At 57.0% G+C, this 56,567-nt stretch carries 54 protein-coding genes, 1 tRNA gene and 1 pseudogene (2 of these 56 only partly in view); 29 read left to right on the top strand and 27 right to left on the bottom strand.

What is annotated here, in order from left to right; all coding sequences use genetic code 11:
* Positions 1–1,123, top strand: partial view of an SLC13 family permease gene (locus AMUC_RS07980; protein WP_012420527.1) — the 3' portion only. Its footprint begins 752 nt before the window's first position; only the last 1,123 of its 1,875 coding nucleotides appear in the window; the start codon falls outside the window, past its left edge; it ends in the stop codon at positions 1,121–1,123.
* Positions 1,124–1,634: 511 nt separating this feature from the next.
* On the opposite strand, the gene gmk is transcribed toward AMUC_RS07980, so the two are convergent.
* From gmk to AMUC_RS07965, 3 genes are read right to left on the bottom strand one after another with little or no spacing between them, the layout of a single operon-like run.
* Positions 1,635–2,228 carry a guanylate kinase gene (gene gmk, locus AMUC_RS07975; protein ID WP_035196567.1) on the bottom strand — a complete coding sequence of 198 codons (594 nt, stop codon included), beginning with the start codon at positions 2,226–2,228 and terminating at the stop codon, positions 1,635–1,637.
* A 5-nt stretch (positions 2,229–2,233) separates the two neighbouring features.
* The gene (locus AMUC_RS07970) at positions 2,234–3,109 is read right to left on the bottom strand and encodes a YicC/YloC family endoribonuclease (protein WP_012420525.1); all 876 of its coding nucleotides are present in this window, start codon (positions 3,107–3,109) and stop codon (positions 2,234–2,236) included.
* 20 nt (positions 3,110–3,129) lie between these two features.
* Positions 3,130–4,404, bottom strand: a complete 1,275-nt coding sequence (locus AMUC_RS07965) for a valine--pyruvate transaminase (protein WP_012420524.1) — start codon at positions 4,402–4,404, stop codon at positions 3,130–3,132.
* Positions 4,405–4,512: 108 nt separating this feature from the next.
* Between AMUC_RS07965 and AMUC_RS07960 the strand changes: the two genes are divergently transcribed.
* The 5 genes from AMUC_RS07960 to AMUC_RS12075 all read left to right on the top strand — a co-directional run bounded on the left by AMUC_RS07960 (position 4,513) and on the right by AMUC_RS12075 (position 9,106).
* Positions 4,513–4,974: a hypothetical protein gene (locus tag AMUC_RS07960; protein WP_012420523.1), complete on the top strand. Its 462-nt coding sequence runs from the start codon at positions 4,513–4,515 to the stop codon at positions 4,972–4,974.
* Positions 4,975–4,994: 20 nt separating this feature from the next.
* Complete coding sequence (locus AMUC_RS12665) at positions 4,995–5,999, top strand: hypothetical protein (RefSeq protein WP_012420522.1); 1,005 nt, start codon at positions 4,995–4,997, stop codon at positions 5,997–5,999.
* 13 nt (positions 6,000–6,012) lie between these two features.
* Positions 6,013–7,032 (top strand): thioredoxin family protein, encoded by a 1,020-nt coding sequence (locus AMUC_RS07950; RefSeq protein WP_012420521.1) that lies wholly within the window; start codon positions 6,013–6,015, stop codon positions 7,030–7,032.
* 50 nt (positions 7,033–7,082) lie between these two features.
* Entirely contained in the window at positions 7,083–7,895 is an 813-nt protein-coding gene (gene zupT / locus AMUC_RS07945; protein WP_012420520.1) for a zinc transporter ZupT, read from the top strand.
* Between the two features lie 95 nt (positions 7,896–7,990).
* A complete protein-coding gene (locus AMUC_RS12075) occupies positions 7,991–9,106 on the top strand; it encodes a DUF805 domain-containing protein (RefSeq protein WP_012420519.1) in 1,116 nt (371 codons plus the stop codon).
* A 74-nt stretch (positions 9,107–9,180) separates the two neighbouring features.
* Here AMUC_RS12075 and AMUC_RS07935 read toward each other — a convergent pair whose 3' ends face one another.
* Both AMUC_RS07935 and AMUC_RS07930 read right to left on the bottom strand, forming a co-directional pair.
* Positions 9,181–10,260, bottom strand: a complete 1,080-nt coding sequence (locus AMUC_RS07935; RefSeq protein WP_012420518.1) for a 6-phosphofructokinase — start codon at positions 10,258–10,260, stop codon at positions 9,181–9,183.
* A gap of 44 nt (positions 10,261–10,304) precedes the next feature.
* Entirely contained in the window at positions 10,305–11,276 is a 972-nt protein-coding gene (locus tag AMUC_RS07930; RefSeq protein ID WP_012420517.1) for a D-alanyl-D-alanine carboxypeptidase family protein, read from the bottom strand.
* 173 nt (positions 11,277–11,449) lie between these two features.
* On the opposite strand from AMUC_RS07930, the gene AMUC_RS07925 reads away from it, so the two are divergent.
* The 4 genes from AMUC_RS07925 to rpsF all read left to right on the top strand — a co-directional run bounded on the left by AMUC_RS07925 (position 11,450) and on the right by rpsF (position 13,943).
* Entirely contained in the window at positions 11,450–11,860 is a 411-nt protein-coding gene (locus AMUC_RS07925; RefSeq protein WP_012420516.1) for a thioredoxin domain-containing protein, read from the top strand.
* Between the two features lie 160 nt (positions 11,861–12,020).
* Positions 12,021–12,281, top strand: a complete 261-nt coding sequence (locus AMUC_RS07920) for a hypothetical protein (RefSeq protein ID WP_012420515.1) — start codon at positions 12,021–12,023, stop codon at positions 12,279–12,281.
* A gap of 19 nt (positions 12,282–12,300) precedes the next feature.
* Positions 12,301–13,170 carry a 4-hydroxythreonine-4-phosphate dehydrogenase PdxA gene (gene pdxA / locus AMUC_RS07915; RefSeq protein ID WP_012420514.1) on the top strand — a complete coding sequence of 290 codons (870 nt, stop codon included), beginning with the start codon at positions 12,301–12,303 and terminating at the stop codon, positions 13,168–13,170.
* Between the two features lie 488 nt (positions 13,171–13,658).
* On the top strand, positions 13,659–13,943 hold the full coding sequence (gene rpsF / locus AMUC_RS07910; RefSeq protein WP_012420513.1) for a 30S ribosomal protein S6: 285 nt from the start codon (positions 13,659–13,661) through the stop codon (positions 13,941–13,943).
* A 398-nt stretch (positions 13,944–14,341) separates the two neighbouring features.
* Here the strand turns inward: rpsF and hisH are convergent, their stop codons facing one another.
* The 5 genes from hisH to AMUC_RS07880 form a co-directional block, all read right to left on the bottom strand.
* Positions 14,342–14,950 carry an imidazole glycerol phosphate synthase subunit HisH gene (hisH, locus tag AMUC_RS07905; protein ID WP_012420512.1) on the bottom strand — a complete coding sequence of 203 codons (609 nt, stop codon included), beginning with the start codon at positions 14,948–14,950 and terminating at the stop codon, positions 14,342–14,344.
* A 5-nt stretch (positions 14,951–14,955) separates the two neighbouring features.
* Positions 14,956–15,546 (bottom strand): imidazoleglycerol-phosphate dehydratase HisB, encoded by a 591-nt coding sequence (gene hisB, locus AMUC_RS07900; protein ID WP_012420511.1) that lies wholly within the window; start codon positions 15,544–15,546, stop codon positions 14,956–14,958.
* Between the two features lie 284 nt (positions 15,547–15,830).
* Positions 15,831–17,057 carry a hypothetical protein gene (locus AMUC_RS07890; RefSeq protein WP_012420510.1) on the bottom strand — a complete coding sequence of 409 codons (1,227 nt, stop codon included), beginning with the start codon at positions 17,055–17,057 and terminating at the stop codon, positions 15,831–15,833.
* 141 nt (positions 17,058–17,198) lie between these two features.
* A complete protein-coding gene (locus AMUC_RS07885) occupies positions 17,199–17,804 on the bottom strand; it encodes a 50S ribosomal protein L25 (protein WP_012420509.1) in 606 nt (201 codons plus the stop codon).
* A gap of 133 nt (positions 17,805–17,937) precedes the next feature.
* Positions 17,938–18,867, bottom strand: a complete 930-nt coding sequence (locus AMUC_RS07880; RefSeq protein ID WP_012420508.1) for a ribose-phosphate diphosphokinase — start codon at positions 18,865–18,867, stop codon at positions 17,938–17,940.
* Positions 18,868–18,949: 82 nt separating this feature from the next.
* Between AMUC_RS07880 and AMUC_RS07875 the strand changes: the two genes are divergently transcribed.
* Together AMUC_RS07875 and AMUC_RS07870 are read left to right on the top strand one after the other, a co-directional pair.
* Positions 18,950–19,900, top strand: a complete 951-nt coding sequence (locus AMUC_RS07875; RefSeq protein ID WP_042448118.1) for an exosortase/archaeosortase family protein — start codon at positions 18,950–18,952, stop codon at positions 19,898–19,900.
* Positions 19,901–19,914: 14 nt separating this feature from the next.
* Positions 19,915–20,637 (top strand): EpsI family protein, encoded by a 723-nt coding sequence (locus tag AMUC_RS07870; RefSeq protein WP_012420506.1) that lies wholly within the window; start codon positions 19,915–19,917, stop codon positions 20,635–20,637.
* A gap of 15 nt (positions 20,638–20,652) precedes the next feature.
* Here the strand turns inward: AMUC_RS07870 and AMUC_RS07865 are convergent, their stop codons facing one another.
* Positions 20,653–21,306 (bottom strand): alpha/beta fold hydrolase, encoded by a 654-nt coding sequence (locus AMUC_RS07865; protein WP_128252583.1) that lies wholly within the window; start codon positions 21,304–21,306, stop codon positions 20,653–20,655.
* Between the two features lie 92 nt (positions 21,307–21,398).
* Between AMUC_RS07865 and AMUC_RS07860 the strand changes: the two genes are divergently transcribed.
* From AMUC_RS07860 to AMUC_RS07840, 5 genes are all read left to right on the top strand, one after another.
* Positions 21,399–21,983 (top strand): DOMON-like domain-containing protein, encoded by a 585-nt coding sequence (locus tag AMUC_RS07860; protein WP_012420504.1) that lies wholly within the window; start codon positions 21,399–21,401, stop codon positions 21,981–21,983.
* Between the two features lie 3 nt (positions 21,984–21,986).
* Positions 21,987–23,363, top strand: a complete 1,377-nt coding sequence (locus AMUC_RS07855; protein ID WP_012420503.1) for an FAD-binding oxidoreductase — start codon at positions 21,987–21,989, stop codon at positions 23,361–23,363.
* A 55-nt stretch (positions 23,364–23,418) separates the two neighbouring features.
* Positions 23,419–24,702 carry a signal peptidase I gene (gene lepB / locus AMUC_RS12840; RefSeq protein WP_042448113.1) on the top strand — a complete coding sequence of 428 codons (1,284 nt, stop codon included), beginning with the start codon at positions 23,419–23,421 and terminating at the stop codon, positions 24,700–24,702.
* Positions 24,703–24,741: 39 nt separating this feature from the next.
* Positions 24,742–25,677: a phytoene/squalene synthase family protein gene (locus AMUC_RS07845; protein ID WP_012420501.1), complete on the top strand. Its 936-nt coding sequence runs from the start codon at positions 24,742–24,744 to the stop codon at positions 25,675–25,677.
* Between the two features lie 84 nt (positions 25,678–25,761).
* Positions 25,762–27,552, top strand: coding sequence for a right-handed parallel beta-helix repeat-containing protein (locus tag AMUC_RS07840; protein WP_012420500.1), 1,791 nt, complete (start codon positions 25,762–25,764; stop codon positions 27,550–27,552).
* A 12-nt stretch (positions 27,553–27,564) separates the two neighbouring features.
* On the opposite strand, the gene AMUC_RS12070 is transcribed toward AMUC_RS07840, so the two are convergent.
* The 6 genes from AMUC_RS12070 to hisA all read right to left on the bottom strand — a co-directional run bounded on the left by AMUC_RS12070 (position 27,565) and on the right by hisA (position 32,282).
* Positions 27,565–28,557, bottom strand: a complete 993-nt coding sequence (locus AMUC_RS12070; protein ID WP_012420499.1) for an HAD hydrolase-like protein — start codon at positions 28,555–28,557, stop codon at positions 27,565–27,567.
* A 21-nt stretch (positions 28,558–28,578) separates the two neighbouring features.
* Entirely contained in the window at positions 28,579–29,316 is a 738-nt protein-coding gene (locus AMUC_RS07830) for a 16S rRNA (uracil(1498)-N(3))-methyltransferase (protein WP_012420498.1), read from the bottom strand.
* 22 nt (positions 29,317–29,338) lie between these two features.
* Positions 29,339–30,496 (bottom strand): molecular chaperone DnaJ, encoded by a 1,158-nt coding sequence (gene dnaJ, locus AMUC_RS07825; RefSeq protein WP_012420497.1) that lies wholly within the window; start codon positions 30,494–30,496, stop codon positions 29,339–29,341.
* Between the two features lie 24 nt (positions 30,497–30,520).
* Entirely contained in the window at positions 30,521–31,075 is a 555-nt protein-coding gene (locus tag AMUC_RS07820; RefSeq protein WP_012420496.1) for a nucleotide exchange factor GrpE, read from the bottom strand.
* Between the two features lie 134 nt (positions 31,076–31,209).
* Positions 31,210–31,500 (bottom strand): DUF167 domain-containing protein, encoded by a 291-nt coding sequence (locus AMUC_RS07815; protein WP_012420495.1) that lies wholly within the window; start codon positions 31,498–31,500, stop codon positions 31,210–31,212.
* Positions 31,497–32,282: a phosphoribosylformimino-5-aminoimidazole carboxamide ribotide isomerase gene (gene hisA / locus AMUC_RS07810; RefSeq protein WP_012420494.1), complete on the bottom strand. Its 786-nt coding sequence runs from the start codon at positions 32,280–32,282 to the stop codon at positions 31,497–31,499. The genes AMUC_RS07815 and hisA overlap by 4 nt, the downstream gene beginning before the upstream one ends.
* 147 nt (positions 32,283–32,429) lie before the next feature.
* Between hisA and AMUC_RS07805 the strand changes: the two genes are divergently transcribed.
* On the top strand, positions 32,430–32,864 hold the full coding sequence (locus AMUC_RS07805; RefSeq protein ID WP_042448103.1) for a hypothetical protein: 435 nt from the start codon (positions 32,430–32,432) through the stop codon (positions 32,862–32,864).
* A gap of 50 nt (positions 32,865–32,914) precedes the next feature.
* Here AMUC_RS07805 and AMUC_RS07800 read toward each other — a convergent pair whose 3' ends face one another.
* On the bottom strand, positions 32,915–33,928 hold the full coding sequence (locus AMUC_RS07800; RefSeq protein WP_012420492.1) for a hypothetical protein: 1,014 nt from the start codon (positions 33,926–33,928) through the stop codon (positions 32,915–32,917).
* Positions 33,929–34,136: 208 nt separating this feature from the next.
* On the opposite strand from AMUC_RS07800, the gene AMUC_RS12415 reads away from it, so the two are divergent.
* The 5 genes from AMUC_RS12415 to AMUC_RS07775 all read left to right on the top strand — a co-directional run bounded on the left by AMUC_RS12415 (position 34,137) and on the right by AMUC_RS07775 (position 40,412).
* A complete protein-coding gene (locus AMUC_RS12415) occupies positions 34,137–34,724 on the top strand; it encodes a bactofilin family protein (protein WP_012420491.1) in 588 nt (195 codons plus the stop codon).
* Positions 34,725–34,794: 70 nt separating this feature from the next.
* Positions 34,795–35,433 carry a polymer-forming cytoskeletal protein gene (locus AMUC_RS07790; RefSeq protein WP_012420490.1) on the top strand — a complete coding sequence of 213 codons (639 nt, stop codon included), beginning with the start codon at positions 34,795–34,797 and terminating at the stop codon, positions 35,431–35,433.
* Position 35,434: 1 nt separating this feature from the next.
* Positions 35,435–37,936, top strand: a complete 2,502-nt coding sequence (locus AMUC_RS07785) for an excinuclease ABC subunit UvrA (protein ID WP_012420489.1) — start codon at positions 35,435–35,437, stop codon at positions 37,934–37,936.
* Between the two features lie 177 nt (positions 37,937–38,113).
* Positions 38,114–39,139 carry an IdeS/Mac family cysteine endopeptidase gene (locus AMUC_RS07780; RefSeq protein ID WP_012420488.1) on the top strand — a complete coding sequence of 342 codons (1,026 nt, stop codon included), beginning with the start codon at positions 38,114–38,116 and terminating at the stop codon, positions 39,137–39,139.
* A 130-nt stretch (positions 39,140–39,269) separates the two neighbouring features.
* Entirely contained in the window at positions 39,270–40,412 is a 1,143-nt protein-coding gene (locus tag AMUC_RS07775; protein WP_012420487.1) for an SEL1-like repeat protein, read from the top strand.
* 137 nt (positions 40,413–40,549) lie between these two features.
* Here the strand turns inward: AMUC_RS07775 and AMUC_RS07770 are convergent, their stop codons facing one another.
* The 3 genes from AMUC_RS07770 to argC are packed head-to-tail and all read right to left on the bottom strand — an operon-like array spanning position 40,550 to position 43,392.
* Entirely contained in the window at positions 40,550–41,050 is a 501-nt protein-coding gene (locus AMUC_RS07770) for a YkgJ family cysteine cluster protein (RefSeq protein WP_099421489.1), read from the bottom strand.
* Between the two features lie 11 nt (positions 41,051–41,061).
* Positions 41,062–42,315: a bifunctional glutamate N-acetyltransferase/amino-acid acetyltransferase ArgJ gene (argJ, locus tag AMUC_RS07765; protein WP_012420485.1), complete on the bottom strand. Its 1,254-nt coding sequence runs from the start codon at positions 42,313–42,315 to the stop codon at positions 41,062–41,064.
* 33 nt (positions 42,316–42,348) lie between these two features.
* On the bottom strand, positions 42,349–43,392 hold the full coding sequence (gene argC, locus AMUC_RS07760; protein ID WP_012420484.1) for an N-acetyl-gamma-glutamyl-phosphate reductase: 1,044 nt from the start codon (positions 43,390–43,392) through the stop codon (positions 42,349–42,351).
* A 102-nt stretch (positions 43,393–43,494) separates the two neighbouring features.
* Here argC and AMUC_RS07755 point away from each other — a divergent pair.
* The 4 genes and pseudogenes from AMUC_RS07755 (at position 43,495) to AMUC_RS07745 (ending at position 46,245) form a co-directional block, all read left to right on the top strand.
* Positions 43,495–43,571 (top strand) — tRNA-Pro (locus tag AMUC_RS07755).
* Between the two features lie 447 nt (positions 43,572–44,018).
* Positions 44,019–44,732, top strand: a pseudogene (locus AMUC_RS13140) (transporter substrate-binding domain-containing protein); the annotation flags it as partial.
* Between the two features lie 81 nt (positions 44,733–44,813).
* Entirely contained in the window at positions 44,814–45,503 is a 690-nt protein-coding gene (locus tag AMUC_RS13135; protein ID WP_031931007.1) for an amino acid ABC transporter permease, read from the top strand.
* Entirely contained in the window at positions 45,496–46,245 is a 750-nt protein-coding gene (locus AMUC_RS07745; RefSeq protein WP_012420482.1) for an amino acid ABC transporter ATP-binding protein, read from the top strand. Before AMUC_RS13135 ends, AMUC_RS07745 begins: the two co-directional genes overlap by 8 nt.
* Before the next feature lie 129 nt (positions 46,246–46,374).
* Here the strand turns inward: AMUC_RS07745 and AMUC_RS07740 are convergent, their stop codons facing one another.
* Positions 46,375–46,890 (bottom strand): zeta toxin family protein, encoded by a 516-nt coding sequence (locus AMUC_RS07740; protein ID WP_012420481.1) that lies wholly within the window; start codon positions 46,888–46,890, stop codon positions 46,375–46,377.
* Between the two features lie 410 nt (positions 46,891–47,300).
* Positions 47,301–48,683, bottom strand: coding sequence for a tetratricopeptide repeat protein (locus tag AMUC_RS07730; protein ID WP_012420480.1), 1,383 nt, complete (start codon positions 48,681–48,683; stop codon positions 47,301–47,303).
* Positions 48,684–48,819: 136 nt separating this feature from the next.
* Between AMUC_RS07730 and AMUC_RS07725 the strand changes: the two genes are divergently transcribed.
* Both AMUC_RS07725 and AMUC_RS07720 read left to right on the top strand, forming a co-directional pair.
* On the top strand, positions 48,820–49,512 hold the full coding sequence (locus tag AMUC_RS07725) for a pseudouridine synthase (RefSeq protein WP_012420479.1): 693 nt from the start codon (positions 48,820–48,822) through the stop codon (positions 49,510–49,512).
* A 14-nt stretch (positions 49,513–49,526) separates the two neighbouring features.
* The gene (locus AMUC_RS07720) at positions 49,527–50,303 is read left to right on the top strand and encodes an RluA family pseudouridine synthase (RefSeq protein WP_012420478.1); all 777 of its coding nucleotides are present in this window, start codon (positions 49,527–49,529) and stop codon (positions 50,301–50,303) included.
* Positions 50,304–50,315: 12 nt separating this feature from the next.
* Here AMUC_RS07720 and AMUC_RS07715 read toward each other — a convergent pair whose 3' ends face one another.
* From AMUC_RS07715 to AMUC_RS07695, 4 genes are all read right to left on the bottom strand, one after another.
* Entirely contained in the window at positions 50,316–50,963 is a 648-nt protein-coding gene (locus AMUC_RS07715) for an NAD(P)H-dependent oxidoreductase (RefSeq protein ID WP_012420477.1), read from the bottom strand.
* A gap of 336 nt (positions 50,964–51,299) precedes the next feature.
* Positions 51,300–53,687, bottom strand: a complete 2,388-nt coding sequence (locus AMUC_RS07705) for an LPS-assembly protein LptD (protein WP_012420476.1) — start codon at positions 53,685–53,687, stop codon at positions 51,300–51,302.
* Positions 53,688–53,766: 79 nt separating this feature from the next.
* On the bottom strand, positions 53,767–55,677 hold the full coding sequence (locus AMUC_RS07700) for an NPCBM/NEW2 domain-containing protein (RefSeq protein ID WP_042448087.1): 1,911 nt from the start codon (positions 55,675–55,677) through the stop codon (positions 53,767–53,769).
* An 18-nt stretch (positions 55,678–55,695) separates the two neighbouring features.
* On the bottom strand, positions 55,696–56,567 hold the end of the coding sequence (locus AMUC_RS07695) for a hypothetical protein (protein WP_012420474.1). Its footprint extends 1,279 nt past the window's final position; 872 of the gene's 2,151 nt are visible here — the last part of the coding sequence; its start codon lies off the right edge, out of view; its stop codon occupies positions 55,696–55,698.

Raw genomic sequence — 56,567 nt, 5'->3', positions numbered from 1 at the left:
CACCACTCCCATCAACCTGATGCAAACCGAGTTGCTGGGCACCAAAATCGTGGAAGTTCGCCGCAGGGGATTCTCCATGCAGGAAGAGCTGCAGCACATCAACCTGGAAGAAGGAGACCGCATTCTTTTCCTGTGCAACGCCAGAAAAGTCAACCAGGTGAGGGAAGCCAAAGGCGTGGACCTGGGCTGGGATGACAGCCGCGGGCTGGAAACGCTGGAGCAGCGCGATGTGCAAATCGTGGAAGGCATGATCGCCAACAATTCCGAATTCGCCGGGCTGTCCCTGTCCGAACTCAAGCTGCGCCAGAGATTCAACATCTTCGTGCTCGCCATCCACAGGCAGGGCAAAAACATCACGGACATGGGGCCGAACACCAAGCTGGCGGCAGGGGACACGCTTCTTCTGGAAGGACCGCAGGAAGGAATGAACCGCATCCTGACCAAGCAGCGCATCATCCCCCTGAGCCAGCGTCCTGCGGAAGCGCACAACCGCAGCAAACAGGGCTGGGCCATCCTGGCCATGGGGCTGTTCATTTTTATCGGCCTGCTGGGCTCCTTTGAGCAATACGGGGAATTCTTCAAATTCTTCGCGCGCTTCAATCCCTTCTATCTCGCCTACATCGGAGCTCTCATCGTCATCATCTCCGGCTGCATCAAGCCGAAGGAAGCCTACCAGGCGGTGGACTGGGGCATTATTTTTCTGATTCTGGGAATGCTGTGCGTGGGAGAAGCCATGAGCAAAACCGGGCTTGCCAAAGCCATTGCTTTCGGCGTAGTGGATAATATAGGCCCGTTGGGGTGCCTGGTCGCCATCTCCGGCCTGTACCTGATCTGCTCTATCCTGACGGAGATGATCTCCAACAATGCCGTAGCGGCCGTCATGGGGCCTCTGGCTTATGAAATGGCCCTGCAATTCGACGCCAACCCCATTCCCTTCATTCTGGCTGTCATGTTCGGCGCCAGCGCCAGCTTCTCCACCCCCATCGGCTACCAGACCAACACTTACGTGTACAATGCGGGCGGTTACAAATTTAAGGACTTCGTCAAAGTGGGACTCCCCCTCAACCTGCTCCTCTGGGTCATTTTTACCTGCGCCATCGGCTGGTTGTATCCGCTCAAGTAGAGCGATAATAGCTTTGGAAGGCCCGGTCAACGGAAAGGAAACCAAGCACCCGGTCAAAGGCGCCATCATTCCCACGGGAACAAAAAACAATATCCCTGTTTCGTCTAAAAGCAGGGCTCCTATTTTACATTATCCTTCTCCTTAAGAAGAGAACAACGGGAAACAGTAGTTTCATCCATCCACGTTCAACTGACAGTCAAACATTTTAGTCAAAAAGGCAATTAACGGATACAAGGAAACGGGGCAGTATCTGACCTACCGGGACACCTTTGCCTGGAGGATAATTTCAACATTGAATTATTCAAAGAGCCTATGAGTATCCTGCCCGTCAAGAATTTCAACCCGCGTTTTTTCACGCAGGCCGGATCAGAGGAAAGGGAATCACATACCATATAGGCACGGGAAGAAAACCAATTCCAAATGTCTCGGAACCGGAGCCGCCATCCCGGATGCCATGTGACGGGGGACGAAACGAGAGAACGCAGTCTCTCGATAAACAGGCAAGACCTTATCACCGCATCAGTCCCACCCGCATGGACTGGCATTTGAGCAGGGCGCAAAAGGAAGCATAATCCGTCTCGCGGTCGGAGGAAACCAGGCAGTACTGGTACTGCGGCAGGCAGGCGTCTTCCTGTTCCGCATTGCGAAGACGCAGGGCAATGGTTTCAGCGCCATCCGTCTGCCGTCCGCAAAGGCGGTTTTTAAGCTCCGCCTGCGGCACATAAATGTAAACGTCCACATAGCAGAGGGGTAGAATGCCCTCCCGGCAGGAACGGACTTGCCCAGCCCCCTGCACGTCAATATCCATCACCACGTTTTTCCCCTGTTCCAGAAGAGTCAAAATATCCGCTTTCAGCGTACCGTAGCGGTTGCCGTGCACCTCCGCATATTCCAGAAAGTCTCCCCGCTCCACCCTGGCGTCAAATTCGGCGGGAGTCAGGAAATGGTAATCCACTCCATTGACTTCCCCGGGTCTGGGCTGGCGCGTCGTGCAGGAAATGCTGTACACACACAGACCGTTTTCCGTCGCGCGGCGGCACAACGTCGTCTTCCCGGAACCGGAAGGCCCGGATACCACCAGCAATGTTCCCAATGGCTGTTTCATGGCTGTCATTCGATGTTCTGAACCTGTTCCCTGATTTTCTCCAGCTCCGTCTTGGCAGCCACAACCAGATGGGCCAGCGTGGAATCGTTCGCCTTGGAGCCGATGGTGTTGAATTCCCGGAAGATTTCCTGGCAAAGGAAATCCAGAGGCCTGCCCGCAGGAGCGGAGGAACCGCACAAGGTGCGGAACTGGTCAAAATGGGAGGAGAGACGGGTAATTTCCTCGGAAATGTCGCACTTGTCCGCAAACAGGGCCACTTCCCGGATGATGCGTTCATCGTCCGCGGAAACGGACAGGTCGGCATCAGCCAAGCGCTTGAGCATGGCCTCCCGAAGCCTGACAGGCACGAAAGGGGCATGTTCCGCGATACGGAGGCGGAATTGCTCTAAGACATCCAGCTTGCCAAGAACGTCCGCTTTCAGGTTGGCGCCTTCCGCCGCACGCATGGAAATAAAATCCTTCAAGGCGGCTTTGAGCGCCTTTTCCACCATCGGCCACGCTTCTTCCGGAGAAAAGGATGCTTCCGCTGCGGAAGTAACGATATCCAGCCTCAGCAGGTCGGACGCCTGGAGGGGCAACGGTTGACCTGTCAGGTCAGACGCACGGTTCAGCAGCTCCGCCAGGGAGGCCAGTTTCTGCTCATCAAGCTGGAGGAAGCCATCCGCTTCCTCCAGACGCTCCACAGAAATGGAGACGCCTACACGGCCGCGGGAAACAGCCCCCTGCACGATGGAACGCACGGAGGCGTCCCATTCCGCATAGCCGCGCGGCACATTGACGGCAATTTCCGTTTGTTTGCGGTTTACGCCTGATATTTCAACAAGGATATTATAACGGTCTGTCTGGGCGGCGGCTCTGCCGAAACCGGTCATGCTGTTCATGGATACGGGTCAGGTTTGGATTAAGAACGGGAGTAGGCCTTGCGCACTTCATCCGCCACGATGGAAAGCCCCTTGCGCAGGAGTTCCTCCGTCTGGGTGAAGCTGATGCGGATGCATTCATGACGGTGCGGCCAGGGTTCCCCCTCCTCCGGAAGGGCGAAGAAAAAGTGATGGCCGGGATTTACAAAACAGCCCCGTGACTTGCACCGTTCGTAAAGCTCCTGGCACGTGATGGGCAATCCCTCAAACCACAGCCACAGGAACATGGCGCCCTCACTCTTATGAACGCGCCAGGGGATGGATTCTCCGAAAAGTTTCGGCAGCAGGGACAGGGCGAATTCCGCCCGGCCGCGGTAAAACGGCGTGAGGGTTTCACGGCAGACTCTCTCCAGAGTGCCGTCTTCCAGATAAGGCGTCACCAGAGCCTGGCCCAGATTGTTCGGGCACAGGGATGACGTAGTCACCATGCTCACGACGGCACGAATGATCTCCGGGCGCGCAATGACAATGCCGGTGCGCGTTCCGGGCAACCCGATCTTGGACAGGCTCATGGTCAGGATCATGTTCTCATCCCAGGCCGGGGTTACGGGCACAAAACAAATATTGGGCAACGGAGGCCCGTAAGCATTGTCAATCATCAGGGGAACCCCGGCGCGGGAAGTCATTTCCCGCAGAAGCCCCAATTCCTCATCCGTCACCACGTTCCCGGTGGGATTCGTAGGCCGGGACATGCAGACGGCGGCCGTTTCCGGACGTATGTCCAGACGGTCAAAATCAATCACGTACTTGAACGTGTGCCCGTCCAGCATGCGGATGCCGGGCCGGATGCCCCGGAACATGACGCCGCCGCACAGGGATTGGGACTGGTATCCCACATAATCCGGGCACAGGGGAAAAAGGATTTCACGCACAGCACCGTCCGGGCACGGGCCCGCCAGCATGTTGAACAGTGTAAAGCAGGCCATCTGGCCACCCTGGGTAATCGCCACATTTTCCGGCGTCAGGTTCCATCCGCAACGTTCATTGAGAAAACACACCAGGGCACGGATAAAGGCAGGATCCCCGCCCGGATGGGCATAATGGCCCACCAGCACGTCAAATTTGCCATTTCGCACCAGTTCCCCCATGCTGCGCCGCCAAAGTTCCGTCACCTCAGGAATAACGGCGGGGCTCCCGCCGTTCAACTGGCACAGGCCGGCGTCTCCCGAATGGAGGGCCTTGAACAAATCCTCCATCAAATCATCAATACCCGTTCTGGCCGTCAGATGGCCTCCGATCTCCGATAATTGCATCATGCCGCGGGCATTGTAGCCGCATACGCGTTTTATGCGAGAAAAATCATTGTTCCGGAGGGCGCATGAACAGTTTGACTTTCCCCTCCGTTAAGGTTCATAATCCCCGGCATGTTCAACATCGTGAGATTCACCAGGCGTACCTGTCCGGCATTGGCCCTCACGCTGGCCCTTACTTCGTGCGACAGCAGTACGAATGAAGCCCTGACCTCCTTCCTGACGGGGAATTCATCCCAGGAACACCAGCAGCTCCAGGCCCAGCTCCAGCAAATGAAAAACGCACTGGCCCAGACGGAACAGGAAATAAGCCAGGCGGAATCCCACGATGCCCGCGTTAATTACAATCTTCAGAAAAGGCTTTCCAACCCGGGAAGAATCACGACGCCCTTCACGGTGAAGGATATAGATGTCCTGCCTTCCAAACGCCGCGACTTCGAGCACCTGTGCTTTGACATTGAAGACATGCGCAAAACGCTGGCGCAGCGCAAGCAGGAATTCCATGCCCTGCAATATCAATATAACGCGTATGCGGCCAAACTGGCTGAATTCAAACAAACCCACCCGGTAGACTAACCTCCATTCCCGCGCATCCCATGACCGACGCCCCCGCTCCCAGACAGCCGTCCGGCGAAACTCTCCCCCCTGCGGAAGACGAAACCCGCTTTGCTCCGAAGGAGAACGGAGGAGAACATAAGGATGAAAACTCCGCCCCCGCAGCCAAAAAACGTCTGAAAACCTCCCTGGACGTCGTCTCGGAACACGCTGCGGAAGAAGAATCCGCCCGGCAGGAGGATTCCGAACGGAAAGCCAGGGGAGACTCTCTTTTCTGGAACCTCTGCCTGGGGCTGTTCGCCCTTATCGTCATCAGTGCCGGCTATATTGTTTATGAAAAATTTTCCCAGCTTCCAGACCCTGTCAAAGATGCTCGGGAAGCTTTGGAGGACAATCATGCCCAGCTGCTGAAGAAGCAGGAACAGCTCAGGGAAATACGGAACAGGACCGCTCCCAAGGAACAGCTGCTCAGCCTTTTGGATATCTTTGAACATACGGCCTCCGACCTGGAAGAGACGCAAAAATCCATTGAGAAAGAGAAAATGCGCGTAGCCGGCATCCGGGGAGAAATCCGCTCCTACTTCGAACGCTACCGCCAACACGCCAGAGCCAAGGCACGCGGCCGCAAGTTCGACATTCTGAAGACATCCCATTCAGGCAAAACTTATTTGAATGTGGAAATCACCCGCGTGGAAAATGAATTCGTGCGTATCATGCACGAACAGGGAAGCACCTCCATTCCTGCCGGAGATCTTCCTGACGACATCCGGGAAATGCTGGCCTACGGCGACCCGCTGAATATTACGGCCATGAACCAGACGGATGCTTCCCTCAAATCCCCCGTTATCCGCAGGGCGCCCTCGCCGGCCCCGGCTGCCGCCCCCGTGCCCCAGCCCGCCAAAAAGAAAGTGGTGGTGGAAGATCTGGACCCGCCCGCCGGAAAACCGAAAATTGAAACACCTACCCATACCGGAGATTCCGGCAGCTCCTCTTCCGGAAACATGTGGGTTCCCCCCGCCCATTCTCCGCTTCCCCCCATGCAATAATGACATTCCTGCCATGAAAACAATCATACATCCCCTCGCAGCCATACTCCTCGCCTGGAGTGCCGGCGCCTCCGAAACATGGAGTACCAGCCCTGCGGAAGCCATGCAGCAAGCCGCCGCACAGAATAAGGGAGTAATGCTGGAATTCACCGGTTCCGACTGGTGCGGAGCCTGCATCATGCAGAAAAAGCAGGCTCTTTCCCTTCCTGAAATCCAGACAGCCATTTCCCGTTCCTTTATTCCCGTGGAACTGGACTACCCACGTAAAAAGCAGCAGGACGCGCAGACAAAAACTTCTCTGGAAACCTATAAAAAATCCTACGGCATCACCGGATTCCCCACGCTGGTGTTTGCGGATGCCCAGGGGCGGCCCGTCCACACCGTCGTAGGTTACGCCAATCCTGCCCAGGTCATGCAGGATACAAAAAAAGCGGCGGAAGCACTCAACACGCAGCAGTCCCTGACAAACAAGCTGGCGGAAAAGCTCACTGACCAGCAGCGGCGGGACACGCTGGTTCAATTGCTGAAAACGGTTCCCCAATCCAGCATCCGCACTTTCTATAAGCCGGCTCTGGCAGAACTGGAAAAACTGGACCCGCAGGACGCTTCCGGAATTCTCGCCAAACTGCACAGGGACGATCTGCTCCATGCCCAGAAATTGGAATGGGCCGATACGTTCCGGAAGAAAAACATCCACATTCTGGCGGATCAAAATCCTGATGAAGCGCTTTCCATCATGGACAGCTACTTGAAAAAGAACGGGCTTCTTCCGGAAGTCAAACAAGCTGTTCTCATGCAAAAAGTGTACCTGCTCATGCAGCAAAACAGGGTCAATGAATTGGAACAGCCTCTCAAAGAAGGCGTTGCGCTCCTCCCAAAAAGTTTTGAAGGAAAAGCGTTCGGCAAACTTCTGGACAAGCTGCCTGAAATCAAGAAGGAACGGGGCCTCCTGAAGCCGGGGGAAGAGCCCCCCCTTCCCCCCGGCGCCATCCGGGCCACGAAGATGATCGTTCCCACGGCTCCCGCAAAATAATACACCCCTTTCTTTACTGCCGGGGTCATCCCTGCCCGGCAGGTGCACGCATGGACCTTTCCGCCGACCACATCCTCGTTGTCTTCCTGCTCACCACGCTGGCTGGTCTTGCTACCGGCATAGGAGGCTTCATCGCCTTCTTCATGAAAAGGACGGATACAAAGGCACTTACTTTTGCCCTGGGATTATCCGGCGGAGTCATGGTGTATATCTCCCTGGTGGAACTGCTGGGAGAAGCCCAGCACAGGTTGATGGAGTTCGAAGGCCATACGGCAGGTTCCTGGATCGCCATTGCTTCCTTCTTCGGGGGAATTGCCGTGGCGGCTCTGATTGATTACCTGGTTCCGGAAGACGAAAACCCGCACGAAGCGCGCGGACCGGAAGACATCCATGGACAGGCCAGCGGTGAATTTTCCTCATCCCGAATTAAAAGGTCCGGCATTCTGTTCGCCCTGGCCATCGGCATCCACAATTTCCCGGAAGGAATCGCCACCTTTGCCGCCGGATTGGACTCCCTGACTTTAGGCACCTCCATCGCCCTGGCCGTAGCCGTCCATAACATTCCGGAAGGAATAGCCGTGGCGGTACCTCTTTACTACGGTACGGGCAGCCGTAAAAAGGCCCTTTTTTATTCCTTTCTCTCCGGTCTGGCGGAACCGGTGGGCGCGGCCATCGCCATGTTCTTCCTGTTCCACTTCCTCACACCTACCGTACTTGCGGTTCTCTTTGCCTCCGTCGCGGGAATCATGGTCTTCATCTCCTTTGACGAGCTGCTGCCCATGGCGGAACGCTGGGGACACCATCACATTTCCATCATGGGCATCATCGCCGGAATGCTGCTGATGGCGATTGTCCTGATCTGAACCGGCTGCAGGAGGGAACTTTCCATGTCCTGGGCACAGACGCATTGAGCATTCCCCGGCATCAGGGAGTCTAAACGGAAACCCCCTTTTCATCCATGCCGGAATCTCCTGCTTCTCCTGCTTCTCCTGCTGTTTCCTCCGTTCCTCCAACCTCCACGCAGGCATCTTCCCTCCTTTCCCCCCTCTCCTGCTGGAAAAAAGGTTTTCTTCATTATGCGGACTTTCGGGGCTGCGCTTCCCGTGCGGAATTCTGGTGGTTCATGGCTCTTCCCCTCCTGGCGCTGATTCCAGCCCTGGCAGGGTATATCCTGACGGACTGGCTGCACATCCCTGATACAAGACTGAGCATCTACGGAGACGCCTTAACCATCCTCCTGTGGGCGGTGTTATTCATCCCAAGCATATCAGCCGCGTTCAGACGCCTGCATGATACAGGCAGGAGCGGCCTCTGGCTTTTTTCCCTTTTCATTCCCTTCGGGCTGGGGCATCTGATCTTTTTTTATCTGACGCTAGGAGAAAGCAAGGCGGACGGCAACAAATACAGCCGCCGTCCGGAGCCCCAACCGGCTGATCCCCCTGCCGGAAAACTGAAAGAGCAGCCATTGACTCCGTTTTACCTTTACTGGCTCATCAGCCTGCGGAAATTGAATACGGTGGCAGGCCGCGCGTCCCGGACGGAATTCTGGTCCTTTTTCCTCCTTTCCGTCCTCCTGTTCCTTCCGCTGGGCTACAGCATGATAGACGTTGACAGCCAGCCGGCGGGTTTTTATGTCTCTCCTTCCCTCCAAATCCTGTTATATGCCGCCCATCCGCAAGATGCTCTGATCCTGCTGGCTCACTCCTGCTTCAATCCCACCTTTTACTTTTTCTACCAATCCGGAGAGCTGAGCATGCTTTCCCTGGAGCTTCTGGCAGCCGTGGCGGGGCTCAATATCCTCTTCAATCTGCCGGTCGCCGTGCGCCGCCTGCATGACAGCAATCTGAGCGGAAAATTCATCCTGATTCCCATTCTTATTTTCATCGTCACTTTCCTGCTGATTTTCCTGCTGCGCCTGGTCCCGGAGGACATGGCCCCCTATCTGGACTACCTGGGAATGGTGTCCAGCCTGATGGATCTGCTTTCCATCCTCTTCCTGTCCATGATGCTTCTTAAAAGCTCGCCAGGCCCCAATGAATACGGCGTGCTTCCGCAAAAAATAACCGTATCCTGATTCCAGGATACGGTTGAAAAGCAATCAAAACCCTATCGGGTACAATCAATTTCCCGTGACGCAGACGGAGAACGTCAGTCCCCGAAGCATACGCCCAAATCGCGGGCCGTGCGCACCAGCTGACAATCGGGATCCACCAGCTTCAAGGTTTTCACAGCTTCCTCAATGGGTACGGCAGTCATCTGCGTCCCACGGAGAGCAACCATGCAGCTGAATTGGCGCTTTTCCACCAGTTCCACGGCATAACTGCCGAACCGCGTTCCCAGAATCCGGTCATAGGAACAGGGAGAACCGCCGCGCTGGATATGGCCCAGCACGCAGGAGCGGGTTTCAATCCCAGTGGCTTCTTCCAGTTTCTTGGCAATCACCTTGCCGATGCCACCCAGGCGAACTTCCCCCTGGGTCTTTTCATCCAGCAATACCAGTTCGTCCGCCAGACGGGCCCCTTCAGATACCACCACCAGGATTTCCCGCTGCCCGGCAGCCTTGCGCGCCTTGATGCATTCCACCACGTTTTCAAGGGAAAAAGGAATTTCCGGCAGAAGAATAACATCAGCACTCCCTGCGATGCCGCCTTCCAAGGCAATCCATCCCGCATGCCGTCCCATCACTTCCACCACCATCATGCGCTGGTGCGCGTTTGCAGTGGTTTCCAGACGGTCCAAAGACTCGGAAACAATGGAAACGGCGCTGTAGAAGCCAAAAGTGACATCGGTTGCGCCCAGGTCATTATCAATGGTTTTTGGCACGCCAACTACGGGGAGCCCTATCTCGGAAAGCAAAAGAGCCGTGGACTGGGAGCCGTCTCCGCCCACAACGATCAGGGCATCCAGTCCCAGCCGGCGGACAGTAGCCTTCGTTTTTTCCAGCACCGCGGGTTCAATCGCCCCCTTTTGGTCCACGCCTACTTTGATGGCGAAGTTTCCTTTGTTCACGGTTCCCAGAATGGTGCCCCCCTTGGCTCGCAATCCGCGGCAGGCGGCAGGGGTCAGCCATTCAAACCGTTCGTCCCCTTCCTCGGACAAAAGCCCTTCAAAACCGTCGTAAAAACCCACAACGTTCCAGCCGCGACGGGAAGCCGCGCCCACAACACCTTCAATAACTGCATTCAACCCGGGGGAGTCACCCCCGCTATTCAAAACACCGATGTTCATATTCGGCGTTCCTTATAGCAGAAAAATCCTTCCCCGTCTACTTCCTATCTCCTTTGTGGAGCAGATTTCACAGGAAGCTGGACAAATTCCTTGGGGTCCTTCATATCCATGCCGGAAGCCTGCCAGTTTTCCCAAACGCGCCAGCCGGTGTTCATCATCTCCCTGGCGAGGGAATAGCGGCTCGCAGAACCAAGCACCGCAATAATCATGCGCTGCGGATAAATCACCTCCGTCCCCGTTTGGGGGCTCCGGCGGGAAATAGCGTTGCGCGTCACGCTGAGCAGCAGGCAGGGGCCGGCGGCGCGGGAAGTGCCCGCCTTGATGCCGTCCACGCCGGAAGCGCTCATGAGCCTGTTGTTGTTGGAAATATCGTACATCGTCCTGCCCTTGGTCTGGGACTGCACTTCAATGCGCCGGCTCGCCTGGGAAACAATGTAGCAAAAAGCCGGATTTTGCATGCTGTAAACGCCCAACAAGGCCATATCCAGCGCGCAGGAAGTGGAAACGGAGTTGCCGGCGTCCAGCCCGTGGGGAGCGGTAAAGCGCGTTTTGGCCATCCTCAGGGAACGGGCCAAATTGTTCATTTCCGCCACAAAAGCGGCAATGGGGGCGCCGCCGCCCCGGCGGGACACCAGGTCACGCCCCACAAAGGAGGCAACAGTCAGGGCGGAAACATTGTCCGAACCCAGCAGGGTGGAATACAAAGCGTCCCGGAGCGTCAGGCGGTCTCCCGGCTGGAGATCCATGGGATTGCCCGCACGGAGGCCGAACGCTTCCTGGGGCACGGCAATGAAAGTGTCCAGCGGCAACCGCGTGCGGGCCACCCAGTCCAAAGCCACCATGGCGGTGGCTACCTGGGAAAGACTGGCCACGGGCCTTTTTTCTTCTGCGTTGGAACTGAAAAGAAGCTTGCCGGAATTGGCCTCAATGGCAATGTAACTGGGCCGTTGCTGTGCCTGGGCGGAAAACTGGAATACACAGGCCAGGGTCAAAAGGAATAGAGATAGCTTTTTCATGGCGGGACCGGCGGGATAGTGCCCGTTCCCTCCTCATTTGAAAAGTCTAAAATGTTTTCCGTACAACACTTATATGTCATGACACGGAAAAACGCATTGACCTTTGGAGCCCCGTCCTATTTGTTGGAAGAAGAGTCTTCCCAAACGGAAGCGTTCCTGACATACCCAGTTCCATGACCAGGATTCAGCTTTTTTACAGCCGGGCCTACCCAGGAAACGCCCTGCGTGCCAATACCCTCCAGGCATTGGCCCATCTGGGCGTCAATCCGGAGGTGCAGGCTGAAGAGACTGTTCCGGAACAAATTGGGACGCCGCTTCCCGCACTCGCCATTGACGGGGAAATCGTCGTCTACGGTGTGGAGCCTTCCGTGCGCGAGCTGGAACTCCTTCTCCAAGACCGAGTACAGAAGCGGGAGGCGGATTTTCCCTGCGGCGCGTGCGGCATGGGATGCAGCGGCATGAACGGCCCGGAAAACTGCCCCATGTGCATCCAGGACGGGAAAGACGGCAGCATGGCGGGCAGAATCATCGGCTTTGCCATCCTGCTCATGCTCCTGTTCCTCGCGATGAAAATCCTGTCCTGAACTGTCCCGGATCTTCTCATGCCGAGCTGCCTCTTTTTACTTACCCTTCTTTCCTCTTCCAGGAAATGAAGATACACGGCAGTTAACGGCGTTTGCCCGCCCACGCAGGCGGTCTTGATAATTTCTTGAATTCCCCCCTCCTCCGGGACACAGTAGAGGCATGCGCTCCTTCTTCGGTTCCATTCTCCTGATTCTGGTGCTGGCAGCCCTCGGCGCCACCATTTATTACCATTGGTCCACCAACTCCCACCTGGAATTCGAACTCCGCAACCCCGACGAACCGGAAAAAACGACACAGGTCATCAACATGGAAAAACGGGCGGCAGCCCTGCAGGCTGTTCCGGCAGAAAAAACTCCTGTTTCCCCCGCGGAAGAAATTCCCGCTTCCCCTGCCGGAATGCCGGAACCCGCGGAATTGTAATCCCTCCTGTTGCCGCACTATGAAACCGGTCATTGGATACACGCTGGGCGACCAGTCGGGCATAGGCCCGGAAGTCATCTCCGCCGCGCTTGCCTCCGGAGAACTCCCGGAAGATGCGGAATACCGCCTCATCGGCAAGAGAGTGGAGCTTCCCCCGGGAAGGCCTAATGCGGAATCCGCCAAACACGCCTTCGACCATCTGGAACAGGCGGCCCATGCCCTGCGGGAAGGAACGGTTGACGCTGTTGTCACCGCCCCCGTCTGCAAGGAAACCCTGCATGAGGCAGGTTTCCGCTGGCCGGGGCAGACGGAATTCTTTGCAGAACGCCTGAAAACGGACAATTACGCCATGTGCCTGACCGGGAAACGGTTGACGGTGGGGCTGGCAACCATTCATACTTCCCTCCAAAGCGTGCCTTCCCTGCTGGAAACAGAGGAACTGGTCCGCATCGGAACCCTGCTGAAAGACTTCTGCATCCGCAAAGGAATCATGCGCCCGCGTATCGCCCTGGCAGCCCTGAACCCCCACGCCGGGGAACACGGCGCTTTCGGCGATGAGGACGGGAACATCATTGCCCCGGCCGTGGAACGGCTGAGGGCGATCCATCCGGATGCTGCATTTGACGGGCCTTCCGTCCCGGACTGCGTGTACCGGGATGCCGTGGAAGGAAACTATGACGCCGTGCTGGCCCCTTACCATGACCAGGGGTTGATTCCGCTGAAGCTGGTGGACTTCCATACCGCCGTCAACGTCACCCTGGGCCTTCCCCGCCCCCGGCTGAGCCCGGACCATGGTACCGCCTTCAACCTGGCGGGAACCGGAAAAGCCAATCCGTCCAGCACCATCCACGCCTTCCAGCTGGCCGTACAGATGGCGCGGAGGCGTTAACGTTTTTCTTCTTTCCGGAATTTTTCCCGCCATACCTGCACCATCCCGTTCCGGGGGTGAATCCCAGTACCGGAATATCACCCCATCAGGGAGAAGCCCTTTCTCCTTCTTCCTGATTCCAAAAAATAACGCATCGTTAATTCATCTGCGGCGTAAAGTTCCAAGGCCTCCTTGTCATGATCCTTTTTTGGAACCGGCACCATTGTTCAGGCGGCAGGACAGAAAGCCCGGAAAAACTCTCCGCCGCCTCTATCTGCCGCTTTTCCGGATTCCTCACCGGAAATCCCGCCCTCCTCCGCTAAGGACAACGGCAGGAAACGCCATGCAGAACAATTCTTCCGCGCCGTGGGGAGAGTAAAACGCAGGAAACGGCATGTTCCCGGAAACAAGGTAAAAAATAGGCTTGCTTTCTGAAGGCAATCATTGCACCTTACTTGCCCGCAAGGTGCGCACCGTTCGCACGACACATTTCTAATTATCACAAGACCATGAGAAATTACGAAGCTCTTATCGTATTCAACATGAAGGGTACGGAAACTCCCGTCGAGGAGTTGATCAGCACCGTAGCCGCCGCGATGAAGGAAGAAGGCGCCGACATCACCGCCACGGAAAACGCCGGCCGCCGCGAATTCGCCTACGAATCCAACCACCTTTCCGCCGGGCAGTATGTGACCTACACGTTCTCTGCGGAACCTTCCGCCATCAGGCCCATCCGCGAACGCCTTCGCCTGAATCCCCAGATTCACCTTCAGTATTACAAGGTGCTCGGCTAAAATCCGGCCCATGCGGACGAAATATCCGCTCCTTGCTTTCTTATCAAAAAGAACCGTCTCCGCGAAGGGGCGGTTCTTTTCTTATGGATTACCATCCCTTCCCCCCCCCTCTGCCCCCCGCTCAACAAATATTCCCCGCCCCCTAAGCAATATTGACCAGGAACCGGCGGTAAGAAATAAGTTTGCCACTCCTCTTGCCCTGGCTATTTTCCATACAGGGAAAAACTGAGCCATGAAGGTCTACGGAGGTGCCGTCCGAAGGGTTTCAATGAAATTAATCCCGGCGTCTTTTTAATAAGGCTGCTTTTCGAGAATGACGTTTCATTTGATTCACCGCTCCTCCTTGCCCCTTGCTGTCAGGAAAAAGAGCGGCAGTCTGTGAGCCGGTAATTTCCGGCTCACAGGGAAATAAAGTTTTTCAGCAGTTTCACGCCCAGTTTCTGGCTTTTTTCCGGGTGGAACTGGGTGGCGACCAGATTGCCGTGCCTGACAGCGGCAGCAAAACGCACGCCGTAGGTGCAGAAAGCGGCAATCAGGGATTCATCCTCCGGCTGGGGATAATAGGAATGCACGAAATAAAAGTACGGTTCCTTCCCCATGCCTTTCCAGATGGGATCGGCGGGATCAGTGAGAGCCACGCTGTTCCACCCCATGTGAGGCACCTTGAGTTCCGATTCTGAAAATCGAACCACGCGCCCCTTGAGGATGCCCAGTCCGGGAACCTGCCCGCTTTCTTCCCCGCTTTCAAAAAGAACCTGATAGCCCACGCAGATACCCAGAAAAGGCCTGTCCCGCTCTATCCATGCCCGGACCAGGGGCACCAGATTCTGGCGGCGCAGCTTTTCTGCACAGTCGCCGAAGGCGCCCACGCCGGGAAGAACCAAATGGGTTACGCCCGCCGCATCTTCCGGAGTACGCACCAGATGACCGGTCACGCCGGCGGCCTCAAAGGTGTTCAGCACACTGCGGAGATTGCCCGCACCGTAATCAATCACGCCAAGTTTCATGTATTTTACAGCATTCCCTTGGTTGAAGGCAGCGTCCCGGCGGCTCGGGGATCAATCGCCGCAGCCTGCCGCAACGCGTGGGCGATGCCCTTGAAGACAGATTCCGCAATGTGGTGGCCATCCCTGCCGTAAAGCACTTCCACATGCAGGTTGCAACGCAGGTTATTGGCCAGCGCACGGCAGAATTCCTCGCAAAGGGTCAGCGGAAAGTTGGGGGCATCCGGCAGACCGCCTTCCGGAATACGGAAAGCTACATACGGACGGTTGCTCAAATCCATCACCACGCGCGTAAGAGTTTCATCCATGGGCAGGTAGGAACAGCCGTAGCGAACAATGCCCTTTTTGTCCCCCAGTGCATTTTTAATGCATTCCCCCAGAACGATTCCCACATCCTCCACCGTGTGGTGGGCGTCTACTTCCAGGTCTCCGCGGGCCTGAAGGGTCAGGTCCATCAGGGAATGGCGGGCCAGTAAATCCAGCATATGGTCAAAAAACGCATGCCCCGTTGCGACGGCGGCGCATCCCGTGCCGTCCAGGTTCAGTTCCATGCTGATGTCCGTTTCACCCGTGACCCGTTTGCAAGAAGCGTTCCTCATGCAACACTTCTATACTGAAGACGCGGCGGAAGAAAGCAGGAAATATCGCATGGGGAAAGATTTGCCCTCTTCTCCCCGCAAAAACATGCAGACCGTCAAAGGAACACGCCTCCGGCCCCGCTCCGACAGAAAAACCTCAGGAATCTCTGACAACGAATTGCGCGAAATCAACGGCCGGAAAGCCTGACGGGCAGGATGGAATCAACACATACTTGATCCATCCCGTCCGTAAACGCCATTTCCGCCATATTCCTCCGGAGCGTTTTCTCCGGAAAACGGCAGAATTATTTCTTTTTGGCCTTGGCGGCCGCCTCTCTTTCCTCCTGGCGTTTCTTATCCCGGTCTTCACGGGCTTTGCGCGCCGCTTCCGCACGTTCGGCGCGTTCACGGGCGCGCTGTTCCCGCAACCCCACGCGCACCGTTTCCGTCAGTTCCTCATAGTATTCCCTGGGAACCTGGGCGGTCCGGAGTTCCGTCAGAACCTCCATAGCCTCGTCAAATTTTTTCTCGTCACACAGATTCCAGGCCTTTTCCAGCGCAGCGGAACCGGCTCCGTTTTCCGGGTCCTGTTTTTTTAAGCGTTCCGCATCCGTAGCGGCTACCAGCTTAAGGTCTCTCATGGCTTCCAAAGAACCTGCCGTAGGTTCAAACCACCGGTCCCCGCGTTCCTTGACCTTCTTGCGCAAAGCCCGGTACACTTCCGTGAGCTGGTTTTCACGTTCCCGGATGGCAGTCTGCCTTTTCTGGAAAGCATCCATCAACACCTGGCGCTGTTCCTTGGTCAGTTTGGGATTTCCCCGGCGCTTCTCTTCCTCCTTTCTCAGGGCTTCACGTTCCTTCTCCAAGGACTTTTCCTTGGCGGCGATCATGACCTCCAGCTTACGGTTGAGCTGTCCGGCGATTCTGGCGGCATCCGGATAGGCATCCGCCAAGGCGGCGGAACCGGGATAACCGTCGCGCAAGCGGTCATACACGGCCATGGCCTGGTATGGATTGCGCACGGCAAGCGCCTTGAAACGCTTCAGCAGCTTATTGGCCTCATGGTCGTATTTGGTGCGCACGGTCACTTCCGCCTCCTCCCTGGCATTCTGGGCGGCCCGGGCTTCCTCCGTCAATTTCTTTTCCTCCAGCAAAACCACTACTCTGGCTCTTGCCTTGACGGCGGCGTCATGAGCAAGGCCCTGGGGATTTTTCTTAATGGTCTTGTCCAGGTCCGCCAAGGCTTTTTCCAAATCCCCGGCATTCATGGTTTCCGGTTTGGCATACATTTTGCCGATTCGAGCAGCCTCCAGTTCATCAGGAGTCGCCTTCCTGATGGATTCAATCAAATCCCTCTTCACGGTTACGGAATCCTTGATACCTCCGGACACGGGAACCAGGAGGCTGACGCTTTCCGGCGTTTCCACTTCTACCGTGCAATTTTTGTAAACGGTTCCATCCTTGAGTTTTACTTCATCTGCAGCTGCAAGCGGAACGAATGCGGTCAACACCAATATGAGGGACTTGTTCATAAATCTAAGGCTTTTTCCAGATTGATCAGGCAAATACGTATCCTGCACTTTACCAAAAGATGCCCTGTTGGCGACAAAAAAAAGCCCGGAGCCGCAAAAACGGCTCCGGACCCGGTAAAAGAAGAAACAGGCGTATCAAACTTATTTCTCGGCAACAGCTTCTTCAGCAGCCGGAGCCGCTTCCTCGCCGGAAACACGGGGAGCTTCCACAATAGCCACAATCACATCCCCGGCCAGTTCCGTGGTTACGCCGGAGGGGAGTTTGAGATCGGTAATGCGCAGGCTTTCACCCAGTTTCAAACCGGAAATGTCAGCGGTAATGGCTTCCGGCAGATCCTTCACCTGGCAGATAATCGCCAGTTCGTGAATGGTCTGGTCCAGAACGCCGCCCAGGGCCACGCCGGCGGAATCGCCTTCCAGAATGACGGGAACAATGGAATGGATGACCGTGGTATCGGTCACAGCCTGAAAGTCCACATGCAGGCAGGCGTTGGTGATGGGGTTGTGCTGCACTTCCTTAAGGAGAACCTTCACGATCTTGCCGTTGATATCCAGGGCCACGAGGATGTGTTCGGAAACGGCGGAAGCCAGCATGCGGGCAAATTCACGGGCGTCAACCTGGATATTGACGTTGTCAAAACCGGGACCGTAAACCACGCCGGGAACCAGGCCCTGGCTGCGGAGTTGCTTCAGATTACCGGAGCCGCAGGCTCTCGTTTCGGCCTTGAGGGAATGGGATGTAGCCATGTTTTATAGAGGCAATATTGAGTGTTGATTGATGATGTTTCCTAATCGGGTTCAGGCAGAGGCCCCGCCGGGATTTCCGAACCCGCGTAAACCGGTACTCAGGTCAGGGCGCAGGACTCTGCACTAAAATTGTCTAAATGTCAAATAATGATGATACGGATTCTCCGTCATGTATGCGCTGCACGGCATGGCCCAGCAGGTCTCCCACGCTGACACAGTCCACTTTGGGGCCATAGGCCATGGGAACGGTGTCGGAGGTAAGAACGCGTTCAATGCAGGAACCGGAAATCCGTTCGCGGGCCATGTCCCCCAGCACGCCGTGAGAAACGCAGGCGAACACGCGCTGGGCTCCCCGTTCCTTCAGGATATTGGCGGCAGCGCACAGGGTGCCGGCGGTTTCCGTCATGTCGTCAATCAGAACGGCATCGCGCCCTTCCACGTCACCAATGACATTCATGGCTTCCACATGGGTGGCGTTGACGCGGTGCTTGGCAACAATGGCCAATTCCGCACCCAGCGCGTCGGAATACGCGCGAGCCATTTTCACGCCGCCCACGTCCGGGGAGACGACGACCAGTTTCTTGAGGTCTTTAACATAATGTTCGCGCAGGTGACGGATTAAAACGGGGGCGGCGTACAGGTGATCCACCGGAATATCAAAGAATCCCTGGATCTGGGCGGCATGGAGATCCATAGTCAGCACGCGGTCCACTCCGGCGGCCGTCAGCAGATTGGCCACCAACTTGGCGGTAATGGGAACGCGGGGCTGGTCCTTGCGATCCTGGCGGGCATACCCGAAGAAAGGAACAACAGCCGTGATGCGTCCGGCACTGGCGCGGCGGGCGGCGTCCACCATCACGCACAATTCCATAATATTATGGTTCGTGGGAGGGCAGGTGGGCTGAATGAGGAAAACATCCTTGCCCCGGATGTTTTCATTTATCTTTACAAAACTTTCCCCATCGGGGAAAGTATTCACCGTGACGTTCGTCAACTGAATGCCTACGCTTTGCGCAATGCGCTCCGCAAGTTCTCTGTGTGCTGTACCGCTGATAATCTTCATACCGGAAACTGAAAAGCGGACGCATTCTGAACACAGGCCCGCATAATCGCAATACTTAATTCTCACAATTTGATTTTTCTCCATGATGGATTCCCCCGTTCCTGATGGCAAAGAGAGATTTCTGACCGCCCCCATGATCGCCGCCCTGGCCGTGAGCACGCTGCTGCTGGCGCTGAACTATCTGGCATTCCCGGAATTCGGTTCATTCGGAAATGAAAACAGCATCCAGTGGCTCATTTCCTCCTGGAACAAGCAAACGGATTATGAACACGGCTGGCTGGTGGTTCCCATCATCATCTTCATGCTGTACCATGCCAGAAAGATAATTGCCCAGGCACCCAGACGCATGGACTGGCGCGGCCTGATTCTTTTCATCCCGGCGATCATGCTTCTGATGCTTTCCTTCCGCGTGGGGCAGCCTCGCGTGGCCGTAGGCGCTCTTCCCCTGATTTTACTGGGCGGGGCCTGGTACCTGGCCGGACCGCAGACCGCCAGGCTGTGCGCCTTCCCGCTGCTCTTTTTCTGGCTGTGCATCCCCCTGCCCTCCTTCCAGCAGGCTACGGTGGGGCTTCAAATCATCGCGACGGAACTGGGGCATTGGGGGGCAAGCATCTTCGGGGTGGACACCTATCTGCAGGGCACCAATATCCGCTCTACCGGCGGACACTGGGATGCCTTCAATATTGCAGGAGGGTGCAGCGGCATGCGTTCCCTGATGGCACTGCTCATGCTGTCCGCAGCCTGGGCCTACCTGTCCGACTTGAAATTCTGGAAAAAATGCGTGCTCTTCCTCAGCGCGATTCCCCTGGCCGTCATCGGCAACGGTGTCCGCATCACCAGCATCGTGGTGATGGCGGAATACGGAAATCCCGAGTTTGCGTCAAAAACCTGGCATGACTGGTCCGGCCTGCTGTTTTTTTTCCCTATCAGCCTTTTCGGCCTGGCAGCCGTCCACTCCCTGCTGGCCGGGGAACTCATCTGGAAGCCGTCACAGCGCAAGAAGCTGGTTGTTAAGATGAACAAGTCCCATTAAGCGTTTCCGCCGCCATGAATATTAAAACGCTCAAAATTCTCATCATCCCTTTTCTGCTGTCCGTCATGCTCGGCGGCACTTACCTGATGCCACGCAGGGGGGAAGTGCAGGACTCCTCCATCAGCATGGATCTCCCCACAGGCATGAATCCGTACGGCTGGCACGGCACGCGCCGGCAGGAATCCGAACAGGAACGGGGCATCCTGGCCCCGGATACGGAATTTTCCAAAGCGGATTACGTGCAGGAACTCCCCATCAGTCTGGATGCGACGGAAACCGTACCCGTTTTGTGCCGCGTTTCCATCGTGAAATCCGGTCATGATTTAAACAACTCCATCCACCGTCCGGAACGCTGCCTCCCGGCCCAGGGCCATTTTAACCTGACGGGGACCACGGTGGATGTTCCCGTGGAAGGCCGCGGAACCATCAGAATGACCAAGCTGAAATCCCAGCAGAACATCGCTCCGGACCATCCGCAACCTGTCATTCTGGACAGTATGCATTATTACGTATTTATCGGCCACCGCCACATGACGGAAGACCACTTGATCCGCACCCTGATGGATATGAAAGACAGGGTTCTGCACGGCATGGATCAACGCTGGTGCTATTTCCAAATTTCCACCACGTACGGGGACAAGATCAGAGTGCCGGAAGAGAAAGCCAGGGAACAGACGGAACGCCTTATCAGCCAACTTCTTTCCCAACTGGTGAAGTGGGATGAACTGAACCGGTAGCACGGCTCCGGCAGTTCAGTCCGGAAGATTTCTTTCCAGCCAGGAGGCAGCGGCTTGAAAAAGGCTGCATGCTTCTTCCCCAGGCGGCTCATAAAGCATGGGCGCAGGACGCCGGTGAGAATAAAGGCGGCCCTCCCGGTCACGACTGTAGCCGGAAAAAGCAAGATTGGCATCAGCCCCGGCGCAATGTCCCCAGCGTCCGCCTATTCTGGGCACCGCGTCCATGAAGCCGCCGCCATCCTGCAGGTAAGCGTTCCCCCACCATTCCACACAGGCCGGACGCACGCTCTTTTGCCTGCGCGCCACGGCATCTACCGTCAGGAGGCAAAGAGGAGCAGCCTGAACCGACTGGCGCCTGGCTACTTCCACCGCGCAGGAGCCTCCGTAGCTGTGTCCTATCAACACGACAGGCAGCCCGGGATATCTCCGTCTCAGCTCTTCCAGCTCCACCGCTATTTTTCCGCACCTGTCAAAAAACACGCCGCAGCCGCCTCCGTCCCAGTGGTAATAAGCCGTTGCGTACTCCACACCCGGCAAAAAACCGGGAAATCCTTTCTCCACACGGCTCAAACAACCCGCAAACATGTCCCCGAAACCGCCGATGAACACAGCCAGATACCCGGGAACGTTTTCGCGGGAAAACCGATTCAGCGTCCTTTGAAAATGCATGACGGCCCCCATGATGGAGAAATCACGTCAATATCCAAGCCTGTAAGACGTTCTGGCTTGATAAAACCTGAAAACTGTCCAAATGTGGTGGTATGCAAGTAATCATTCACCAATGGGCCTTCAACGGAAGCTTCGACCAGCTTGCCTCCCTGCCCCGCCAGGAACTCGTCAACGACTGGTTCGGCTATGATGTGGAGCCAAGTGCGGAATTCGCCTTCGCCACGGACGGAGAATTCCTCTGGTTTCTGGCTTCCCGCAGCAAGGCAGCCACCATCCATCCGGAAGCCCGGCCCGGCCAGTTCCAGCCGGAGCTATGGCGGTACGACCTGGCGGAATGGTTCATGGCCGCGGGAGACGGCACCAATTACTGGGAATTCAACCTTGCGCCCAACGGCGCATGGTGGGCCTGCGCCTTTTCCGATACCCGCCGCGCCAATGAAGACATCCCCGCTCCGCTGGCCGTGGATACCAAGTGCATTCTGACGGACGAGGGATGGTGCGCCATGGCCCGGATTCCGCTGAACGAACTGCGCGGCGTGGACATCCGCGACTGCAAGCTGGCAGCCACGTTCATCCTGGATACTCCGGACCAGATTTTCCTGACTACGGCGGACGACCTTTCCGGCAATCCGGATTTCCACCGCCCGGACTGCTTCTGCACCCCCATTCTCAAATAATCCATGTCTTTGAAAGAAGACATTTCCCGCATTCTGGGGCCTGAAAAAGTTTCCGGAGCCCCGGATGTGCTGGCGACGCACGCCGGGGACAAATGGTACGCCTCCGTGCTGCCGGAGGCAGTCGTTTTCCCGGAAAGTACGGAAGACGTCTCCCTGTTGCTGCGCTATGCATCCTCCATGAACATCCCCGTCACGGCCCGCGGCGGCGGGGTGGGATACGTAGGAGGGTGTGTTCCCGTGCGCGGAGGCATCAGCCTTTCCCTGGAACGGATGAACCGTATCCTGGAGATATCCCCGGAAGACGGCGTTGCCGTGGTGGAACCCGGAGTTATCACAGCGGATCTCCAGCGGGAAGCCCGTGCTCTGGGATGGTTCTACCCGCCGGACCCGGCCTCCAGAAAGGAATGCAGCATCGGAGGAAACATCGCCACGAACGCAGGCGGCCCCAGATGCCTGAAATATGGAGTCACCAGAGCTTACGTGCTGGGGCTGACCGTGGTGCTTGCCAGCGGAGAGGTAGTGGAATGCGGCGGACGCACCCATAAAAACAAGACGGGGTTCGATATCGGGGACCTTTTTATCGGTTCGGAAGGAATGCTGGGCATCATCACCCGGGCCGTTTTGAGGCTCATCCCCCACCCGGAAGCATTCGGCGCGCTCAGCGCCGGCTTCCCGCAATTCCCGCTGGCCGCTGCCGCCGTGCAGCGCATCCTGAACAGCGGGCATCTTCCCTCCGCCCTGGAAATAACGGACAGTTTCACTCTCCGCGCCGCCCGGAACTATCTGGGGGACAGCGCCCTGCCTTCCGGCTGCCGCGGCCACCTGATTGTGGAAGTGGACGGCAGGCGGCCCGCCGTGCGTGAGGAACTGGATTCGCTATGCACCCTGCTGGAAGAATGCGGCGCGACCGGAATTCTGCGCGCAGACACGGAAGCGGAGGCGGAAGCCATCTGGCAACTCCGCCGGGAATTTTCCTACAGCCTGAAAGCAACCGGAATGACCAAGCTCAACGAAGACATCGTCATCCCCAGATCGCGCCTGGTGGCCCTGGTGGAATTCTGCGAGGCCCTGAACCGGGAAACAGGGCTGGACATCGCGTGTTTCGGCCATTCCGGGGACGGCAACATCCATACCAACATCATGGTGGACGATTATGCGAATCCAGAGAAGAAAGCCCTGGCGGACGCCTGTGTGGACAGGCTGTTCCACTGGGTGCTGGCACACGGAGGCGCCATTACCGGGGAACACGGCATCGGCCTGGCGAAGGCCAAATGGTTCCGGAAAGCCGTGGGGGAAGGCGCCTACCACCTGCACGAACTGGTCAAATCCGCCCTGGACCCAAAAAATTTGCTGAATCCTGGAAAAATGGGGCTTCCGTAACGTAAAATAAACTTCCATGACGCCTCCGGACGGGGCATCATGAATGCCGTACTTCATGAATAGCCCGCACAAGTCCATCCTAGCTGCCCTTTACGATTGCTTTCCGGCTGCAAACGCCGTTCTGGTGTTTCTTCTGGATCATCCTCTGGCCTGGTTCACGCCCAAATGGCGCCGGAAAGGACGTATGGCCCTGAAAGCAGTGCGCCGCTACATCAACTACAATCGCGATCTTCTGCCTCCCGAACGCCTGGCGGAGTTTGAAGAAAGCCGCAACCTGCTGAAAACGGCCCTTTACCGGGGTGACAGGCAGCAGGCGGAAACCATTACCGCCAAACTGGAATCCACGCTGGAATCCATCCCCGGAGCGATTCCTTCCGCCCTGGCGGAAAACGTGGAAGTTCTGTTCGTGATTCTGGCCATTTTCCTGGGTTTGCGCTGTTATGTAGTCCAGCCCTTCCGCATCCCGACCGGTTCCATGCAGCCCTCCCTGAACGGAATCCGCGCCCTTCCCCAGGAAGGGGATCCCACCCTGATGCAGAAAATCGGGGACATGATTCTGTACGGCGGCTCCTATGTGCACGAAACGGCCTCCAAGGAAAAGAAAATCGTCCGTTTCGAACCTGCCACCAAGTATCTTCTGCTCACGGTGACCAACGTGATTTTCGATGACGGCTCCAAGCTGGAAATCCCGGCAGCGGAAGCGGAAACGCGCCGCTACTTCCTCAATCAGGAACCGCGCTTTGAAGCCGAACGGCACACCCCGTTCAGAAGCTACCTGCCCGGAGACACAATCGTCAATGCCCGTTTTGACGCCGGGGACCTAATCGTGGTGAATAAAATGGCCTACCACTTCCGCAAGCCGGAACGAGGGGAAGTCTTCGTCTTTGATACACGCGGCATCGAAGGCATCGCCAATAAGGGAAGCAGCACCGGCCAGGAAGGAGGAACCCACTACGTCAAACGCCTCTGCGGCATTCCGGGAGATACCCTCTCCATTCAGGACTCCCAGCTAATCGTCAATGGGAAACCAGCCACGGAATGGACTATCCAGAGGGTTGCTTCCGGCAAGCCCCCCTACCAGCCCTGCGGCTACGTGGCCCTTCCCGCCCCCCTGAGCCTGCTGGACGGCAGAGCTTACATCACGGAAGGGGGAACCGTGCATCTGTCCAACGACAGCAAACGCCCCTATCTGCGTGAATACGTGGCACTGGGGGACAATTCCACCCGCGAAAATTCCTTTGATTCCCGGTACTGGGGCCCCGTCCGCCAGTACAACATCGTAGGCCCCGCCAGCTTCTGCCTGTGGCCCTTTACTTCCCACTGGGGCCTTATTCCATGATTTTTATCCTTTTCGCAGGCACGTTTTTTCCGTCAAGACATGACTCAAGCCCAAACCATCACCAGCAAGGCCAAGTCCAACCTGGCCTTTGCCCTCATTGATCTTCCTGAAGAAGAACGCCGCCATATGGCGGAATTTTACGCTTTCTGCCGCACGGTGGACGATATCGTGGACGAACCGGGCATGACTCCCCGCGAACGCCACGACGCATTGAACCGCTGGGTGGAGGTCATCAACGGCGGAGAAGGCCTGGAACTGACGGAACTGGAGGAGGACATCATAGCCCTCATCCAGGATTTGGAGCTGGACACTACTCCCATGCTGCACCTGATTGAAGGCTGCCGTTCGGACATCTGCCAGCAGCAGCCCCGCAGCCGCGATGAACTGCTGGACTACACCTACTGCGTAGCCTGCTGCGTGGGCCTCACCTCCGCCCGCATCATGGGGGCGGGAGAAGCCTCCTATCCGTACGCCATTGCCCTGGGGCATGCCCTTCAAATGGTGAACATCATCCGGGACGTGGCGGAAGACTGCGGCAAGTCCAACCGCATTTATTTGCCCAAGGAGGATATGGACCGCTTTGGATACACCCTGGAAGACCTGCGCTGCAGGGTGTATTCCCCCCGGCTTCAGGAGCTGCTGAAATATGAAGCGGATCTGGCGGAAACTTTCTTTGCGGAAGCGGAGAGGGAATACAACCTTCTCAGCCCGGAAGACAAAGCCGCCCTTATTCCGGCGCAGGCCATGGCGCTCATTTACCATACCATTCTGGACAAAATGAAGGCGAGCGGCTTCCGTATTTTCGACATCCGCTACCGCGTCAACACCTTCCACAAGCTCTGGCTCCTGTTCCGCACCAAACTGGATATTGACCCTCAATCCTACTACGACAAATCCAAAGCGTATTATGACAAGCTGGTAGGCTTTCTTTCCCGCCCCGGCAGAAAGGATGAAAAACAGGGGCCTCCCAGGTGAGCCATGGAAAAGCTGCGGCTTTTTCTCCCGGCCCTGCAAGAATTATCCTTGTCCCGAAAACCGTGTTCCTGTAGGAGTTGCAGCATGCAAAACCCCGTGGCCTCCCTGCTTTTTATTCTCGCAATGTTGACAGGGCCATGCCCGGCAGCGGATTATCCGGAACGGACGGAGCGCACGCAATCCGCAGGGAACCATGTCTGGCATATAGACCCGGACAAGGGAAATGACGGCAATCCGGGAACGGCCCCATCCACGGCGTGGAAAAGCATGGCGCCGGCCAACCGTCTCATCATGGCGCGGGGAGATACGCTCGTCATCCATCCGGGGGAACATGCCGTCTCCCTGGCGCTGATGGGGGAAGGTTCCAAACAGGCCCCGGTCACCATCCGGTTCATGCCCGGCAGGCATATCTTCAAACACGGTGCCCTGATGACCGGAAAACCGCAGATTTCCAACACCAACGATGCGCCCAACGAGCCCAAGGCCATGGCTATCCGCCTGATGGAAGCCAAAAACATACGCCTGGAGGGAAAGCCGGGAGCCACCGACATCCTGCTGGAAGGAAAAGCCATCTTTGTCTGCATGGAACATGCGGAAAACGTTTCCCTGAACGGCCTGGGTTTTGATTACCTGCATCCGACCATGGGAGAATTTCTGGTCACGGAAGTTGAAGGGGATACCATGAAAGCAACTATTCCGGACGGAACCCTGTACACAGTGAAGGATGGAAACCTGACCTGGCACGGACCCGGCTGGGAATTCCGCATGGGAGGGTATTCCAAAGTTTTCGATTCCGCCTCCGGCACTTTCCAGGGCCGTTTCGACCCCGGGAAAACAGTCATCAGAGAATTGTCTCCCGGAAAAATCAGCATTACGTTCAAGGAAGGCTCACCAACCATGAAACCGGGCCAATCCTACCAGAACCGCAATACCCGGAGGGACTGCTGCGGCTTCTTTCAATACAGAAGCAAAAACATCCTCTGGAATAACTGCCATATTTACTATATGCACGGCATGGGCGTCGTTTCCCAGTTCTGCGAGAACATCATGTTCAGCCACTTGAAAATAGCCCCGCGCCCCCGTTCCCTCCGCACCAATTCCTCCTGGGCGGATAATCTGCACTTTTCCGGATGCCGGGGAAAAATCATCGTCAAAGATTGCGTGCTGGGAGCCTCCCATGATGACGCCGTTAATGTTCATGGAACCCACTTGCGCATTATAGACAGGCCGGCCCCCAACAAAATCACCGTCCGGTTCATGCATCCCCAGACCTTCGGCTTTGACGCCTTTGCCGCAGGAGACCGGATCGATTATGTTTCCTGCAACACGCTGGTACCTTATGCATCCAATACCGTTTCCGGCGTCAAACAACTCAATGAAAAGGAAATAGAACTTACATTGCAACATCCCAATCCCGGGAACATCCAGCCTGACGATGTTGTGGAAAACGTCACATGGACGCCGTCCGTCCACATCAGCAATACGGTATGCCGCCACATTCCCACCAGGGGCTTCCTGCTCACCACTAGGAAGCCGGTGCTGGTTGAACGGTGCCGGTTTGAAAAAACGGGCATGCCCGCCATCCTGGTGGAAGATGACGCCTCCGGCTGGTATGAATCCGGCGTGGTCAGGAACATGACCATTTCCCGCAATACCTTTATCCAATGCGGAGAAGCCGTCATCCAGATCGTGCCGCACGCTCCACGGCCGGAAGGGGACGTTCACCGGAACATCACCATTACCGGAAACACGTTTGACCTCAAAAACGGAACCGCCATCCGCATTCGCCATACCGGTGACGTCAAGGCGGAGAAAAACACTTTCACCAAAGACGGGAAGAAAATCCCTGAGGAAAAGGCGGTGGATATCCGGTAGAAAACCTCTTTCTTACCGGTGCCGGGAAACATGCACCGTTACGGAAACGCTGTCCGTCCGCGGCAGAATAAACTTGCGCAGGGTAACAACCACGTGCCGCGCGCCGAATTCCTTCAGGCAAACCTTTCCCATATCCTCTGCCAGCGTTTCCACCAGCTTGCGTGGACGCGCCATGGCCTCTGCCCGGAGCGCACGGGCAATGGAATCATAACAGACGGTTCTGGAAAAATCATCGTTCAGGCCGGACAAAGCCTCCTCCGGATAAAAAGAGATGTCCGCTTTCAGGGTCTGCATGGAAGAGCGCTCCTCGTCCGGAACGCCAATGAAGGTATCCAGTTCAAGACCATTGATATTGATGGAATCCTGCGTATCGGAAGGGAGCGCGTAACGGCGCATCAGCGTGCGCAGAACAAGCAGGTCCGGGACGATCATGTCCGGCCTAGCCTTGGAAAGCTGCGCTGCGTCATTGTAGCCGGTCAAAACGGCAATGGATGTGATGCCCGCGTGGTGAGCCGTTTCCACATCATGCTGCATGTCCCCGATAAACGCGGTTTCATGGGCATGCAGCCCGTGCTGGGCCAGCAGGGTATGAATGTGGGCATCCTTATGGCGGATGCCCGCATGAATGGCTTCAAAATATTCCATCATGCCCAGCTCCCTGCATTGGGTATCAAACTCCTTGGCGTCCACGCTGGTAAGAATAAAGCAGCGCACGCCACGCGCGCGGCAGAACTCCAGGAATTCCCGGGCATTCGGCAGCACTTCCACCGGAGCATTGGAAACGCGGAAGGCGTACCGGAAATGGTCTTCCAGTTCATCCAGATCCGCGTGGGGCAGCACCCGGGCATAATAGTCCGGATAGGGAAGCTGGAATTCCGCGCGAAATTCATCCCTGTTCATGCAGGGTTTCCCGTATTGGGAAAAAACGTAGTTGGAGGCGTCCAGCGTCAGGGCCAGGTCGTCCACCAGGGTGCCGGACCAGTCGAAAATGATATTTTTAAACATGGGAATGCGTATGAAAAAAACTCAGTCCAGGGCGTACCGCATGGCGGCCAGGCCGAAAAAGGCGGCCGTCTCCACCCGGAGAACGATAGGGCCAAGCGTGACGGGAACAAACCCCGCTTCCAACGCCATGGCCGTCTCCCGGTCCGTAAAATCCCCCTCCGGCCCCACCAGCAGAGAAGCGTGACGGACGGAACGGGAACGGGCGGTCTCCAGCACTTCCCTGACCGGTCGCACTCCGGGCGCCAGAGAGGCGATAATATTCAGTCCTTCCGGAATTCCTCCGCGCAGCCATTCCGCAAAGGGAACGGGAAGCGCCACTTCCGGCAGCGTGTTCTGGCCGCACTGCTTGCAGGCCTCCAAGGCGATGCGCTGCCATTTCTGCCTTTTGGCCTCAGCCTCCCGGGCATTCAGGCGCACGATCGTGCGGTCCGTCACGAGCGGAACAATGGCAGAAACACCCAGTTCCACAGACTTTTGGATAATGAGATCCATGTTGGCCCCCTTGGGAACAGCCTGGCACAGCGTCAAATGGGCCACGGGGGGAGAAGGAGGACATTCCTCCCCCGGAACCAGCAGCACGCCGGAGCTGCGCGGAGGTTCCGCCACCACAGCGTGGGCCGCACGGCCGCAACCGTCAAACACGATGCAGGAGTCACCCTGCTTCAGGCGCAGAACCTTGGCGGCATGGTGCGCTTCATCCCCTCGCAGCTCCCAGGCGGGAGCAGCCCATTCGGAAGGCGGGAGGAAAAAGCGGGCCATGTCTGAAAAAGGGAAACGGACCTTATTTGCCCTTCAGGTAACGCGCCGCCTTGTCGGCAAACTCCACGCAAGCCGGCTGGTTCCGATTTTCATCCAGGGCAGAGGCAAACGCGTTCAGCTTATCCATCTGCTCCTTGGTAAGCCGGGAGGGGATTTCCACCTCCACCTCCACCAGCATATCCCCCACGTCCGAACTGCGAAGGGCCTTTACCCCCTTGCCGCGCAGACGGAAGATCATGCCGTTCTGCGTTCCTTCCGGCAGCTTGATGGTGGCCGCGCCTTCCAGCGTGGGCACTTTCAGCCTGCCGCCGGAAACAGCCAGGGAAAGCGGAACCGGAACCGTGCAGCTCAGGTCGTTGCCCTCCCTCTGGAAAATATCGTGCGGTTTGACGTCAATAAACACGTGCAGATCCCCGGTAGGGCCGCCATGCACCCCGGCATCCCCTTCCCCGGCGATGCGGAGCTGGCTGCCCGTGGCAACGCCCGCAGGAATACGGATGGTGATGTGGGAATCCTCCCTGACGCGCCCTTCCCCGCGGCAGACGGGGCATGGGTCCGAGATGATTTCCCCGGTGCCGTGGCAGGTGGGGCAGGTGGACTGCTGGACGAAAAAGCCGCTCTGCTGGGTAATGATGCCGCGCCCCTGGCAGGTAGGACAGGACTTGAACGCTTCCTTTCCATCCCTGGCCCCGGTGCCGTGGCAGGTCTTGCAAGTCACCAGACGCTCAATCTCAAGCTTCTTGGCGCATCCCTTCGCAGCCTCTTCCAGCGTGATGTCCAAATCATAGCGCAAATCGGAACCGGGTCTCTTGGTGGACCTTTTCTGGCCGCCGCGGCCGGCGCCTCCGAACATATCCGCAAAACCGCCCATTCCGGAAAACATCTGGGCGAAAATATCCATCGGATCCTGGAACCCTCCCCCGGCATAACCGCCGCCCGCAGCGGGGCCGCCCTGTTCAAAGGCGGCATGGCCGAAGCGGTCGTAGGCAGCCCTCTTGTCCGCATCGGAAAGCACCTCATAGGCCTCTCCCAGCTCCTTGAACTTTTCTTCTGCGGACGGGTCGTCCGGGTTGCGGTCCGGATGGTACTTTAAGGCCAGCTTGCGATAGGCCTTCTTAATCTCATCGTCAGTAGCGTCCTTGGAAACGCCGAGAATTTCGTAATAATCTTTTTTAGCCATGTGGCGTGAATGTTAAAAAAACGGTCAGACTTGCGGTTCGGGTTCCGGAGTATGGGCGACAACCACGTTCGCCGGGCGCAGAAGCCTGTCTTTCAGCATATACCCCTTGCGGATAACGCGCAGAACGGTGCCTTCCGGCTGGTCGGAGGGTTCCCGCTGAAGAGCTTCCTCCGTGGCGTGGTCAAACATGCTTCCCACCACAGGCTCCACGGCGCTCACGCCATTGCCGGCGAGAAATTCGTCCAGCTGCTTCTTCACCATGCTCATGCCGATGTAAATCATGGAGGAGGCATCTGCGCTGGCGGCGGCCATGCCCATTTCAAAATTATCAATGACGGGTAGAAGTTCTTCCAGCAGGCGCTGATTGGCGAACTTGGCGCATTCCTCCTTTTCCTTCACCATGCGCTTGCGGTAGTTATCATATTCCGCAGCAGTGCGCATGGCGGCATCCCGCCATTTAAGCAATTCCTCTTCCAGGGAAGGTTCCGCCACCTTCTCCTCGGCAGGAGCATCCTGCACCTGTTCCTGAGCCTCCAGCTCTTCCGCTTCCGCGTTTTTCTCTTTCTCTTCGTCGCTCATGCGGGCAATGTAAATTCTTTTACCGGATGCGTCAACGGCCTGCTAAGACATGGATGACGTTTGACGCGTAATGGACCGCGCCTGATGCAACCCTTCTACGCATAAAGAAAATGCCTGCCTTCCGCCCGGCTTTCCTAAGCGCCGGAAACATCCTCCGCAGAAAGCAGCCGGGCAAGTTTTCCCTCGCATCCGTCCGGCAATTCCACCACTTTCAGCCGGGAGGATTCCCCGCGCAGAAAGCTGATGGAGGAACGGGGAATATCCAGCCAAGCGGACAGGAAAAGGACGACGGCCTTGTTCGCCTTTCCCTCCACGGGAGGCGCGGCAATGCGCAGCTTCAGCGCGCGGCCGGCACGGGGATCTTCCTCCCATCCCACGGCCTCGCTCTTCTTCGCATTGGGAATAACTTTCAGAGCCAGTTTCATACCGTTTCCATGCCGGACTTCCCGCGCTGCCTGGCCACCAGATCCCCGTACCTGATTAAACCGCCGCCAAACAAATCCAAAGCGCTCCCCACCGTGGCATCCATGGTTCCGCCGCTCAAAGCGTCTATTTCGTCAATATCCTGAATGCGGCTGATGCCTCCGGCATATGTCATGGGCAGACGGCGCCAGTTTCCCAGCATTTCCACCAGTTCCCGGTCAATGCCGGAACAGAGCCCTTCCACATCCGCCGCATGAATAAGAAACTCCGCGCAATGTTCCGCCAGAACATCCAGCGTCTCCGCCGTTACCCGGAGTTCCGTCAAAGTCTGCCACCGGTTCATAGCTACGGCCCAGCCTCCCTGAACCCTGCGGCAGCTCAAATCCAGCACCAGCCGTTCCGCGCCCACTGCGGAAACAAGATCCTTCAGCCTGTCCATCCGCAGCGTTCCCTCCGCATCAAACAGGCAGGAGGTAACAATCACATGGCTGGCCCCGGCGGAAATCCATTCCTCCGCGTTTTCCGGCGTCATGCCGCCGCCCACCTGAAGGCCTCCCGGCCATGCCGCCAGGGCCTCCCGCGCCGCATGGTCGTTCCCTGGGCCCAGCTTGATCACATGCCCTCCGCTCAGACCGTCCCTGCGGTACAAATCCGCATACCATGCCGCGCCGCGGTCGGAGACGAAATTGGTGCGCAATGAAACGCCATCCTGCGTCAGGGTGCCGCCCACAATCTGCTTCACGCGCCCGCCGTGTAAATCAATGCATGGTCTGAATCTCGTCACGCGGTCACTTTGCCCGGGGCTCCCCTCCAGGTCAAGACGGTATTCCCCTTACCCCCTCCCTGAATGACGGGCATGGAAAATTACACAAAACGGGACGGGGACTCCGCTCTATCGGATAACTGCCGTCAACCACCATTCAAAAAACCGATGAACAACAACCCTGCCGGAAACCATCTTCTTGCCTGCTGCGCCGGAAGCGCCATATCTGCCCTCCTGGCCTTTTCCTCCCCCGCTGCGGAAGCCGGGATTCACCTGCATGGCGAAATCCGCGTACCTGCGGCAGGGCAGGCCGTTTTCCTGTATGACCCCTCCGGATTCCCCATCTGGGGATATTCCCCATGCGGACGGCCCATTTACGCCTATACCCCTGCAGGCGCACCCATTTACGTCATCAGGGACATCTACCGCGGCTGCCATGTTCCTGCATGGAACCCCAGGCCGCATTACCACGGCCCTTTCTGGCCGGCGGGCGTCTGCCGCGGACATCATGCCGCACGCCTTACGCCATGCCCGCCCCCTTTCCGGCCCCACCGCCCCAGGCGCCCACATGAAGGGCCCCCTCCCCGTTTCCATCGCCGGTAAAACGCATCCCCATCCCCCGCAAAGCAAGAGGCCGGCCCAATCCTTCCTTTTTATTCTGGGAAAGAAAGGCCGTACCAGCCTTCCCCCAGCAGCCTGACCAGCGTAAAGGAATATTCCCCCTTGCGGTTGGGCTCTTTGCTGCGGGAAAGAAGAACCCGCGTGCGGAGCATGTCAGCCTCGTCATTGGCGTTCAACACCCGGTATGGGGAATGTTCCATCTCCTCATTAATCTTAAACAACATGAACAAACGCTTGCCCATTTCCGATTTTCTGGGGACATACACCATGGGACGGGCAATGCTGCGCTCTTCGGAACCGTTCATCCCGGGAGCAATCAGCTTAAATGCATAGTCATCCTTATTTTCCGACATGCGCTCCCGAACCATCCATACGCGGAATTCCGCAATATCCTCCCCTTTTCCCCGTACAAAATCCTCCCAGTTCATCGGCTGAAAGCGGGCAAACTGCTGCCAGTCCAGCTTCCAGGAACCATCCTGTTCATCCTTGAAAAAACAGAATTCCATATCGGGAGTCTTTTCAAAACCAACCAGGAGCTGGGCGCAGGGATGCCCCTCCACCTCAAACACGGCAAAGCTTTTAGGCCCCTTAGGCCTGCTGACAATCGCCTCAGGCGGAGACATGGCGTAATGCCTGACCATTAAAGGAAGCGATTGCAGGGACTTCCACACAAAAGAGGATTTTTGAACCACATCCGCGGCGCTCAGATATTTCTGTGCCTCCGCCAGGCAGTTGCGCAGCAGGTCCTGCTTTTCCATCGGAGAAATGTGATAAGGAGGCCAGAAACTATAGTCCACCCTGTCTTTCAGAGCGGCTTTCAATTCTCCGGACAACATCTCCGGCGTGGCGCAAATCCGCGCGGCCGCTCCGGAATCCAGGGATGCCTGGCGCTTCTGGAGCCAGAAGAAAAGACCGCCGAAAAACATTCCCAGCGCGATCACGAAAAAGATGACGGAAAGAATGCGACCCAGCGCAAAGCCCGCTTTTCCGCCGTGCCTGCGCGCGGCCGGAGAAAGGAACAGCTTTTTTTCAAATAAATCACTCATTTCAAAACGAAAATATCCACAGAAAACAATCGCGGAAAGACGGTCACACACTACCGGAACGCCCAAGGCAGCGCAACGATAAAAAACAGACACATTTTTTTATCCCTGCCGGAGAAAATTGTTTCACATCCACATGCGGGTGATGTACATTAAACCGGACGAGTTTCAAGAGCTCCCATCTTACCTTTCACCCCCTCTTTTTAACGCCATGTTTGGATCATTCACTACCGTTCCCGCCCCCAAGGGCAATAAAAATCCTGAATCCACCCCCAGCTGGATGGATGTAGCCAAGAGCCAGGACATCCCCGAACCGGTTGCGGAAGCCGCGCCTTCCTACGCCCCCACCACCCGTGTCCAGCAGCTGACCCGCAATGTGCTGAACTCCGATGTGGAGGTAATCGGTTCCCTGCGTTTTTCCGATGACCTGCTGATTGACGGCACCGTGGAAGGCGACATTTCCTCCGAAGGGGTGCTTTCCGTAGGACAGAACGCCGTCATCCGGGCGGAAATCAATACCAAATCCGTTATCATCCACGGCAAGGTCATCGGCAATGTAACAGTCACGGACCGCGTGGAACTAAAAAGCACGGCAGAACTCGTAGGTGACATCCAGGCCGCCTCCCTGGCTATTGAAGGCGGTGCAATCTTCATCGGCCATTCTACCGTAGGCGCCCCCACGGTAGGAGCCACAGGGGCTTCCGCCGCCAAGAAGGCGGCTTCCGTCCATGCCTTCGCTCCGGAGCCGGAAACCCATGCTCCGGCCAGCCAGAGCACGCTGGATATTGACGCGGAATAAAAAACTCTCCGCCTGCTACTTTCAGGGGCGGCAAAAGAACGGACCGTTCTTTTGCCGCCCTCTTTGTTCCATGAACCCCACCTTCCATCCCGTCCCCCGGATCAGCACCGCGCCCTCCGGGAAAATCAGCCACCCCTCCCCGGCACCGCCCTGGACACTCCCCCCAACTGCGGAAAGCAGCCCGGCGCCTGCCCGGGAGGTGGAATGCTTCTCCTGCCGCAAAAGCACCTCCGTCCCCGCCACGGCAGTTTCCGCCAGGTGCGGCCATTGCTCCGCGTATATCAAACTGGACGACGTCATTTTACACAGCAGAACGCACCGGACCAAGGTGCAGACCTGCGGAAGCGTTACCGTGCAGGCCAATGCAGACCTGAAGGGGCTGAACATCGAATGCCGTGACCTGGTCTTATACGGCAGGGCTTCCGGCGACTTCCTGTGCCGCGGCGTCTGCAAAATCAAAACGGACCAGCACATCTCCGGCTCCATCTGCGCCCGCAGGATGGTGGTGGAAAAAAAGACGACGGTGCTGGTCACAGGAACCATCCGCGTGGAAAACATCTGGATACAGGGTTCTCTGGAAGGAACGCTTACGGCGGATGAAACCGTCACCATCCACCGGCACGCCAAATTCCTGGGAGATATCACGGCGCGCCGCCTCATCATTGAGGAAGGCGGCACGCACCAGGGAGCCTTTACCCGCCTTACGTGACATGAATCTTCCCATCTCCATCCGCGGCGCGCGCCAGCACAACCTCCGGAACCTGAATCTGGATCTTCCGTCCAACAAGCTCATCGTATTCTGCGGCCCTTCCGGCTCCGGAAAATCTTCCCTGGCGTTTGATACGCTTTTTTCCGAATCCCGCAGGCGTTTTCTGGACTGCCTGTCGGCACGCTCCAGGCAGGGCATGGATCAACCGGAAAAACCGGAAGTGGACAGCATTACCGGGCTGCCCCCGGCCCTGTGCCTGGAGCAATCCGCCAGGCAGCAGAGTTCCCGCACCCTGCTGGGGAGCATCACGGAAATTCTGGACTACCTGCGCATCCTTTACGCGGCTGCCGGCACGCCCCATGACCCGGAGACAGGAAAGGAACTGGAACGCAAGAGCCCGGACCGGATTACGGAAGAACTCGTTTCCCTGCCGGAACACACGCGCCTGATTCTGACCGCTCCGGCGGAAAACCTGCTGGCCCAGGATCCCGCAGCGACGCTGGCCGACTTCCAGCGGCAGGGCTTCCTCCGGGTTTACTGGAACGGAGAAATGCGGGATATTGAAGAAATAAGTTCCCCCGTCCCCCCGCCTCCAGACGCGGCCCTGGTCATTGACCGCCTCATCGTCAGAGGGGAAAATACGGCCTCGCGCATTGCGGATTCCCTGCAAACGGCTCTCCGTATCAATCCGGACGAGGTGCGGGCCATCATCACCATACCGGGAGAGGAAGCCTCAATCCGGGCCTTCCACACCCGCTACCGCAATCCGGAAACAGGCTTCCTTCTGCCCCAGCTTACGCCCCGCCATTTTTCCTTCAACTCCCCGCTGGGGGCATGCCCCTCCTGCCGGGGAACCGGCCTGAATGAACAGGAAAACGGTCCGTGCCGCGCCTGCGGAGGCCAGCGTCTTTCCCCTCTGGCCCTGGCCGTCACCATGCCTGCGCCGGACCGGGCCTACAATCTCGCGGAACTGACGGCTCTTCCTCTGGAAGATATGGCAGGAGAACTGGAACGACTGAAAACGCCCCCCTCCCTGGCGGCGGCATTGACCCCGCTCATGGAGGAAATCAACAAACGCGTGCGCTTCCTGAATGAGCTGGGACTCTCCTACCTGTCCCTGGACCGCCAGGCAAACACCCTCTCCGGAGGCGAACTGCAGAGGGCGCGCCTGGCTTCCCAGCTGGGAGGCGGCCTTTCCGGAGTCCTTTACATCCTGGACGAACCCACGGCCGGACTGCACCCCGCCGATACGGACCGCCTGCTCCGCGCTCTCCGGACGCTCCGGAACCAGGGCAACACAGTACTGGTCGTAGAGCATGATGAACAAATTCTAACCGCGGCGGATCACCTGGTGGACATGGGCCCCGGCTCCGGAACCAACGGAGGCCGTATTCTGGCGCAGGGCTCCCTTGCTGAGATACTGGGAAATTCAGGAAGCCCCACCGGGGAATGGCTTTCAGGCAAGCGAAACATGCCCGCCTCCGGACGCAAGACGGCTCCTGCGGGGCGTCTGGTACTGACCGGTGCGGACAAGCACAACCTCAACAACGTCACTCTGAATATCCCGGTCGGCACACTGACCTGCATCTCCGGCCCTTCCGGTTCAGGGAAATCCACCCTTGTCCGGGACTGCCTCATCCCCGCAGTCAGGCAAGATCTCTCCGGGAAAAAGGGTATTCCGCGCCGCGTGCAGGGAACGGAACACTTCAACCGCCTCGTCGTCATCGACCAGTCGCCCATCGGCAAAACGCCGCGCTCCACACCGGCCACCGCTACCGGCCTGCTCCAGGTGCTGCGCCCCCTTTACGCACAGCTCCCCCTTTCCAAGCAGAGGGGATATACGGCGGCGCGCTTTTCCCCCAACATTCGCGGAGGCCGCTGTGAACGGTGCCAGGGAACGGGCATGATTGAAGTGGACATGAACTTTCTGGGAAACGTGGCAATGCCCTGCGACGCCTGCCAGGGGCAGTGCTACAACAGGGAAACGCTGGAAGTCACCTGGAAAGGGAAATCCATTGCCCAGGCGCTGGCCCTGACCGTGGACGAAGCGGCGGAATTCTTTTCCTCCCTGCCCAGAGCCGCCGCCATCCTGAAAAGCATGCAGGACGTAGGGCTGGGATACCTCAATCTCAACCGCAGGGCGGACACCCTTTCCGGCGGAGAATCCCAGCGCATAAAAATAGCTGCGGAACTGGCCAAAGCCCCGGCCTGGAAACTGGAGGAAGACGGGAAACGGGCCCTGTTCATTCTGGACGAACCCACCAGCGGCCTCCACTTCAATGAAGTGGCCCTTCTCCTGGCAGCCCTTTTCCGCCTGAGGGATGCCGGACACACCATCCTCTGCGTGGAACACCACAAGGACCTGCTCAATGCCGCGGACTACCTGGTGGACATGGGCCCCGGAGCCGGCAGGCACGGCGGCAATATCGTGGCCGAGGGCTCCCCCGCAGATGTAGCGTCCAATCCGGAAGCGCCCACTTCTCCCTGGCTCGTCCCCCGTTAACAACGGCAGCCCCTGAAAATCATTCATCTGTCCTGTCCCCCGGACATCCCGTTCCCGGCGTCTTCGGAAAAAAATCTGCCTCTCCGGGGTTTATTCGCCTCCTTCCCCTATTTATTATCTTGACGACCTCCCGGGCTTTTTTTTAACAAAAAAGGAATTACATATTCCTTTTTTCCTATGACTCTCCGCTCCCTCTCTCCGGCTCTGGCGGCACTGCTCCTTCCCGGAGCGCTTCATGCCGCGCCCGTATTCCTTGAAAACGTCTCCGAATCCGGCGGATGGTATGATTGCAATAAAAAAACCAAATGGACATGGGGGACCAAGCCCCATCCTACCAATCCGCTAAATCCTCCGGTTTCCGCACGGCCCAATGAATGGCTGTACCTTCCCTATGATCAGAATATCTGCTGGGCGGCGGCGGCCTCCAACGTTCTCCAATGGTGGCAGGATACCAGAAGCGACCTGAAATCCGCCACGCCCAACGGGAAATCCGCCACTTACGATGTCATGCCGCAGGTCGCCCAGCTGGCTATTTACCAGACCATCTCCACGAACTGGACAAACAGCGGAGGCTCCGTGGAACAAGCCTACAACTGGTGGATCAACGGCGGAATGCTGGATACCACCGCCTATCCGAGCCTTTCTACGACGACGGCTTCCGGAGGATACTGGAAAGAGCTGGGACTGACAGTCCCGCAGTCCTCAAGCGGAGGAGCTGTTGACAACCCCTTATTTTCCGCATACAGCTTCTGGGACGGAGACACCAGAAGCGGCGTTTACCAGAAGCTGACAAACAGCATCAACAACAACTGGGGAACCACTCTGACCGTCGGGGAAGAAGGGAGAGGCCACGCCATCACCATGTGGGGCTACGACACGGACGAAGACGACAATCTGGTTATCTACCTGACGGACTCGGACGACTATGCGGTGGGAATGTTCCGCCAGAAAGTAGTCGTGAACGACTATACGGATGAAAACGGCCTTTCCCACTGCGACATTTATCTGACCAGCATGGATGGAGAAAACGACGTGTACAGTTATAATTACGAAGAAGCGGGACTGACGGGCATCCGCCTAGGGGAAATACAGAGCTTCACCGCTCCGCTGGGGGATCTGAGAATCCCGGAACCCGGCGCCGGAATCCTCTTCCTTGGCGGTTCATTCCTCGCCCTGTCCCGCCGCAGGCGCGCTGGACGGTAAAGCTTTCCGAACTCCGGCCCCAATAAAAACGGGTCTTGATTCTTATGGGGGAAATGTGCAGAATCGGCGAGCGCACAAGTTCAGGAGAGCAAAAATTGTCCCAGTGTTCCCCAGTGCGGTTACCTGTGAAATGAATGACGCTTCCCACAACCACGGCGAGCAGGAAAACACCGTCTCCACCTATTCCGTCGACGTAGAAACCCTTCAGCAAATAGCTCTGAAAGGAGACGCCCAGGCGCTGTTCCAGCTGGCAATCAACTACGAACAGGGACGCGGGGTGGCGGAAAACCAGCAGGAAGCCTTCTACTGCTACCAGCAGGCGGCGGAACTGGGCCACGTTACAGCCCAGCTCAACCTGGGATGGGCTTATTCCAACGGCATCGGCGCCCCTCAGGACAACGACAAGGCCTTTTACTGGTACCGGAAAGCCGCCGAACAGGGGCACCCCACCGCGCAATTTGACCTTGGGTTCTGCTATGTCAATGGCCTGGGAGTGGAAAAAGACGAACACCAGGCCATCGGCTGGTACAAAAAAGCGGCGGAACAGGGCCACGCGGTAGCCCAGCTCAACCTCGGCTGGATTTATGCCAACAGCCCCAGCCGGAAAAACTGGGAACAGGCCGTATACTGGTACAAGCAGGCTGCAGAACAGGGAGACCCCCGCGCCCAGTATAACCTGGCCTGGTGCTATGGCAACGGAAGCGGAACCCCCAAAAACCCGCGGAAAGCCGCTTACTGGTACGAAGAAGCCGCCATGCAGAACCACGCTACGGCCCAGTACAATCTGGGATGGTGCTATGAAAACGGTTTCGGCGTGGAGCCGGATCTGGACAAAGCGCTGGTATGGTATCACAAATCAGCCCTTCAGGGCCAGATTACGGCCCAATACACGCTGGGATGGTGCTACGGCAACGGCCGGGGCATGGAAGTGGACATGGCCAAAGCCGTCCACTGGTACACCAAAGCCGCAGAACAGGGGCATACAACAGCCCAGCTCAACCTGGGGTGGTGCCATCTGAACGGAAAAGGAACGCCCGTCAACCGGGAAAAAGCCCTGAAATGGTACCTTAAGGCGGCGGAACAGGGCAACGCCACAGCCATGTTCAATGTGGGCAACTGCTACGCCCACGGCTACGGCATTGAGCAGGACGATAAACAGGCGGAAGAATGGTATCAGAAAGCCGTCCGGCACGGCAACAAAAAGGCCGCCAGCGCCCTGCGCCATCTGGCCTCCAAACAGGAAAAAGAGAAACAAACGGACTCGGAGGCCTGAACAGGCATTCTCCTGCTTACTTCTATCCTCTAACCAGGTCCAGCCATGGACACACGAAGGGAAAACATGTTCCCATGGCCTGAAAAAATGTGCTTCCGCTTGGAAATAGACGCCTGACTGCCGTCACCCCCGGATCATCATCGCCGCCTCTTCCTTCCATCCGCCGGGCCTTTTCGGGACAGCCGTTCCACGGCCTCCGGCAGCCGGGCTGCGCCATCGCCGCCCAGCGCTGCGTCAATATCTTCCAGCGCATGGATCAGGTCAATAACCTCCCGGCGGGGCAAGGCGCCCCCGGCCGGTACGCAGAAATGAGTGCGGCACGCCAACGGCCTGCCTTCATAAATCATGCATCTTCCCTGACCGCTCAAGAAAGGGCAGCTCCCGTCCGGAGGCAGCTCCAACCGGGTGCGTCCGGAAGCACGCCACGCCTTCCAGGCCACCCATGCCTCCCCCAGCGTTACATGCGGCGTCTCCCCGGTCAGGCGGAACCGGCAGCAATCCGCCGCACCGGTACAGAAACGTTGGGCACGGGAAGCGCGGAAGGCGCCTTCATCCAGAAGGCGCCGCACCTCCATCAGCATCCCGGCGGCGGGGGCCATTCCCCCCGCCTTTCCCTGGCGGCATTTGCCACGCGCCATGACAGAAACGGTTAACAGGTCAGGCCGTCCGCTTTCGCCTGGTTCCAGTATGCATACTCGGAACGGTTGAAATCCACATATTCCGGAGACAAATCCGTGGTATACACCGTATGGGAAAACTCGCCCCGATTCAAATTGATATCCACCTGGAACGCGGGAACCTGCACGGCTTGCCGCAAATCGTCGGACGGAGTATCCGCCTGCACGCCGCCGCGGCAGGCGGCCAGACCAGCGATGTCAATGTCTATCTTCTCTTCGTCCACTTTTGCTCCGCAGTAGCCCACGGCATGAATAATGCGCCCCCAGTTGGGATCATTCCCGTTCCAGGAACTCTTTACCAGGGAAGACTTGGCTACGGCTTCCGCCGCTTTTTTCGCTTCATCCTCCGTGCGGCCTCCCGTCACATGCACGGTGACGAACTTGGTCACCCGCTCTCCGTCCTGCACGATGTGCTTGGCCAGTTCCAGCATCACATGGGCCAAAGCCTGCTGGAATGCGTAAATATCTTCCGGAGTTTCCAGCTTCACGCCGGATGCCCCATTCGCCATCACCAGAACCGTGTCATTCGTGCTCATGTCTCCGTCAATGGTGATGCAGTTAAAAGAACTCTTCACTCCGGACTGCACGCACAGCTCCAGCACATCGCGGGAAACGCCCGCATCCGTCGTGATAAAGCACAGCATGGTCGCCATGCAGGGATTGATCATGCCCGCCCCCTTGCAGCAGGCGCCGATGCGCACGGGTTTGCCCTGCACTACAAACTCAATGGCAATAATTTTCTCCTTCGTATCACTGGTCATCACGGCCTGAGCCACCTCATGCCCCTTGTCGCGGGAAAGCCCCTCCGCCAATTCCGGAAACTTCGGGTAAATGCGCATCATAGGCATTGGCAGGCCAATCACGCCGGTGGAACATACGGCCACTTCTGCAGGCTCCAGCCCCAGAAGCTCAGCAACGCTGCGGCATTCACCCCTGGCGTCCTCCACCCCCCGGGTTCCGGTGCAGGCGTTCGCGTTCCCGCTGTTCGCCACGATGGCGCGGATATTTCCTTTCCGGAGATGCTCCCGGCTCACCTTCACGCAGGCGGCCTGCACGCGGTTGGTCGTAAACGTTCCTGCGGAAACGCAGGGTTCCGTGGAATAAATCAGGGCCAGGTCCAGACGCGTGGCCGTAGGCTTCTTGATGCCGCAGCTTACGGCGCTCCCCAAAAAGCCCTGGGGCGCGCAAACGCCCCCGTCAACCGGAATATAGGATGAATCATTCATCGTCTTGAAAGTGCCTTTCAGCGTATCAAAAAGCTACAGAACCCACAAGCCTTCCGTTTCATCAAATCCGCACATGATATTGAAGGACTGAACGGCCTGCCCACCCGCGCCCTTCACCACATTATCCTCTGCGCTCATCAGAATCACGCGGTTCGTGCGGGGATCATAAGCCCAGCCAATATCCACGCAGTTCGTCCGTGTTACATTCTTGGTATCCGCAGGCTGGTTACGCCCCAGAAGGCGGACGAACGGGGCCGCAGCATAGGCTTCTTCCAGCAGGCGGCCGACGGACTCGGGGTCCGCCCCTTTTTTCACTTTGGCCGTAATCGTGGAGCAAATACCCGTATTAACGGGAATCAAATGGGGGGTGAAGGACATCACCACCGTTTCCCCGGCGGCATGGGAAAGCTCCTGCTCAATTTCGCTCAAATGGCGGTGTTTCGGTACTCCGTAAGCATGAAAACTCTCATTGCACTCGCAGAACAGCAGCGGAATGGATGCCTTGCGCCCTGCTCCGCTCACGCCGCTGCCGGAACAGGCCACCACGTCCTCCGGCTCCAGCATGCCCGCCCTGAACAAGGGAATGAGAGGCAGAAGAATGCTGGTGGGATAGCAGCCGGGGGAAGCCACAATGCGCGCCCGGGCAATCTCCTCCCGGCGCCACTCCGGCAAACCGTACACGGCTTCCTGCATCAGGGCCGTATCCGGGTGGGGGTTCCCGTAATACTCTTCGTACACATCCGGGCTGTCCAGGCGAAAATCCGCGCTCAGGTCAATCACGCGCACGCCCCTGTCCACCAGGCCGCGGGCATAGGAAGCAGCCACGCCATGAGGCAGGGCCAGAAAAGCGACCTCCGCCCCAGTGGCGGCAATCGCCTCCACATCGGAATCCGTAAACTTCAGGCCGGAACCCGGAACCTGACGAAAACGGGGAAAAACCTCCCACAACGGCTGCCCGGCATACTGGCGGGAAGTAGCGCACACCAGCTTCACCCCGCGATGGTTCAGCAGGATGCGCAACAATTCCTGCCCGGTGTAGCCACTGGCCCCGACGACTGCAACTTGAACTTGCTTCATGACAAAAAAGGTATGCTATGAAAAAAGACTCTTGCCAACACTAAAGTTTTCCTATATACACCTCGCCGTCACAAGACACGACCCCGGTCGGTCCGAGTTCATCGGGTTGTAGCGCAGTCTGGTAGCGCACCTGCATGGGGTGCAGGGGGTCGCAGGTTCGAATCCTGTCAACCCGACCAATTTCCCATTCGTGAGGCCTTGCAGAATACTTCATCCTGCAAGGCCTCAAACTTTTTTGCTTTGCGCGGTCTTCCACCCAGCCCTATGGTTCCGCCATGCACCTTGCCATGCATCACATTCTGGATGCATGACAATTTTCCAAAACCAAACATACACCGCCACCAAAGCAGGAAGTTTGATCCTCCCTCCCTTTGGAAATATTAATCGGGAAAATTATCACAAGATACATTCCCTCCCTCTTGCTAATAAACAAAAAAATCCTGGGTATCTTCCGGGTTCATGCCATTCATATTCGTTGCCATTTCCTCTCCGTCCGGCCCGCTACTCCGCTTCCCTGCCGTGGGACAGGACAAACCGGAACCGGGAGGAAACAGTTTTTTATTGCGTTGCAGGCAGGTAAATCATATACCCCGCCGGTTCAGACTTCACCTTTTCCCCTTGCTTTCATGCCATCCATTTCCTTTCTGAATCATCTCGGAGCCCTGCTGACGCTCTGGCTTCTCCTATGCTGCGGCGCACCAGCGGCGGAAAACGGCAGAATCCTGATGGTGACGGAAGCGACTTTCCCTCCCTACGAATTCCGGGACGGAAACGCCATCCTGGGCATTGACCCGGAAATCATGCGGGAGGTAGCCCAGCGCACCGGCAGGGAGCTGGTCATTGAAGACATGAGCTTTGATTCCGTGATTACGGCTGTAGTTTCCGGAAAGGCGGACGTAGCCGCCTCCGGAATCACGGTTACGCCGGAACGCAGGAGGAAAGTGGACTTCTCCATTCCCTATGTGGAAGCCGCTCAGGTTATCATCGTTCCCAAAGGTTCTCCCATCCGGAAGCGGGAAGATATCCGCGGCAAAAGAATCGGAGTGCAGCACGGGGCCACGGGAGACATTTACGTCACACGGAACATCCAGCAGCCGGAACGCTTCCCTAACGGAGCGCTGGCTGTGGCCGCCGTGGCGGCAGGCAAGGTGGACGCCGCCGTCATTGACCAGGATCCGGCAACAATGTACGTAGCGGGCAATGATCGGCTGGAAATTCTGCCGGAGCCCCTCACTTCCGAATCCTACGCCATTGCCGTCCGCAAGGGAGATACGGCTCTCCTTCAGGATATTAACGGCACCATTGCAGCATTGAAAGCCTCCGGAAAGCTGGAGGAAATACGGAACGCTTATGCGGCCATGCAGGTTAAATCCGCTGCCGGTCCCGAACAACACGCTTCCGGAGGGGGCTGGCTGGAAAATATATGGCTGGACCTGAAAGAATCCTTTTATGTCAATTTCATGCAGGAAGGCCGCTGGAAATACCTGACCAACGGCTTTCTGGTGACGGTGGAGGTCTCTTTCTTTTCCGTTCTGCTGGGCATTCTGGTTGGCTTTGTGGTGGCCGTCATCCGCGCCACGCATGACAAAACGGGCAATCTCCGTTTCCTGAATGCCCTCTGCAAACTGTACCTGACAGTCATCCGCGGCACGCCGGTGGTCGTTCAACTGCTCATGATCTATTTTGTCATCTTCGGCTCCGTGGATGTCAGCAAAGTGTTGGTGGCCGTGGTGGCCTTCGGCTTCAACTCAGGCGCCTATGTGGCGGAAATCATCAGAGGCGGCATCATGTCTATTGACAAAGGACAATTTGAAGCCGGGCGCAGCCTCGGCCTGGGATATGCCCAAACCATGATTTACATTATCCTGCCCCAGGCCTTTAAAAATGTACTTCCCTCTCTGGGAAACGAATTTATCGTACTGTTGAAGGAGACCAGCGTCTCCGGCTATATTGCCCTCCAGGACCTGACCAAGGGCGGCGACATCATCCGGAGCCAGACTTATACCGCCTTCATGCCGCTGACGGCCGTGGCCCTGATTTACCTCTCCGTGGTCATGCTGTTCAGCTGGATGCTCGGCAAACTGGAAAGAAAACTGAAAAACAATGAATGAACATCCCGGAAACACTCCCATGTTCCAAATCAGCCATTTGGTTAAGGAATTCAACTCCGTGCCGGCAGTCAACGATGTCACCACGAACATTGACCGGGGTGAAGTGGTCTTCATCGTAGGCCCGTCCGGTTCCGGTAAAAGCACCTTCCTGCGCTGCCTGAACCTGCTGGAGGAACCGACCTCCGGAGAAATCCGTTTCAAGGGAAAGCTGGTTACCTCTCCCGGAACGGACGTCAATCAATTCCGCCAGCACGTAGGCATGGTTTTCCAGCATTTCAACCTTTTCCCGCACCTGACCATTCTGGAAAATATCACCATCGCCCCGGTTAAAACGGGACGCTCCAGCAGAAAGGAGGCAGCAAACCAGGCGGAAGCCCTTCTCCAGCGCATTGGGCTGTACGGCAAGAGGCACTCCTATCCCCTCCAGCTTTCCGGAGGCCAAAAGCAGCGCATCGCCATCGTGCGCGCCCTGGTCATGAATCCGGATGTCATCCTGTTTGACGAGCCGACATCAGCCCTGGACCCGGAAATGGTGGGAGAAGTGCTCTCCCTGATGAAGGAGCTGGCGCAGGTAGGACTGACGATGGTAGTGGTTACCCATGAAATAGGGTTCGCGCGGGAGGTTGCTTCCCGCGTCCTGTTCATGGATAAAGGGAAAATTGTGGAAGAAGGGCCTCCGGACCGCGTTATCGACCGCCCTGCCAATCCCAGGCTGCAGGAGTTTTTTTCCAAGGTGCTCTGACACGGGCAGTTCTGGAAAAAATACAGGGGAAGGGGAGAAGAACCTCTCTCTTACCGCCTGCGCCTATAAACAAAGCAATTTGGCGTAACCTTCTCTTTCCTTCCCCGGACAATGGAAAGCCTCTGTTCTCTACAACATGATCTCCACGTTATAAGACTCGTCAATCAACAGATAGTCACAGCCATAGAACCTGCATTTTTCAAGATTGCCCCTGTTTTCACGCAGCAACTCTTCCCGCGTAACGGGAGAACTCTCTACGCGCCGTTCAATCGCATTCTCATGGTTCAGGATATCATGATAATGCCTTTGAATATAATTTTCTGAAAAAATAAGGCATACATACCGTATCCGTTCCCGGCAGGCTTGCGTAAAATCCTTCTTCCAGTCAAAGGGAATATAGCAACCTTCCACCACTAAATTTTGGCCGTTTTCAATCGCGGTCTTTACTATTTCTTTGATAATGCCCCAGAGGAAGGGAGTCAGCTCTTCATCGGGGCTTTCAGGGGAGAAAGGGCATATCCCGCTGCGTATCAGCCCCATCTTTAAATGGTCAATGGATAAATAGGGATAGGAATATTTTTCAAGCACCCGCTGCGCCGCGAGTGTTTTCCCTGTATGCGTGCTGCCGCCAATCAAAAGAATCATAAGACTTCCCTCCCTGGTATTTCATAAGAAAGACCCCCAATCTTTCCCATGCAGCCAATATCCGGCATCCTTTCGTATTCGTTGGTGATATCCATACTTAACCAGCTGCCAACATACTCACAGGATTCTCGGCATGCAGTGCATTCCGCAAAATAATCACCTTGAACGTCAATTGTAAGCAATGCCTGCATCAGCTCGTTCCGTCTTCATTCTTTCAGTTCCTTCCGGAACGGACAAGAAAAAACACAGGGGCGCCCGCCCCTCTCCGTTGCCCGCCGGGACGCCGGGATGAAAGCTGTTACGGTTCCCGTCCGCAGAAATAAAAATAACCTTCCTACAGCAAAGCCTTTGCCGTTTCCGGCAAAGGCTTTGAGCACGGCGTCCCATTACGGGCGCAAAACGGGACCCCCCTAATTGCCGTAAGAGGATTCCACGCGCCTGGCTACGTCGCGGTAGCCGTACTCGGCGTCGTAAATCTGCTGGAATGCAGCCAGGGATTCCCCCTTCTTGCCCTGCTTTTCACAAAGCAAGCCGATCATGTAAAGGATTTCCTTCTTGGTGTCATTCATTTCTATCAATTCCTTATTGGCTTCCTCCAGCTGGCGCAGAGCCATATCATGCATGTTCTTGGCGTCATAGCACTTGCCGAGCAACAGCATGGCGCGGATGCGGATATGGGGATTGTTGCGGGCGCGCTGGAGTTCCGGAATGGCTTCCGTGTAATTGCCGCAGTCGAAGAGGGCCTGGCCCAGCTCAAAACGGGTTTGCGGGTCCGTGGGGTTGTTTTCCACACGCTGGCGGCACAAGGCCACCTGCTGCTCCGCAGCTTCCTTGCTGAACTGGGCAAGCTGTTCCTGAAGTTCCTTATTATCCGGCTCCGCGGCAGCGCGGCGGCGGATTTCCTCCACCTGGGCCTTGCGGCATCGCTCATTCATTTCCGAGGCCTTGTTTTCCAGGGAAATATCATTGTTGCTGAGGCTGAACGCGTAATTATAGAAGGAATAGGCATTGGCCCAATCTTCCATTTGTTCATAAACGCCGGCAATGTCGCGCACGACGGCCAGATCCTGCTGGTTCTGGGCGTAACGGGCGGAGAGAAGCCCCAGGCGCTCTTCCAGTTCCGCACGGGTGAGCCCTTTCTTGTCGCTCTTGTCCAGGGTGTTCGTTTCCGACGAGTTCTTCATCACGTCCCGGAAGCTTTTAGCCTCCTCCCACTTCTGCTGCTGCATCGTGGCGCGCGCCATGCAGTCCTTTTCGCTCTTTACGGCCACACTGTCCGTGGGATCCAGCTTCACAAGGTCATGGTACACTTCCGCAGCCTGGGCCGGCATATCCCGGGAAACGTAATGGGAGGCCAGCATGTGGAGCATTTTCTTGTTGCCGGGATGCCCCTGGCGAACGGTCTCCAGAGCAAAAGCGGCCAGATCCGGGAAATTTACTTCCATGGCAGCCGTGTACAGGGCCTCGTTTACCGGAATGCTGTAAGGATCATTTTCCAATTCGTCTTCCAGAGCGGAAAGCTGGGTAGCCGCGTCCTTCTTGGAAGAAGTGAGCTTGCTGGTGCTGATTTTCATACCGCTGAACAGCCCCCCTCTCTTGGCCTCCGGATTCAATTTGATTTCACAGGCGCGCAACGCCTTGCGGCCTTCCAGAAAACCGGGGAGCTGCTTTACCAGGGCCTTGAGCAGGCTGACGGCATAGGGATAATTGTTCATGTCCACCGCCTGGCGGGCGCGCACCCAAAATTCGGCCTGCTGGGGAGTCAACTGTTCTTCTGTAATCGTTTCAATCATGGAACTATATAAGCGTAAATGGTGAACAACGGCAGCGCCCCACCAGGGCGGCCCCGCATGTAATAGTTTAATGCTATCAGCCGGGGAGGCATACTTCAACCTTGTTTTTTGTTCCCGTTAGGAAAAAATATGCCGCATGAGACTGGATGCCCTTTTATCCCGCTACGGATATTGTTCCAGGAGGGAAGCGCCGGGTTGGATCAAACGCCACTCCATTACATTCAAGGGAAAACCATGCTCCTCCCCCACGGACAAGGTGCAGGCGGAAGGCATCCTGCTGGACGGAGAACCTGTGGAATTCCCGGACGGCCTGTACGCCGCCCTTTACAAACCTGAAGGGTACACCTGCAGCCATGACGACGGGGAAGGGAATTTGATTTACGACCTACTGCCCTTCCAGTGGCGGCACAGGAACCCTGCGGTTTCTTCCGTAGGACGGCTGGACAAGGAAACTTCCGGCCTGCTTCTCCTCACGGACGACGGAAAATTCATCCACCGCATGACCTCCCCCCGCCATCACGTCGCCAAAGTTTACGAAGCCGTCACGGAGGAGGACATTCCGACAGAAGCCGTGGAGTTGTTCGCCTCCGGAACCCTCACGCTGAACGGGGAAACCCGCCCCTGCGCCCCCGCCTTGCTGGAAATCCGGGAACCGCGACGCGCCCTGCTGACGCTTACGGAAGGAAAATACCACCAGGTTCGCCGCATGCTGGCTGCCGTAGGCGCTCCCGTCTTATCTCTGTGCCGTGTTTCCATCGGCTCCCTGCATCTGGACAGCCTGAACCTGAAACCGGGGGAATGGGCGCCCATCCGTCCGGATGCGCTGTAAACCTCCCATCCGCCATGTGGATTCCCATTTCCGAAGCACCAATTGCCTGTTTTCCGCACTTTGAGGTGGCGGCGGAATCCGGGGACTGGATTGTGGTGGACAAGGGAGCCCCCCTCATCGTCCACCCGTCCAACGGGAAAAAGGAACCCTGCCTCCTGGAAGGCGTGGAAGCCCTGCTAAGCTATGAAATAGCCAACGGAGCCGCCCTCTCCCTGGTCAACAGACTGGACAGGGAAACCAGCGGTCTGACGCTGGTTGCCAAACACAAAAGGGCGGCCAGGGAGCTGGGAAGAGCCATGCAGCGGCGCCTGATACACAAGGAATATCTGGCAATCGTGCAGGAATGGCCTGAATGGACGGAAACAGCATGCACCGCCCCCATTTTAAGACAGGGGGAAGTCGCGGAAAGCCGCATATGGGTCAAACAGGCCGTGCACCCAGCCGGAAAAGCATGCACTACCGTTTTCCGGAAAGAACGGACATGGAATACACGCCGGGGCCCCCTGGCGCTGGTCCGGTGCATTCCGGAAACGGGACGCATGCACCAGATACGCGTGCATCTGGCGCACCTGGGACATCCCATCCTGGGTGACAAAATTTACGGCCCGTCCGAACATTGCTATCTGGAATACATCCAGCACGGATGGAGCCGGGAACTGGAGGAGCGGCTGGTTCTGCCGCGCCATGCGCTGCATGCCTGCCGGCTGGAATTTCCGTTTGATGAAGAAACCTTCACCGCGGAAGCCCCCCTGCCGGAAGACATGCGGCTACTGCTTGAAACCGGGGATTAGTAAGAAACTCCGTCAGATGACCGGAATGACTTCATCCCGGTCAAAACGTACTTTCGCCAGACGGGCGTACTTATCCGCCTCTTCATTCCGGTAACCCAGAGCCAGGGCGCAAAGCGTGTAATAAGGGGAATTTTCCAGATGAAGAATGCGGTCATAGGCGGCCGGATCCATCCCTTCCAGCGCGCAGGTGTCCACGCGGAGATCCGCGGCGCAGCTCATCATGAACCCGAGGGCAATGTACACCTGCCGTTCCAGCCAGGCTTTCAGCACTTCCGGAGACTTGGAACCCACCAGTTCAAAAATGCGGGCGCGGTACTGGTCCAGGGAGTCCATGGCAACACCGCGCACTTCCACAATACGTTCCAGATAGCGCTGCACGTCTTCCGGCTTGAAATCCCTGCGGGCACAGAAAACCACCAGATGGGAAGCGTCCGTAACCTGGGGCTGTCCCCATGAAACTTCCCTAAGCCGGGAACGCACGGCGGGATCCCGGACATCAAGGAACTTCCACATCTGAAGCCCCAGGGAGGAAGGGCTCAAATGCAGGGATTCCAGAAGGGCTTCCCAGTCCTCCGCCGGAATGCGGCGGTCCGGATTGAATACCTTGGTGGCGTAACGCCATTCCAGCGTCTCGATCAATTCCTGAGCGTTCATATTCATTTATGATTATTCGTGCAGGAAGCCGGACGGTTTTCCGCCGCAGCTTGCTCCATGCCTTGGCATTTTCCCCGTTTCCCTGCCGGAATGCAAGCCAAGGTTCCGGCACAAGCGCGGCAGCGGCTCCTTCCTCTTCTTCCTGTCCGGCACGCTGGAAACAGGCCGCTCCCCACCCTTCCAACCGCATGGCTTTCCGCCTCTTGCCGACCAGCTACATATCTTTCCCTCTCCGGAGCAACACCCCGCACCGGGCAGAACCCATTCTCAAAACGCGAATCCTCTGAAAAAGGAAAAAGCTTCCGGGAAAAACCTCGCAAAAAACCGTGTCCTTTCCGGACATCAAAGGAATTTGACCGGCATATAATCTCCGGTCTGCTGGATGGTAAAGCTGATGCCCAGCCCGAATTCGTTTTTGTTCCCGTTCTTGCGAACGAAAGCGCCCACGCCCAAATACCAGGATCCCATATTGTGGTACACATTGTATTCCTGAATGTCCAGCTTGCCGTCCAACAGGGAAAAACGCCATTTGCCGCTGAAAGCCCAGGCTTCCGAAAAGCGCTGCAAAATACGCAGATCCAGCTGGCTGCTGTCCTCCAGAAGGGAATGCTGGTTCAAATAACGGTGCCCCACGACGAGCTCCGTGGAACGCCATGGCATGAAACGCAGGGAGTTGTTGTATTCACGGCAGCCGGAAATCTTGTCCTTACCCAAAACGGGAGCCTGCATTTCCGACCGGTATTCCATCCAGGGAACGGGATTCCAGCGCATGAATGAAAAAAGGTTGGAAAAATCCCGCTGGTTGACGGGATCATGCAGATAGGCATCCATGAACACATCCCAGGAAAACCAGCGGTGGGAATTAGCGTCCCGGCTGGTCATCAGCATGTTGCGCAATCCATACCGGAAGACAAGCCCCGTGGACAGGGAATCAATCTCCGTGTATCTGCCTATGCTCAAGGATGGGGGATTGGTCGTGGGGGTATCGCCGTCAATCTGGGGATAAAGCTCGCTCAGGCGGTTGGTTTTGACATACGCCAGCGTAAAATGGGGCTGAACAATATGGTTCATGCCGTTCAGCCCAAAGGAATCACTATATACGGAAGAATAACGGCGGGAGAATTTGAAATCGGCATCCGTTCCGGCGTAAAAAATTCCCTGGTTGAGCGGTTTGTAGTCCTCCACGCCGTAATATCCCGTATAGCCTCCGCCCACTTTGGGGGTCAGGTTCAGGAATCCCATGATTTTCTTGGAAACGGAAACCTCATGGAAGGAGTGGAACCTGCTGTAGCTGTCCGTCATCAGCATTCGGGCCCAGTAATCATAGGAAGAAGTTCCGGGGTCCATCCCGTCCAGCATGTTCCGGATTTCCGTCCGCATGAACGGAGGAACGTACTGCTTGAGGAAAGCGAAGCTGGTGCGGCTTTCATACATGACGGGGGAACGGAATACGGGGGACTTGATACGCTCATAACTGAACTCCGTCCGCTGGTCCGCTATGTAGAAATTATTGGGGACAAAACGCTGCAACAGTGAAAAATCATTCGTATCGTCCGTACGGGAAAGAAGCACCGTGTTGTCCGGAGAAGAATTGCGCTGATAAATTTCCGGATAAAAATCGCGGAGCATGTACTCGTCGCTCAACATGTTGATGTTGGCCTTCAACCGCCAGTCCGTGCGGAGATTCACCCTGTGGCTCCACATCTGCTGGAGCGCGAACCTCCACCGGTCCGGGTCCAGATGCTCACGGTACTCATCATCACCGGCGTTGATTTTCACCCCCTTGTCATGGGTTTTGTAAAAGGACAGCCCCGTCATGTCCGGACAATCCTTTTCCAGCAGCACGTCGCGGATGTCCAATCCGTAGGCGAAACCGCGCCGGGTGCGGTAATCTGCATGCAGGGTTCCCAGGTAATCCGCGGAAGGCATGCCGTTGTCCGACCATTTTTTCCCCATCAGGAACCCGTATTCATTCAGGAGGTAAGGCCCCCAGATGGAGCGCATGCCGGGGATGGGAAGATAGCCAACTTCCGGATTAAGGGAATGGCTGAGGTAGGGGAAATAAAAGAAGGGAACGCCACCGTAATAAAGGGTCAGGTTCTTGAAAGAAAACCTGTCTTCCGGATACACTCGTATCCTGTCGGCGGAAATCCAGGTGAGAGGTTCGCTGATGTCTTCCGCCGTGACGGAGGCATTGCGGGCTTCCAGGTAAGTGTTGCCGGCGGCATCCTTCCGGGATTCAAACTTTCCGCTGCGCAGAATCAATCCCTCCATCTTCGCACGGATAGCATCCGTAAGAAGCACTTCGTTCTCCCAGTCAAACTCCGCGCTGTCAGCGCGTACCAGGCTGTTGGTCCTTGTCCTGCCGTCACTCTGGTAAATGGCCAGGTTCCCTTTCAGAAACACCTTGCCCTGGTCCATATCCGCCTGGGCATAATCCGCAAATACCTCCACCCCGGTATCCGTCACCATGTGGACATGCGGTCCTTCAAAAATAACCTTCCTGGATTCCTCCACCCTGATGGCGCCGTCATTGGTAATGGAAATATTGGAGGGAATCTGCGGCATGAGAGTGCCGGAAAGCAGATTGCCCGCCATTTTCCCTCCGGCATTTTCCTGCCCGGTTTCAGAGGAAGGGACGGGCGGCTGCTCCGCAGCCGTTTCTGCAAACAGGGAAGCCCCGGCAACCAGCGCCGCCGCACCCCATAGCTTTGCAATCGTCCCAATCATGGCTAGCCCACAGAACACTATGAGAAAGGGCAAAAGACAAGCCTAATGTCACATTTCTCCGCCAGTGGGGGCAGAAAATTTACCGGGTCAGCATGCCGTTGGCTATAATGCCCCAATCGGCGGCATTGCCGTCTCCGGCGTCATCCACGCGGATTTCCAGCTTCCTGCCGCCCTCTACCGCCGTCTTCACGGGAATGGAGTCCCCGTCCTTGAGCACAGGGGATTCCATAAGCTTCCTGCCGTCCAAATACACGCTGAATTTGACGCTGCCGCGGGAGCCGAAGGGCAGCCCCACATCAGCGCGGAACTCTTTCCAGCGCCCATCCAGGTCATAGGCAAAAACAGCCGGGGCATGAGCCAGAATGAAACGTTCCGGCCTTCCGATTGTCCGGAAGAAAGGCACGGGCCCCAAATCCGACGGGAACAGGACATCCCACAACGGAACGGCCCACCCCACCTGGGCTACGGAAGGCTTGCAGTCATTCAGGCTGATACTGGCGGTTGCCGCAGGAATCTGCGCCGGAACAACTTCCAGCGCGGGCTCCTGGCGCCCCAGAGCGCGCTTCCAGACAGGGAGCCATTCTTTCACTTCAGAACGGGAACCATGCCTGCGTTCCACTTCCGCCAGCGCCTTCCGGGCTTCTTCCGTGCGGCCCCGTATCCACAGATTCTGAACATCCCCGAAATAAACGATCTGGGCCAGAGAAGGGGCCTTGGTTCCCCGGGCATCCATCCACACGGGCAGAGTAATCATGCTGCGCGTGCTGTCGCAATTCAATACGGCCACCCGCATTTCTATAAAACCACCCTTATATCCCGGCCTGCAGATGGTGAGATCAAACTCTCCCTTTTCATCCAGAGAAGCGCCCACGGCATTGGAATCATAATCCGAACCTCCGGGCGGATCCAAATGGGCAACAATGCCATACGCGGGGCGCGTCAGATGAACCCTCCCTTTCAGCCGCAATCCGTCTTTAACGGGAATGGCCTCCAGCCGTTCAAAAGACCCCGGGACATACTTGCCGAGCATACGCCCGAAGGAGGCGTCTGCGGGAAGTTCCGTCTCCACCCCGTTGAACAGGGGAACACTGGCCAGTTTCAAAGCATCCGTCGGCGCCAAATAGGCACCCTTCCCTTCATGGCGCAGCTCGTCGCCGTAGGTGGAATTGCCATGGCCCATCAGGGAAGCTCCGGCGTCGGGGTAATTCCATCCGTCGCCCGTGTGGGGAAGGCCGAAGGAATGCCCCAATTCATGGGCCGTACCGCCTATGTAAATGGTGGCGTTCTTTCCCCTGGTCACCTTGAAACGGCCGCCCTGCATCATTTCCGTATCCAGAAAGCTGGCGGGATCCAGCCCTTCCTGGTCACAGGTCCACCCCGTGCCCTGGTGGCTGAAGCCGCCGCCGTAATAAGGACCCACGCCGTCCGGAAGCTGGCAAACGACCAGCACATGTTCCTTCTCAATATCAATCCCCTTGGAAGCCAGCACCTTCCTGGCGGCTTCCCGGGAGACGGGGCCGGAGCTCTGCACGCTCATCTCGCTCATGGGTTTATCCACATAGGCATCATGAATAACCAGCTTGCCCCGTTCATCCAAATCCAGCTGGAATGTGAGCGGAGGGAAACCGTTGGCCTGCATCTGGTCCGCATAATATGCCTGAATATTCTTCAGAATATGATCATACCGTTCCCGGTATCCTTCAAGGGCAGGCCTGTCCTTGAACGTTACGTAAACCACATGCAATTTTCTGGAAGACTTCGGTTTGCCCCGATGATAGGCGCTCAGCGTTTTCCAGGCGGCACGGGCATTGGCGGCATCCCTGGGATTAACCGTCCAGCTGACGGGCAGACGGGTAAACTCCGCTCCCTCCCTGTCCGAGGAGGCAGGAACAGATGCCCTGGAAGCTGACTCCTCATCCATCCCCATGGCAGGAACACTCCATATCCCGGACCCCAGGACCAGCAACAAGGCAAAAAAACGTTTCGACATAACATTCATGAACTAATATCAGGATATACGGGTAAACCGAAGGTGTTTTATCACCATATCATTCACCAGACGATTCATATTTTCGGAAAAGGAATCATACACCACTTCCACACGGCAGGGACCGGGCGTCATCACCGTTTCCACTGCCGTTGAATAAATAAAATACTCCCAGTTTCCGGAACGGGACGTATGGGGGAAAGCCAGCGTGCCTGCGCGCCTGCCGTTCAGGTACAGACTGCGCAGGGCGCAGGTATTCCCGTCTGAAACATCATAAGTGCCGTTAGCGAAAAAGGCGTCCACCCGGTACACTCCGGGCTTATCTATATTGACATTGTAACAAAGAGCGTCCGGGGATTCCGTGACGCGGGAAAACCAGACTTCATCCCCGCTCAAGCCGCAGGGGCGCGTCTCCATGCGGGAATCCGCAGAAGGATAATCATTGGGTTCATTAAGATAAGACTCCCTCCCATCCAGAGCGACTGCCATCACCTGGAAAGACACGTCCCCCCGGCCGGGTGCGGGGATATAATGGCAGTACTCCGTTTGAGACACAGGGATGCCATTCCGGTAAACACGGTAATAATCGGCTCCTTCCACAGACTCCCATGCAATACCATGGCGCGCCGCCTTCCACGCAGGAGACTCCAGGCTGCTGCCCATGCGGGTTAAATTCACCGCCCCTTCATCCTCTTCTCCGCCGTCCAGCTCCAATTTCACAAAAACGCGCCCCTTCATGCCCGGCAAAAGGACGGGAGGGGCCTCCTGCCCGTTGACCAGGCACCGCGCTATCCGGTGCCCGCAGCCCTGCAGAAACACATCTACCGTCATGCCGCGGTATTCCAGCCCGGACAACTCATGAACGCCTTCAAAAGACTTTGGAACGCAAGGAC

Origin of the sequence: Akkermansia muciniphila ATCC BAA-835 (genome assembly GCF_000020225.1) — a bacterium.
GTDB lineage: Bacteria > Verrucomicrobiota > Verrucomicrobiia > Verrucomicrobiales > Akkermansiaceae > Akkermansia > Akkermansia muciniphila.
This window is presented reverse-complemented; position numbering and strand designations above follow the sequence as displayed.

What these genes read in the sequence shown, in the direction of transcription:
- gmk (WP_035196567.1), bottom strand. Translation starts at nt 2,228, where the DNA reads ATGAAACAGCCATTGGGAACATTGCTGGTGGTATCCGGGCCTTCCGGT.
- AMUC_RS07970 (WP_012420525.1), bottom strand. Translation starts at nt 3,109, where the DNA reads ATGAACAGCATGACCGGTTTCGGCAGAGCCGCCGCCCAGACAGACCGT.
- AMUC_RS07965 (WP_012420524.1), bottom strand. Translation starts at nt 4,404, where the DNA reads ATGATGCAATTATCGGAGATCGGAGGCCATCTGACGGCCAGAACGGGT.
- AMUC_RS07960 (WP_012420523.1), top strand. Translation starts at nt 4,513, where the DNA reads ATGTTCAACATCGTGAGATTCACCAGGCGTACCTGTCCGGCATTGGCC.
- AMUC_RS12665 (WP_012420522.1), top strand. Translation starts at nt 4,995, where the DNA reads ATGACCGACGCCCCCGCTCCCAGACAGCCGTCCGGCGAAACTCTCCCC.
- AMUC_RS07950 (WP_012420521.1), top strand. Translation starts at nt 6,013, where the DNA reads ATGAAAACAATCATACATCCCCTCGCAGCCATACTCCTCGCCTGGAGT.
- zupT (WP_012420520.1), top strand. Translation starts at nt 7,083, where the DNA reads ATGGACCTTTCCGCCGACCACATCCTCGTTGTCTTCCTGCTCACCACG.
- AMUC_RS12075 (WP_012420519.1), top strand. Translation starts at nt 7,991, where the DNA reads ATGCCGGAATCTCCTGCTTCTCCTGCTTCTCCTGCTGTTTCCTCCGTT.
- AMUC_RS07935 (WP_012420518.1), bottom strand. Translation starts at nt 10,260, where the DNA reads ATGAACATCGGTGTTTTGAATAGCGGGGGTGACTCCCCCGGGTTGAAT.
- AMUC_RS07930 (WP_012420517.1), bottom strand. Translation starts at nt 11,276, where the DNA reads ATGAAAAAGCTATCTCTATTCCTTTTGACCCTGGCCTGTGTATTCCAG.
- AMUC_RS07925 (WP_012420516.1), top strand. Translation starts at nt 11,450, where the DNA reads ATGACCAGGATTCAGCTTTTTTACAGCCGGGCCTACCCAGGAAACGCC.
- AMUC_RS07920 (WP_012420515.1), top strand. Translation starts at nt 12,021, where the DNA reads ATGCGCTCCTTCTTCGGTTCCATTCTCCTGATTCTGGTGCTGGCAGCC.
- pdxA (WP_012420514.1), top strand. Translation starts at nt 12,301, where the DNA reads ATGAAACCGGTCATTGGATACACGCTGGGCGACCAGTCGGGCATAGGC.
- rpsF (WP_012420513.1), top strand. Translation starts at nt 13,659, where the DNA reads ATGAGAAATTACGAAGCTCTTATCGTATTCAACATGAAGGGTACGGAA.
- hisH (WP_012420512.1), bottom strand. Translation starts at nt 14,950, where the DNA reads ATGAAACTTGGCGTGATTGATTACGGTGCGGGCAATCTCCGCAGTGTG.
- hisB (WP_012420511.1), bottom strand. Translation starts at nt 15,546, where the DNA reads ATGAGGAACGCTTCTTGCAAACGGGTCACGGGTGAAACGGACATCAGC.
- AMUC_RS07890 (WP_012420510.1), bottom strand. Translation starts at nt 17,057, where the DNA reads ATGAACAAGTCCCTCATATTGGTGTTGACCGCATTCGTTCCGCTTGCA.
- AMUC_RS07885 (WP_012420509.1), bottom strand. Translation starts at nt 17,804, where the DNA reads ATGGCTACATCCCATTCCCTCAAGGCCGAAACGAGAGCCTGCGGCTCC.
- AMUC_RS07880 (WP_012420508.1), bottom strand. Translation starts at nt 18,867, where the DNA reads ATGAAGATTATCAGCGGTACAGCACACAGAGAACTTGCGGAGCGCATT.
- AMUC_RS07875 (WP_042448118.1), top strand. Translation starts at nt 18,950, where the DNA reads ATGATGGATTCCCCCGTTCCTGATGGCAAAGAGAGATTTCTGACCGCC.
- AMUC_RS07870 (WP_012420506.1), top strand. Translation starts at nt 19,915, where the DNA reads ATGAATATTAAAACGCTCAAAATTCTCATCATCCCTTTTCTGCTGTCC.
- AMUC_RS07865 (WP_128252583.1), bottom strand. Translation starts at nt 21,306, where the DNA reads ATGCATTTTCAAAGGACGCTGAATCGGTTTTCCCGCGAAAACGTTCCC.
- AMUC_RS07860 (WP_012420504.1), top strand. Translation starts at nt 21,399, where the DNA reads ATGCAAGTAATCATTCACCAATGGGCCTTCAACGGAAGCTTCGACCAG.
- AMUC_RS07855 (WP_012420503.1), top strand. Translation starts at nt 21,987, where the DNA reads ATGTCTTTGAAAGAAGACATTTCCCGCATTCTGGGGCCTGAAAAAGTT.
- lepB (WP_042448113.1), top strand. Translation starts at nt 23,419, where the DNA reads ATGAATAGCCCGCACAAGTCCATCCTAGCTGCCCTTTACGATTGCTTT.
- AMUC_RS07845 (WP_012420501.1), top strand. Translation starts at nt 24,742, where the DNA reads ATGACTCAAGCCCAAACCATCACCAGCAAGGCCAAGTCCAACCTGGCC.
- AMUC_RS07840 (WP_012420500.1), top strand. Translation starts at nt 25,762, where the DNA reads ATGCAAAACCCCGTGGCCTCCCTGCTTTTTATTCTCGCAATGTTGACA.
- AMUC_RS12070 (WP_012420499.1), bottom strand. Translation starts at nt 28,557, where the DNA reads ATGTTTAAAAATATCATTTTCGACTGGTCCGGCACCCTGGTGGACGAC.
- AMUC_RS07830 (WP_012420498.1), bottom strand. Translation starts at nt 29,316, where the DNA reads ATGGCCCGCTTTTTCCTCCCGCCTTCCGAATGGGCTGCTCCCGCCTGG.
- dnaJ (WP_012420497.1), bottom strand. Translation starts at nt 30,496, where the DNA reads ATGGCTAAAAAAGATTATTACGAAATTCTCGGCGTTTCCAAGGACGCT.
- AMUC_RS07820 (WP_012420496.1), bottom strand. Translation starts at nt 31,075, where the DNA reads ATGAGCGACGAAGAGAAAGAGAAAAACGCGGAAGCGGAAGAGCTGGAG.
- AMUC_RS07815 (WP_012420495.1), bottom strand. Translation starts at nt 31,500, where the DNA reads ATGAAACTGGCTCTGAAAGTTATTCCCAATGCGAAGAAGAGCGAGGCC.
- AMUC_RS07805 (WP_042448103.1), top strand. Translation starts at nt 32,430, where the DNA reads ATGAACAACAACCCTGCCGGAAACCATCTTCTTGCCTGCTGCGCCGGA.
- AMUC_RS07800 (WP_012420492.1), bottom strand. Translation starts at nt 33,928, where the DNA reads ATGAGTGATTTATTTGAAAAAAAGCTGTTCCTTTCTCCGGCCGCGCGC.
- AMUC_RS12415 (WP_012420491.1), top strand. Translation starts at nt 34,137, where the DNA reads ATGTTTGGATCATTCACTACCGTTCCCGCCCCCAAGGGCAATAAAAAT.
- AMUC_RS07790 (WP_012420490.1), top strand. Translation starts at nt 34,795, where the DNA reads ATGAACCCCACCTTCCATCCCGTCCCCCGGATCAGCACCGCGCCCTCC.
- AMUC_RS07785 (WP_012420489.1), top strand. Translation starts at nt 35,435, where the DNA reads ATGAATCTTCCCATCTCCATCCGCGGCGCGCGCCAGCACAACCTCCGG.
- AMUC_RS07780 (WP_012420488.1), top strand. Translation starts at nt 38,114, where the DNA reads ATGACTCTCCGCTCCCTCTCTCCGGCTCTGGCGGCACTGCTCCTTCCC.
- AMUC_RS07775 (WP_012420487.1), top strand. Translation starts at nt 39,270, where the DNA reads ATGAATGACGCTTCCCACAACCACGGCGAGCAGGAAAACACCGTCTCC.
- AMUC_RS07770 (WP_099421489.1), bottom strand. Translation starts at nt 41,050, where the DNA reads ATGGCGCGTGGCAAATGCCGCCAGGGAAAGGCGGGGGGAATGGCCCCC.
- argJ (WP_012420485.1), bottom strand. Translation starts at nt 42,315, where the DNA reads ATGAATGATTCATCCTATATTCCGGTTGACGGGGGCGTTTGCGCGCCC.
- argC (WP_012420484.1), bottom strand. Translation starts at nt 43,392, where the DNA reads ATGAAGCAAGTTCAAGTTGCAGTCGTCGGGGCCAGTGGCTACACCGGG.
- AMUC_RS07745 (WP_012420482.1), top strand. Translation starts at nt 45,496, where the DNA reads ATGAATGAACATCCCGGAAACACTCCCATGTTCCAAATCAGCCATTTG.
- AMUC_RS07740 (WP_012420481.1), bottom strand. Translation starts at nt 46,890, where the DNA reads ATGATTCTTTTGATTGGCGGCAGCACGCATACAGGGAAAACACTCGCG.
- AMUC_RS07730 (WP_012420480.1), bottom strand. Translation starts at nt 48,683, where the DNA reads ATGATTGAAACGATTACAGAAGAACAGTTGACTCCCCAGCAGGCCGAA.
- AMUC_RS07725 (WP_012420479.1), top strand. Translation starts at nt 48,820, where the DNA reads ATGAGACTGGATGCCCTTTTATCCCGCTACGGATATTGTTCCAGGAGG.
- AMUC_RS07720 (WP_012420478.1), top strand. Translation starts at nt 49,527, where the DNA reads ATGTGGATTCCCATTTCCGAAGCACCAATTGCCTGTTTTCCGCACTTT.
- AMUC_RS07715 (WP_012420477.1), bottom strand. Translation starts at nt 50,963, where the DNA reads ATGAATATGAACGCTCAGGAATTGATCGAGACGCTGGAATGGCGTTAC.
- AMUC_RS07705 (WP_012420476.1), bottom strand. Translation starts at nt 53,687, where the DNA reads ATGATTGGGACGATTGCAAAGCTATGGGGTGCGGCGGCGCTGGTTGCC.
- AMUC_RS07700 (WP_042448087.1), bottom strand. Translation starts at nt 55,677, where the DNA reads ATGTCGAAACGTTTTTTTGCCTTGTTGCTGGTCCTGGGGTCCGGGATA.